The organism is Falsiroseomonas sp. E2-1-a20, from assembly GCF_051433195.1.
Classification (GTDB): domain Bacteria; phylum Pseudomonadota; class Alphaproteobacteria; order Acetobacterales; family Acetobacteraceae; genus Falsiroseomonas.
The window spans coordinates 1-54,283 of sequence record NZ_JBHMFT010000025.1; the positions used below are offsets into that span (position 1 = coordinate 1).

The 54,283-nt window shown below is 70.7% G+C and carries 52 protein-coding genes and 1 tRNA gene; 26 read left to right on the forward strand and 27 right to left on the reverse strand.

Annotated features, from left to right (window positions below; genetic code table 11):
• Positions 1-53: 53 nt before the first annotated feature.
• The 4 genes from ACFHPP_RS23080 to ACFHPP_RS23095 all read right to left on the reverse strand — a co-directional run bounded on the left by ACFHPP_RS23080 (position 54) and on the right by ACFHPP_RS23095 (position 4,617).
• A complete protein-coding gene (locus ACFHPP_RS23080) occupies positions 54-1,394 on the reverse strand; it encodes an ABC transporter substrate-binding protein (protein WP_437165593.1) in 1,341 nt (446 codons plus the stop codon).
• 34 nt (positions 1,395-1,428) lie between these two features.
• Entirely contained in the window at positions 1,429-2,475 is a 1,047-nt protein-coding gene (locus ACFHPP_RS23085) for an ABC transporter ATP-binding protein (protein WP_437165594.1), read from the reverse strand.
• Positions 2,476-2,651: 176 nt separating this feature from the next.
• Positions 2,652-3,626: an alpha-ketoacid dehydrogenase subunit beta gene (locus ACFHPP_RS23090; protein WP_437165595.1), complete on the reverse strand. Its 975-nt coding sequence runs from the start codon at positions 3,624-3,626 to the stop codon at positions 2,652-2,654.
• A 1-nt stretch (position 3,627) separates the two neighbouring features.
• Complete coding sequence (locus ACFHPP_RS23095; protein ID WP_437165596.1) at positions 3,628-4,617, reverse strand: thiamine pyrophosphate-dependent dehydrogenase E1 component subunit alpha; 990 nt, start codon at positions 4,615-4,617, stop codon at positions 3,628-3,630.
• A gap of 92 nt (positions 4,618-4,709) precedes the next feature.
• Between ACFHPP_RS23095 and ACFHPP_RS23100 the strand changes: the two genes are divergently transcribed.
• The 3 genes from ACFHPP_RS23100 to ACFHPP_RS23110 all read left to right on the forward strand — a co-directional run bounded on the left by ACFHPP_RS23100 (position 4,710) and on the right by ACFHPP_RS23110 (position 8,895).
• Positions 4,710-5,519, forward strand: a complete 810-nt coding sequence (locus ACFHPP_RS23100; RefSeq protein WP_437165597.1) for a hypothetical protein — start codon at positions 4,710-4,712, stop codon at positions 5,517-5,519.
• A gap of 2 nt (positions 5,520-5,521) precedes the next feature.
• The gene (locus ACFHPP_RS23105; RefSeq protein ID WP_437165598.1) at positions 5,522-7,252 is read left to right on the forward strand and encodes a thiamine pyrophosphate-binding protein; all 1,731 of its coding nucleotides are present in this window, start codon (positions 5,522-5,524) and stop codon (positions 7,250-7,252) included.
• A 98-nt stretch (positions 7,253-7,350) separates the two neighbouring features.
• Entirely contained in the window at positions 7,351-8,895 is a 1,545-nt protein-coding gene (locus ACFHPP_RS23110) for an acyl-CoA synthetase (protein ID WP_437165599.1), read from the forward strand.
• Positions 8,896-8,951: 56 nt separating this feature from the next.
• Here ACFHPP_RS23110 and ACFHPP_RS23115 read toward each other — a convergent pair whose 3' ends face one another.
• The gene (locus ACFHPP_RS23115; RefSeq protein ID WP_437165600.1) at positions 8,952-9,221 is read right to left on the reverse strand and encodes a cupin domain-containing protein; all 270 of its coding nucleotides are present in this window, start codon (positions 9,219-9,221) and stop codon (positions 8,952-8,954) included.
• 66 nt (positions 9,222-9,287) lie between these two features.
• Between ACFHPP_RS23115 and ACFHPP_RS23120 the strand changes: the two genes are divergently transcribed.
• From ACFHPP_RS23120 to ACFHPP_RS23130, 3 genes are read left to right on the forward strand one after another with little or no spacing between them, the layout of a single operon-like run.
• Positions 9,288-10,517 carry an amidohydrolase family protein gene (locus ACFHPP_RS23120; RefSeq protein WP_437165601.1) on the forward strand — a complete coding sequence of 410 codons (1,230 nt, stop codon included), beginning with the start codon at positions 9,288-9,290 and terminating at the stop codon, positions 10,515-10,517.
• The gene (locus ACFHPP_RS23125) at positions 10,514-11,473 is read left to right on the forward strand and encodes a polysaccharide deacetylase family protein (RefSeq protein ID WP_437165602.1); all 960 of its coding nucleotides are present in this window, start codon (positions 10,514-10,516) and stop codon (positions 11,471-11,473) included. The genes ACFHPP_RS23120 and ACFHPP_RS23125 overlap by 4 nt, the downstream gene beginning before the upstream one ends.
• Entirely contained in the window at positions 11,470-12,354 is an 885-nt protein-coding gene (locus ACFHPP_RS23130; RefSeq protein ID WP_437165603.1) for a polysaccharide deacetylase family protein, read from the forward strand. The genes ACFHPP_RS23125 and ACFHPP_RS23130 overlap by 4 nt, the downstream gene beginning before the upstream one ends.
• Here the strand turns inward: ACFHPP_RS23130 and ACFHPP_RS23135 are convergent.
• Positions 12,347-12,631, reverse strand: coding sequence for a hypothetical protein (locus tag ACFHPP_RS23135; protein WP_437165604.1), 285 nt, complete (start codon positions 12,629-12,631; stop codon positions 12,347-12,349). The two genes, ACFHPP_RS23130 and ACFHPP_RS23135, sit on opposite strands and share 8 nt — an antisense overlap.
• Positions 12,632-12,753: 122 nt before the next feature.
• On the opposite strand from ACFHPP_RS23135, the gene ACFHPP_RS23140 reads away from it, so the two are divergent.
• Positions 12,754-13,377 (forward strand): glutathione S-transferase family protein, encoded by a 624-nt coding sequence (locus ACFHPP_RS23140; RefSeq protein WP_437165605.1) that lies wholly within the window; start codon positions 12,754-12,756, stop codon positions 13,375-13,377.
• 53 nt (positions 13,378-13,430) lie between these two features.
• Here ACFHPP_RS23140 and ACFHPP_RS23145 read toward each other — a convergent pair whose 3' ends face one another.
• The gene (locus tag ACFHPP_RS23145) at positions 13,431-15,383 is read right to left on the reverse strand and encodes an alpha/beta hydrolase domain-containing protein (protein WP_437165606.1); all 1,953 of its coding nucleotides are present in this window, start codon (positions 15,381-15,383) and stop codon (positions 13,431-13,433) included.
• A gap of 162 nt (positions 15,384-15,545) precedes the next feature.
• On the opposite strand from ACFHPP_RS23145, the gene ACFHPP_RS23150 reads away from it, so the two are divergent.
• Both ACFHPP_RS23150 and katG read left to right on the forward strand, forming a co-directional pair.
• Positions 15,546-15,637, forward strand: a tRNA-Ser gene (locus ACFHPP_RS23150).
• A gap of 237 nt (positions 15,638-15,874) precedes the next feature.
• The gene (gene katG / locus ACFHPP_RS23155) at positions 15,875-18,085 is read left to right on the forward strand and encodes a catalase/peroxidase HPI (RefSeq protein WP_437165607.1); all 2,211 of its coding nucleotides are present in this window, start codon (positions 15,875-15,877) and stop codon (positions 18,083-18,085) included.
• Positions 18,086-18,263: 178 nt separating this feature from the next.
• Here the strand turns inward: katG and abc-f are convergent, their stop codons facing one another.
• Entirely contained in the window at positions 18,264-19,886 is a 1,623-nt protein-coding gene (gene abc-f, locus ACFHPP_RS23160; RefSeq protein WP_437165608.1) for a ribosomal protection-like ABC-F family protein, read from the reverse strand.
• 129 nt (positions 19,887-20,015) lie between these two features.
• Here abc-f and ACFHPP_RS23165 point away from each other — a divergent pair, with 129 nt between their 5' ends.
• Positions 20,016-20,189: a hypothetical protein gene (locus ACFHPP_RS23165; protein ID WP_437165609.1), complete on the forward strand. Its 174-nt coding sequence runs from the start codon at positions 20,016-20,018 to the stop codon at positions 20,187-20,189.
• A 324-nt stretch (positions 20,190-20,513) separates the two neighbouring features.
• Here the strand turns inward: ACFHPP_RS23165 and ACFHPP_RS23170 are convergent, their stop codons facing one another.
• Together ACFHPP_RS23170 and ACFHPP_RS23175 are read right to left on the reverse strand one after the other, a co-directional pair.
• Positions 20,514-20,852, reverse strand: a complete 339-nt coding sequence (locus ACFHPP_RS23170) for a hypothetical protein (RefSeq protein ID WP_437165610.1) — start codon at positions 20,850-20,852, stop codon at positions 20,514-20,516.
• Positions 20,853-20,921: 69 nt separating this feature from the next.
• Entirely contained in the window at positions 20,922-21,656 is a 735-nt protein-coding gene (locus ACFHPP_RS23175; protein WP_437165611.1) for an SH3 domain-containing protein, read from the reverse strand.
• 194 nt (positions 21,657-21,850) lie between these two features.
• Between ACFHPP_RS23175 and ACFHPP_RS23180 the strand changes: the two genes are divergently transcribed.
• Positions 21,851-22,612 (forward strand): SDR family NAD(P)-dependent oxidoreductase, encoded by a 762-nt coding sequence (locus tag ACFHPP_RS23180; protein ID WP_437165612.1) that lies wholly within the window; start codon positions 21,851-21,853, stop codon positions 22,610-22,612.
• Here the strand turns inward: ACFHPP_RS23180 and ACFHPP_RS23185 are convergent.
• Positions 22,595-25,060 (reverse strand): PAS domain-containing protein, encoded by a 2,466-nt coding sequence (locus ACFHPP_RS23185; RefSeq protein WP_437165613.1) that lies wholly within the window; start codon positions 25,058-25,060, stop codon positions 22,595-22,597. The genes ACFHPP_RS23180 and ACFHPP_RS23185 overlap by 18 nt on opposite strands.
• A gap of 120 nt (positions 25,061-25,180) precedes the next feature.
• Between ACFHPP_RS23185 and ACFHPP_RS23190 the strand changes: the two genes are divergently transcribed.
• From ACFHPP_RS23190 to ACFHPP_RS23205, 4 genes are all read left to right on the forward strand, one after another.
• Positions 25,181-25,552 carry an arsenate reductase gene (locus ACFHPP_RS23190; protein WP_437165614.1) on the forward strand — a complete coding sequence of 124 codons (372 nt, stop codon included), beginning with the start codon at positions 25,181-25,183 and terminating at the stop codon, positions 25,550-25,552.
• Between the two features lie 67 nt (positions 25,553-25,619).
• Complete coding sequence (locus ACFHPP_RS23195) at positions 25,620-26,912, forward strand: ArgE/DapE family deacylase (RefSeq protein WP_437165615.1); 1,293 nt, start codon at positions 25,620-25,622, stop codon at positions 26,910-26,912.
• A 20-nt stretch (positions 26,913-26,932) separates the two neighbouring features.
• Positions 26,933-27,820, forward strand: a complete 888-nt coding sequence (locus ACFHPP_RS23200; RefSeq protein WP_437165616.1) for a universal stress protein — start codon at positions 26,933-26,935, stop codon at positions 27,818-27,820.
• A gap of 30 nt (positions 27,821-27,850) precedes the next feature.
• Positions 27,851-29,530 carry a cation:proton antiporter gene (locus tag ACFHPP_RS23205; protein WP_437165617.1) on the forward strand — a complete coding sequence of 560 codons (1,680 nt, stop codon included), beginning with the start codon at positions 27,851-27,853 and terminating at the stop codon, positions 29,528-29,530.
• 12 nt (positions 29,531-29,542) lie between these two features.
• Here the strand turns inward: ACFHPP_RS23205 and ACFHPP_RS23210 are convergent, their stop codons facing one another.
• The 3 genes from ACFHPP_RS23210 to ACFHPP_RS23220 all read right to left on the reverse strand — a co-directional run bounded on the left by ACFHPP_RS23210 (position 29,543) and on the right by ACFHPP_RS23220 (position 31,521).
• Positions 29,543-30,040, reverse strand: coding sequence for a cupin domain-containing protein (locus tag ACFHPP_RS23210; RefSeq protein WP_437165618.1), 498 nt, complete (start codon positions 30,038-30,040; stop codon positions 29,543-29,545).
• A 15-nt stretch (positions 30,041-30,055) separates the two neighbouring features.
• Positions 30,056-31,048, reverse strand: coding sequence for a Bug family tripartite tricarboxylate transporter substrate binding protein (locus ACFHPP_RS23215; RefSeq protein ID WP_437165619.1), 993 nt, complete (start codon positions 31,046-31,048; stop codon positions 30,056-30,058).
• 74 nt (positions 31,049-31,122) lie between these two features.
• On the reverse strand, positions 31,123-31,521 hold the full coding sequence (locus tag ACFHPP_RS23220; RefSeq protein WP_437165620.1) for a hypothetical protein: 399 nt from the start codon (positions 31,519-31,521) through the stop codon (positions 31,123-31,125).
• A 378-nt stretch (positions 31,522-31,899) separates the two neighbouring features.
• Between ACFHPP_RS23220 and ACFHPP_RS23225 the strand changes: the two genes are divergently transcribed.
• Genes ACFHPP_RS23225 through ACFHPP_RS23235 form a run of 3 tightly spaced genes read left to right on the forward strand, consistent with a single transcriptional unit; the run spans position 31,900 to position 34,983 of the window.
• Positions 31,900-33,759 (forward strand): ribonucleoside-diphosphate reductase subunit alpha, encoded by a 1,860-nt coding sequence (locus tag ACFHPP_RS23225; protein ID WP_430667843.1) that lies wholly within the window; start codon positions 31,900-31,902, stop codon positions 33,757-33,759.
• A complete protein-coding gene (locus ACFHPP_RS23230; protein ID WP_437165621.1) occupies positions 33,750-33,929 on the forward strand; it encodes a hypothetical protein in 180 nt (59 codons plus the stop codon). Before ACFHPP_RS23225 ends, ACFHPP_RS23230 begins: the two co-directional genes overlap by 10 nt.
• Positions 33,919-34,983 carry a ribonucleotide-diphosphate reductase subunit beta gene (locus tag ACFHPP_RS23235; RefSeq protein ID WP_437165622.1) on the forward strand — a complete coding sequence of 355 codons (1,065 nt, stop codon included), beginning with the start codon at positions 33,919-33,921 and terminating at the stop codon, positions 34,981-34,983. Before ACFHPP_RS23230 ends, ACFHPP_RS23235 begins: the two co-directional genes overlap by 11 nt.
• A gap of 69 nt (positions 34,984-35,052) precedes the next feature.
• Here ACFHPP_RS23235 and ACFHPP_RS23240 read toward each other — a convergent pair whose 3' ends face one another.
• Complete coding sequence (locus tag ACFHPP_RS23240; protein WP_437165623.1) at positions 35,053-35,778, reverse strand: DUF2270 domain-containing protein; 726 nt, start codon at positions 35,776-35,778, stop codon at positions 35,053-35,055.
• A gap of 115 nt (positions 35,779-35,893) precedes the next feature.
• On the opposite strand from ACFHPP_RS23240, the gene ACFHPP_RS23245 reads away from it, so the two are divergent.
• Together ACFHPP_RS23245 and ACFHPP_RS23250 are read left to right on the forward strand one after the other, a co-directional pair.
• The gene (locus ACFHPP_RS23245; RefSeq protein WP_437165624.1) at positions 35,894-36,568 is read left to right on the forward strand and encodes an SCO family protein; all 675 of its coding nucleotides are present in this window, start codon (positions 35,894-35,896) and stop codon (positions 36,566-36,568) included.
• 135 nt (positions 36,569-36,703) lie between these two features.
• Positions 36,704-36,988, forward strand: a complete 285-nt coding sequence (locus ACFHPP_RS23250) for a hypothetical protein (RefSeq protein WP_430667838.1) — start codon at positions 36,704-36,706, stop codon at positions 36,986-36,988.
• Positions 36,989-37,036: 48 nt separating this feature from the next.
• Here the strand turns inward: ACFHPP_RS23250 and ACFHPP_RS23255 are convergent, their stop codons facing one another.
• Together ACFHPP_RS23255 and ACFHPP_RS23260 are read right to left on the reverse strand one after the other, a co-directional pair.
• Entirely contained in the window at positions 37,037-37,765 is a 729-nt protein-coding gene (locus ACFHPP_RS23255; protein WP_437165625.1) for a tRNA1(Val) (adenine(37)-N6)-methyltransferase, read from the reverse strand.
• Positions 37,752-37,970: a putative signal transducing protein gene (locus tag ACFHPP_RS23260; protein WP_437165626.1), complete on the reverse strand. Its 219-nt coding sequence runs from the start codon at positions 37,968-37,970 to the stop codon at positions 37,752-37,754. The genes ACFHPP_RS23255 and ACFHPP_RS23260 overlap by 14 nt, the downstream gene beginning before the upstream one ends.
• 183 nt (positions 37,971-38,153) lie before the next feature.
• On the opposite strand from ACFHPP_RS23260, the gene ACFHPP_RS23265 reads away from it, so the two are divergent.
• A complete protein-coding gene (locus ACFHPP_RS23265) occupies positions 38,154-39,113 on the forward strand; it encodes a polyprenyl synthetase family protein (protein ID WP_437165654.1) in 960 nt (319 codons plus the stop codon).
• A gap of 71 nt (positions 39,114-39,184) precedes the next feature.
• Here ACFHPP_RS23265 and ACFHPP_RS23270 read toward each other — a convergent pair whose 3' ends face one another.
• Complete coding sequence (locus ACFHPP_RS23270) at positions 39,185-40,582, reverse strand: aspartate aminotransferase family protein (protein ID WP_437165627.1); 1,398 nt, start codon at positions 40,580-40,582, stop codon at positions 39,185-39,187.
• A 110-nt stretch (positions 40,583-40,692) separates the two neighbouring features.
• Between ACFHPP_RS23270 and ACFHPP_RS23275 the strand changes: the two genes are divergently transcribed.
• On the forward strand, positions 40,693-43,002 hold the full coding sequence (locus ACFHPP_RS23275; RefSeq protein ID WP_437165628.1) for a molybdopterin-dependent oxidoreductase: 2,310 nt from the start codon (positions 40,693-40,695) through the stop codon (positions 43,000-43,002).
• Positions 43,003-43,026: 24 nt separating this feature from the next.
• Here the strand turns inward: ACFHPP_RS23275 and ACFHPP_RS23280 are convergent, their stop codons facing one another.
• From ACFHPP_RS23280 to ACFHPP_RS23315, 8 genes are all read right to left on the reverse strand, one after another.
• Positions 43,027-45,081: a PhoX family protein gene (locus ACFHPP_RS23280; protein ID WP_437165629.1), complete on the reverse strand. Its 2,055-nt coding sequence runs from the start codon at positions 45,079-45,081 to the stop codon at positions 43,027-43,029.
• A 95-nt stretch (positions 45,082-45,176) separates the two neighbouring features.
• Entirely contained in the window at positions 45,177-45,980 is an 804-nt protein-coding gene (locus ACFHPP_RS23285) for an ABC transporter permease (protein WP_437165630.1), read from the reverse strand.
• A 67-nt stretch (positions 45,981-46,047) separates the two neighbouring features.
• A complete protein-coding gene (locus tag ACFHPP_RS23290) occupies positions 46,048-46,980 on the reverse strand; it encodes an ABC transporter permease (RefSeq protein WP_437165631.1) in 933 nt (310 codons plus the stop codon).
• Complete coding sequence (locus tag ACFHPP_RS23295) at positions 46,977-47,369, reverse strand: VOC family protein (protein WP_437165632.1); 393 nt, start codon at positions 47,367-47,369, stop codon at positions 46,977-46,979. The genes ACFHPP_RS23290 and ACFHPP_RS23295 overlap by 4 nt, the downstream gene beginning before the upstream one ends.
• Positions 47,351-49,009: a peptide ABC transporter substrate-binding protein gene (locus ACFHPP_RS23300; RefSeq protein WP_437165633.1), complete on the reverse strand. Its 1,659-nt coding sequence runs from the start codon at positions 49,007-49,009 to the stop codon at positions 47,351-47,353. Before ACFHPP_RS23300 ends, ACFHPP_RS23295 begins: the two co-directional genes overlap by 19 nt.
• Positions 48,991-49,275, reverse strand: coding sequence for a type II toxin-antitoxin system RelE/ParE family toxin (locus ACFHPP_RS23305; RefSeq protein ID WP_437165634.1), 285 nt, complete (start codon positions 49,273-49,275; stop codon positions 48,991-48,993). The genes ACFHPP_RS23300 and ACFHPP_RS23305 overlap by 19 nt, the downstream gene beginning before the upstream one ends.
• Complete coding sequence (locus tag ACFHPP_RS23310; RefSeq protein ID WP_437165635.1) at positions 49,272-49,520, reverse strand: hypothetical protein; 249 nt, start codon at positions 49,518-49,520, stop codon at positions 49,272-49,274. The genes ACFHPP_RS23305 and ACFHPP_RS23310 overlap by 4 nt, the downstream gene beginning before the upstream one ends.
• A gap of 11 nt (positions 49,521-49,531) precedes the next feature.
• Positions 49,532-50,254 carry an orotate phosphoribosyltransferase gene (locus ACFHPP_RS23315; protein ID WP_430667826.1) on the reverse strand — a complete coding sequence of 241 codons (723 nt, stop codon included), beginning with the start codon at positions 50,252-50,254 and terminating at the stop codon, positions 49,532-49,534.
• A gap of 61 nt (positions 50,255-50,315) precedes the next feature.
• Here ACFHPP_RS23315 and ACFHPP_RS23320 point away from each other — a divergent pair, with 61 nt between their 5' ends.
• Genes ACFHPP_RS23320 through ACFHPP_RS23330 form a run of 3 tightly spaced genes read left to right on the forward strand, consistent with a single transcriptional unit; the run spans position 50,316 to position 53,241 of the window.
• Positions 50,316-51,236 (forward strand): mitochondrial fission ELM1 family protein, encoded by a 921-nt coding sequence (locus tag ACFHPP_RS23320; protein ID WP_437165636.1) that lies wholly within the window; start codon positions 50,316-50,318, stop codon positions 51,234-51,236.
• Entirely contained in the window at positions 51,233-52,135 is a 903-nt protein-coding gene (locus ACFHPP_RS23325) for a sulfite oxidase heme-binding subunit YedZ (RefSeq protein ID WP_437165637.1), read from the forward strand. The genes ACFHPP_RS23320 and ACFHPP_RS23325 overlap by 4 nt, the downstream gene beginning before the upstream one ends.
• 32 nt (positions 52,136-52,167) lie before the next feature.
• Positions 52,168-53,241: a tartrate dehydrogenase gene (locus tag ACFHPP_RS23330; RefSeq protein ID WP_437165638.1), complete on the forward strand. Its 1,074-nt coding sequence runs from the start codon at positions 52,168-52,170 to the stop codon at positions 53,239-53,241.
• Between the two features lie 13 nt (positions 53,242-53,254).
• Here the strand turns inward: ACFHPP_RS23330 and ACFHPP_RS23335 are convergent, their stop codons facing one another.
• Positions 53,255-53,827: a transposase gene (locus ACFHPP_RS23335; RefSeq protein ID WP_437165639.1), complete on the reverse strand. Its 573-nt coding sequence runs from the start codon at positions 53,825-53,827 to the stop codon at positions 53,255-53,257.
• A 208-nt stretch (positions 53,828-54,035) separates the two neighbouring features.
• On the opposite strand from ACFHPP_RS23335, the gene ACFHPP_RS23340 reads away from it, so the two are divergent.
• Positions 54,036-54,275, forward strand: coding sequence for a hypothetical protein (locus tag ACFHPP_RS23340; RefSeq protein WP_437165640.1), 240 nt, complete (start codon positions 54,036-54,038; stop codon positions 54,273-54,275).
• Positions 54,276-54,283: the final 8 nt, after the last annotated feature.

A 54,283-nucleotide genomic window follows, 5' to 3' on the forward strand; every position in this document is an offset into this window, starting at 1 on the left:
CCCCTCCCCCCCCCCCCCCCCCCCCCCCCCCCCCCCCCCCCCCAACCAGGTTGCTAACGGCGCGAGCGGAAGAAGCGGCGCGCCTGGCGCTCCGCCTCGGACGCCGCCTGCTGCGGCGTGGCCTGGCCGGAGGCGACGGAGGCGCACATCTGCACCATGACGTAGTTGGCATTTGCCGCCGCCGAGGCCTCGCTGATTGGCCCCTTGTAGCCGGCGTAGAACGACGTATCCATGACGCCCTTGAACACCGAGATCTTCGGGTCGCCGCTCGACCACGTCGCGCTCTCGTTGTAGGCGTTCAGCGGCTGCGACCAGTAGCCAAGGTTCGCCTGCAGCCATGGGTCGTACTGCTCCGCCTCCAGCATGAACTGCAGGAAGGCCTTGGAGGCGTTCGGGAAGCGGCTGTGCTTGAACACCATGGCGTTCAGCGTCAGCCCCGCCATCGGCGAGGTCTGCTGCGTCCCCTTAGGCAGCAGTGACATGTAGGTGTCGTCGGCGATCGCCGCCATGGCCGGATCGTTTTTCAGCGAGAAGTACAGCGACACCCCGTTCGCCGTCATGTGGCATTCGCCGGCGGAATAGGCCCGGTTGTTGCTGATGTCGCCCCAGGCGATCGTGCCGGGGATGAAGGTCGGGTACAATTCCTTCAGATATTCCAGCGCGCGGATCGTCTCCGGCCGGTTGATGGCGACGTTGTTCTCCTCGTCCACCAGGTAGCCGCCGAAGGACCAGACCAGCCACTGCGCGAAGCCGTTGCCGTCGCCCACGGCATTGCCGAGCGCGAAGCCGGATGGCTTGCCCGCCCGCTTCAACTCCTGCGACAGCTTCAGGTAGCGGTCATGGTCATCCGGGGGCGCGTCGAAGCCGACTGAGTTCAGCGTGGACTTGCGCCACACCAGCGGGCCGCCGGAGGCCCCGAAAGGCAGGCCGACCCACATGTCGCTGTTGGCGCGCTTGCCGTAGCGCTGCGCCATGGTCTTCCAGCCACCGTATTTCTGGCCGATGTAGGTGGCGACATCCGCCAAGTCGTGCAGCTTGTCGGCGTAGATGTGCGGCGCCTCGTTGAAGCCGATGATCAGGTCCGGCCCGGCGCCCGTATTCGCGGTGACGGCGGTCTGCTGGGTGATGTCCTCCCAGCCCACGAAGTCGACGCGGACCTCGACGCCGGTTCGCTGCGTGAAGCGCGCGGCATTGGCGCGGAACACCTCCTCATCCGGCTGGACGAAGCGCACGGGGCGCAGCATGCGCAGCGTCGCGCCCTGCTCGATCGGCAGGCTGGGCGCCGTCGCGGATTGGGTCGGGATCGCGTTGCCGCTCTGCGCTGCGGCCTGGCCAAGCGCGAGCGCCGATCCGGTCAGGGCGAGTGCGGCGCGTCGGGTAATCAGATGTGCCATTTTCTTGCTTCCTCCTGTTTGCGTTTCTTGGTTGTCAGTTCGCCAGGCGCGCTCCATCCGGTCCGAACAGATGCACCATGCCGAGGTCGGGCAGGACCCGCAGCTTGTCGCCGGGTCGTCCCTGCACGCGCTCGCGGAAGGCGCCGGTTAGTACCGTCTCGCCCACCCGCAGCGTCACCTGTGTCTCGGACCCCGTCGGCTCCACCAGCACGATGGTGCCCTCCACCCCGTTCTCCGCCAGGCTCATATGCTCCGGCCGGATGCCGTAGGTGGCGACGTTGGTGTGCGCGTGCGGCGGCAGCGGCAGCAGCGCGCCGCCGGTGGTCCGGAAGCCGCCATCCGCCACCGATCCTGGCAGCAGGTTCATCGCCGGGCTGCCAATGAACCCCGCTACGAACAGGTTCGCCGGCCTGTCGTACAGCGCCAGCGGCGCACCCGCCTGCTCGATCCGGCCGGCATTCATCACCACGATCTGGTCGGCCATGGTCATGGCCTCGATCTGGTCATGCGTCACATAGATGGTGGTGGTCGCCAGCCGCTGCTGCAACTCGCGGATCTCGGAACGCATCTGCACGCGCAGCTTGGCATCCAGGTTGGACAGCGGCTCGTCGAACAGGAAGACCTGCGGATGCCGCACGATGGCGCGACCCATGGCAACGCGCTGCCGCTGCCCTCCAGAAAGCTGCCGCGGATAGCGGTCCAGCAGCACGTCCAGGCCCAGGATCTTGGCGGCGCGCTGCACCTCCTCCTCCATGATCGCGGCCGGCGCCTTCGCCAGCTTCATGGAGAACGCCATGTTCTGCCGCACCGTCATGTGCGGGTACAGCGCGTAGTTCTGGAACACCATCGCGATGTCCCGGTCCTTCGGCGGCACGTTGTTCACGACGCGGCCATCGATGGCGATCTCGCCGCCACTGATGTTCTCCAGCCCCGCGATCATCCGCAGCAGCGTGGATTTGCCGCAACCCGAGGGGCCGACGAGGACGACGAATTCGCCATCCGCGATCTCCACGTCGACGCCGTGCAGGATGCGCGTGGTGCCGAAGGATTTGAGCGCCTGACGCACCGAAACCGTTGCCATACCGTCTCCTGGCTCCCCCTGGCGCGCCACCTTGCCGGGGCTGCGCAGTCGAAAGCTACACACGCCTCTGCGAAGCGCGCAACCTCGCCCGCGCCCGGTCGAGGTTGGCTTTGCCGGGCTAAGGCCGCGCGAGCGTCACGTGCCGCACCGATGCTGCATGGCAGCAAGCGCCCGCCTCAGGCGCGCATCAGCGCCTCGGCCGCCGCCACGATCTTCGCCGTATCCACCTTCAGCGCATCCTCCAGCGGTGGCGAGAAGGGCACCGGCACCCGCGCCTGCCCGAGCCGCGCCACAGCCTTCACGCCCTGCGTGCCGAGCCGCTCCACGACACGGGCCACCACCTCCCCGCCGAAGCCGCCGGTGGTCACCGCCTCATGCACCACCAGCAGCCGCCCGGTGCGCCGCACGGACTCGACCACGGCGTCCTCATCCCACGGCCACAGCGTCCGCAGATCCAGCACATCCGCCGCGATGCCCCGCGCCGCCAGCATCTCCGCCGCCTCCTCCACCTGCGGCACGATGGCGGACCACGTCACCAGCGTCAGGTCGCCACCGGCCCGCGCGTGCCGCGCCTGGCCGAACGGAATCGGCTCGATCACCTCCGCCACCTCGCCCACCAGCGGAAACAGGTTCTTCGGGTCGAAGAACAGCACCGGGTCGTCGCTGCGGATCGCCGAGACCAGCAGGCCCGCCACATCCGCGGGCGTCGACGGCACCGCCACCACCAGACCCGGAATATGCGTGAACCAGCTCTCCAGCGTCTGCGAATGCTGCGCCGCGGAATTGCGCCAGATGCCGTGCGGCATGCGGATCACCACCGCCGGCCGCGCCTGGCCGCCGAACATGTAGCGCACCTTGGCGACCTGGTTCACCAGCTCGTCCATCGCGCACATGACGAAGTCGAAGATCCGCATCTCGATGATCGGCCGCGTGCCGACCAGCGCCGCACCAAGCCCGGCGCCCATGATGACGCTTTCGCTGATCGGGGTGGAGACGATGCGGGCCTCGCCGAACTCCTCCAGGAAGCCGCGATACTGCCCGAACAGCCCGCCGCGCGCGACATCCTCGCCCAGCACCCAGATGCTGGGATCGCGCCGCATCTCCTGCTGCGCGGCCAGCCGGGCGGCTTCCACCAACGTGATCATGGCCATCTCAGGCGGCTCCCCGCTGGCTAGCTGGGCCCTGCACGTCTTCCCAGGCCACGGCCGGGTCCGGCCAGGGCGCCGTCAGCGCCGCCGCCCGCGCGGCCGACATTTCCCCGAACGCCTCGCCGCGCACCGCCTCCAGCGTCGCCTCCGCCACGCCCTCCGCCGCCAGCCGCGCGGCCAGCCGCCCGATCGGCTCCGCCGCCCGCGCCGCCGCCACATCCTCCGCGCGCCGCCAGGCCGCCGGGTCGCTGCTGGTATGCCCGGTGATGCGATAGGTCGTGGCGTGCAGCAATTGCGGCCCCGATCCGCCGCGAATCTCCGCCACCAGGCGCGACGCCGCCGCATCCACCGCCGCCGCGTCGTTGCCGTCGACGCTCAGCGCCGGCACGCCCAGCGCCTCGGACCGTGCCGCGACGCCCGGCCCCGCCGTCACGCTCGCGGTCGCGGTGAAGGCCGCCACGCCATTGTCCTCGCAGACAAACAGCACCGGCAGCCGGTACAGCGCCGCCCAGTTCAGCCCCTCCAGGAACGGACCGCGGTTGATCGCGCCGTCGCCGAAGAAGCAGGCGACGATCGAATCCCGCCCGAGCAGCTTCAGCCCCTGCGCCGCCCCCACCGCGATCGGGATGCCCCCTGCCACCACGCCATTGGCGCCCAGCATGCCGACGCTGAAATCCGCGATGTGCATGGACCCGCCCTTGCCGCGGCAATGCCCGCCGGCGCGGCCGAACAGCTCCTCCATCATGCCGGACACGCCCGCGCCCTTGGCCAGCGCATGCCCGTGCCCGCGATGGTTGGAGGTGATGCGGTCATCCCGCCGCAGGTTCAGGCAGACCCCCGCCGCCACCGCCTCCTGCCCGACCGAGACATGCAGCGGCCCGGGAATCTCCCCCGCCTTGTGCGCCGCCTGGGCGGTCTCCTCGAAAGCGCGGATGCGGCACATCATCGTATAGAGCGCCAGCAATCGCGCGCGGTTGTCGCCCGTCCCGGTCATTCGGCCACCCCGTTTCCCCGCCCCCGCGTGATGGGGGGCTTGCGGAGCATGCGTCAGCGCGCGAAGGAATCAAGCCGGGGGAGGTACAAAGCATGTCGGATGCCGCGCCGCTGGTGCTGGACAGCGTGACGCAACTGGACGCCAGTTCGCGCGGCCTGGTCGCCTGCTGCGCCAGCCATGGCGGCGTCTATGCCGCCTGGTACGCCGCCCGCCTCGGCGTCGCCGGGCTGATCCTGCACGATGCCGGCATCGGCCGCGAAAGGGCAGGGGTCGGCGGGCTGGACTGGCTGGAGGGTCGCTTCGTCCCCGCTGCCGCCGTATCCCACCACTCCGCCCGGATCGGCGATGGCGCGGACATGCTGGCGCGTGGCGTGCTGTCCCTCGTCAACGGCCCGGCCACGGCGCTCGGCCTGGTGCCCGGCATGTCGGTGCGCGCCGCCATGGCCCGCCTGATCGCCGCCCGCCTGCCGGCTGCCGAGGCGCCCGGCGCCAAGGACGAGGCGCGGCGCGAAATCACCACGGATGGCCCCCTCCGCATCATCGCGCTCGATTCCAACGGCCTGGTGACGCAGGAGGATGCCGGCCACATCGTCGTCACCGGCTCGCATGGCGGCCTGCTCGGCGGCAAGCCGGCCAGCGCGGTGAAGGCCGATGTCTTCGCCGCCATCTACAACGACGCCGGCATCGGCATCGATGGCGCCGGCACCTCCCGCCTCCCGGCGCTCGCCGCCCGCGGCATCGCCGGCGCCACCGTCTCCTGCTTCTCCGCCCGCATCGGCGATGGCATGAGCAGCTGGGAAGACGGCTACGTCTCCGCCCTGAACGAGGTCGCCATCCGTCGTGGCGGCCGCATCGGCCATTCCACCCGCGACCTCGTCGCCTGCCTGCTGGAGAGCCTGTGACCATGTCCGCGAACGCCACCCGCCGCATGACCGGCGGCGCCGCCCTGGCCGAGATGCTGAAGCTGCACGAATCCGGCCCGATGTTCGGCATGGGCGGGTTTCAGCTACTGCCGTTCTACGAAGCCTGCCGGGTCCTCGGCGTACAGCACCACCTCATCAACGACGAGCGCTGCGGCGCCTTCGCGGCGGATGCCTATGCCCGCGTCACCAACCGCCCCGGCCTGGTGGACGGCACCCTCGGCCCGGGTGCGACGAACCTGGCGACCGGCCTGGCCGAGGCCTTCAACGCCGGCATGCCGATGGTCGCCATCATCGGCGACGCCAACCGCCAGCACGCCTGGAAGAACATGACGCAGGAGGCACGGCAATTCGACGTGCTGCGCCCGCTGGTCAAGGAAGCGATCCGCGTCGAGGTCATCTCCCGCATCCCCGAGCACATCCGCCGCGCCTTCGCCGTCGCCACCTCCGGCCGCCCCGGCCCGGTGCTGCTCGCGGTGCCGGAGGATGTGGCGCATGGCGAACATGATTTCGACGCCGGCGACTTCTGGTTCGACCCGGGCACGCTGCGCGCCCAGTCCCGCCGATCCCGCCCGGCGCAGGACGATCTGTCCCGCGCCGCAGCGCTGCTGGCCAAGGCCCAGCGCCCCTTGATCCTGGCAGGCGGCGGCATCCATATCAGCGAGGCGCACGAGGCCCTGCTGGCCCTGGCCGAATCGCAGGGCATTCCCGTCGCCCACACCATGTCCGGCAAGGGCGCCATCGGCTGCAACCACGCGCTGTCCGCCGGCGTCTTCGGCCGCTACTCCCGCATCGCCAACGACCTGATCGGGATGAGCGACTGCCTGCTGGTCGTCGGCTGCAAGCTCGGCGAGATCGCCACCAAGCGCTTCACCCTCATCCCGCCCGGCGTGCCGCTGATCCACGCCGACATCGTCGCCGAGGAAATCGGCCGCACCACCCGCCAGGACGTGGCCCTCGTCGGCGACGCCCGCTGCACGCTGGAGGATCTGCACGCCGCCCTCGGCCGCCACACCGACCGCCGCGCCGAATGGTGCGCGGAGGTGCCGCGGCGCATGGCCGCCTGGCTCGAATCCGCGAAGGACCGGCTGGAATCCGTCGAGACGCCGATCAATGTCGGCCGCCTGATGGGCGAGTTGAACCGCATCCTGCCGGAAGACGCCGTGCTGGTCGCCGATGGCGGCTTCGCCGGCCATTGGGGCGGCCTGCTGTTCGACACCAAGCGCGCCGGCCGCGGCTTCGTCGCCGATCGCGGCTTCGCCTCCATCGGCTACGGCGTGCCCGGCGGCATCGGCGCACAGATCGGCGTCGGCCCGAAGCGCCGCGTGGTCGCGCTGACCGGCGATGGCGGCTTCAACATGTCGATGGGCGACCTGGAGACCGCGCGCCGCGTCGGCGCCCCCATCGTCGCCTGCATCTTCAACAACGCCGCCTCCGGCTACGTGAAGGCCCTGCAGCACGCCGTCTTCGGCCCCGGCAGCTACCAGTCCAGCGACCTGGTCGAGATGAATTATTCCGACATTGCCAACACCATGGGCTGCAAGGGCATCCGCGTCGAGGACCCCGAGAAGCTGGCCGGCGCGCTGCGCACCGGCCTCGAGAACACGGACACGCCGACGATCCTCGATATCGTCGTGACGCGCGACCCGGCGAAGATGCTGCCCGCCGCCGACAACCGCACCCTGAAGGTCGAAAAAGGCGACAGGCCCGTCTGATGCCCCCCGCCACCGCCGATAGCCCTCTCCCCCCACTTCCGGGGGGAGGAGCGCCGTCGCAGTGCGACGTCGGGGTGAGGGGGCCTCGCGCCACCGCCATGAATCTCGGCCGCCTCCTCACCCAGACCGCCCGCCGCCTCCCCGACCACCCCGCCCTGGTCTGGCGCGACCGCACATGGACCTTCGCGGACCTCGACGCCCGCGTGGACCGCCTGGCCCAGGCGCTCCGCGCCCTCGGCGTCGCCAAGGGCGACCGTGTGCTGGTGCACTCCCGCAACACCAACGCGATGTTCGAATCGACCTTCGCCTGCTTCAAGATCGGCGCCGTCTGGGTCCCCACCAACTACCGCCTGACCCCCGCCGAGGTGTCCTACCTGGGCGCCTCCTCCCGCGCCGTCGTCCTGCTGCGCGACGGTGGCTTCACCGCGCATGCCGAGGCGGTGCGCGACGCCAACCCGCATCTGCGCCACGTCATCGCCGTGGGCGATGCCGGGGCAGGGGAGCACGACTACGAAACCCTGCTCGCCGCCGCCACGCCGCCGCCGCCGGACCACGAGGCCGATGTCGAACACGCCGACCCCTGCTGGTTCTTCTACACCTCCGGCACCACCGGCCGCCCCAAGGCGGCAGTTCTGACGCACGGCCAGATGGCCTTCGTGGTAACCAACCACCTGGCCGACCTGATGCCCGGCACCACCGAACGCGACGCCTCCCTCGTCGTCGCGCCGCTGTCGCACGGCGCCGGCATCCACCAGCTGGCCCAGGTCGCGCGCGGCGCCGCCACCATCCTGCTGCCCGGCGAGAAGCTGGACCCCGAGGACGCCTTCACGCTCATCGCCCGCCACCGCGCCAGCAACATGTTCACCGTGCCGACGATCCTGACGGCCCTGGTCCGCCACCCGGCCGCCGACCGCCACGACCATTCCAGCCTGCGCCACGTCATCTACGCCGGCGCGCCCATGTATGCCGCCGACCAGCAGGAAGCGCTGGCGAAGCTCGGCCCCTGCCTGGTGCAGTATTTCGGCCTCGGCGAAGTCACCGGCAACATCACCGTCCTGCGCCCCGACCAGCACGGGCCGGAGAACGCCGGAAGCTGCGGCACCGCCCGCACGGGCATGGACATTTCCATCCAGTCCGAGGACGGCGCGCGCCTGCCGCCCGGCGAGATCGGCGAGATCTGCGTCCGCGGCCCCGCCGTCTTCGCCGGCTACTTCGAGAACGACGAGGCGAACGCGAAGGCCTTCGCCGGCGGCTGGTTCCACACCGGCGACCTCGGCCGCCTCGATGCCCGCGGCTTCCTGTTCATCACCGGCCGCGGCTCGGACATGTACATCTCCGGCGGCTCCAACGTGTATCCGCGCGAGGCCGAGGAGGCGATCCTGACGCATGCCGCCGTGGCCGAGGTCGCGGTCGTCGGCCTGCCGCACCCGAAATGGGGCGAGGCCGGCGTCGCCTGCCTCGTCTGCCGCGAGGGCTTGTCGGTGACCGAGGCCGAGATCCTCGCCCACCTCGCCCCCCGCCTCGCCCGCTACAAGCAGCCGCTGCGCGTCGTGGTCTGGGACGCCCTGCCCAAATCCGGCTACGGCAAGGTCCCGAAATCCCTCATCCGCGCCCGCCTCGCCGAGGACGACATCAGCTTCTGATCCCTCTCCCGCTTGCGGGAGAGGGTGGCCGCGCAGCGGCCGGGTGAGGGCCTGCGCTACCTCCGCCGCCCCGCCACATACCGCGCCCCCTCCGCCCCCGCGACCTCCGCATGCCGCGCATCCCGCGCCACCTCGAACACCGCCCCCGCCGGATAGGCCCGCCGCGCTCCGCCCTGTTCCAGCACCAGCTCCCCCGCCAGGATCAGCAACCTGGCATCGAACGGATGCGCATGCTCCGGCGTCGCCTCCCCCGCCGCCAGGCTGCGCTCCACCGTCTCGCCGAAGCCATCCCGCGCCAGCCCCGCCTCGAACGCCGCCCGCTCCATCGCCGCCTCCCTTGCCCCGCCGCCAAACCGGTCTAGCCTGGGCTCAACTATCGCCCGGAGCCGCCGATGACCGCCACCCTCTTCGCCAACGCCCGCCTGCTCGACGGCACCACCGATGCCGAGGGCCATGTGCTGGTCGAGGACGGCCGGATCCGGGAGGTCTCCGACAAGCCGCTGAACTTGGCTGCCGCCCGCACCGTCGACCTGCGCGGCCGCACCCTGATGCCCGGCCTGATCGACGCGCATGTCCACGTCATCGCCTCCGAGGTGAACCTCGCCCGCCACGCCCTGCTGCCGGATGCCCTGGTCGCCTTCCGCGCGGCCAGGATCATGCACGGCATGCTGATGCGCGGCTTCACCACGCTGCGCGACCTCGGCGGCGCCACCAACGGCCTGCGCCTCGCCCGCGACGAGGGCCATTTCGACGCGCCCCGCATGATCATCTGCGGCAAGGCGATCTCCGCCACCGGCGGCCACAGCGACGGCCGCGGCCGGCACGACAGCCGCGACATGGCCTATCTGGAGGCCCGACTCGGCTGCCTCGGCCGCCTCGCCGATGGCGTCGATGCCGTGCGCCGCGCCTGCCGGGAGGAGATCAAGGCCGGCGCGGACTACATAAAGATCATGGCCAACGGCGGCGTCGCCTCCCCCACCGATCCCATCGCCTTCCTCGGCTACTCCAAGGACGAGATGCGCGCCGCGGTCGAGGAAGCCGCCATGGCGCAGACCTATGTCGCCGCCCACCTCTACACGGACGAGGCGATCGCCCGCGCCGTGGAATGCGGCGTGCACAGCCTGGAGCACTGCAACCTGATCACGGAGGCCACCGCCCGCACCGCCGCCAAGGCCGGCGCCATCGCCTGCCCGACACTCGTGACCTACGAGGCGCTGAAGTCGGAGGGCGCCTCGCTCGGCCTCGATGCCGTCAGCGTCGGCAAGATCGACACGGTGCGGCTGGCCGGCCTCGAAAGCCTTGAGAGGATGCACCGCGCCGGCCTGACCATGGCCTTCGGCACCGATCTGCTCGGCGAGATGCACCGCCACCAGTCGGACGAGTTCACCATCCGTGGCCGCGTCCTGCCCGCCATCGAGGTGATCCGCAGCACCACGATCCACGCCGCGAAGCTGCTGCGCATGGAGGGCCAAATCGGCACCCTCGCCACCGGCGCCTTCGCCGATTTGATCGTGGTCGATGGCGACCCGCTGAAGGATCTTTCCCTCCTGACCGGCCAGGGGCGTCACATGCCCGCCATCATGCTCGACGGCCGCTTCGTGAAGGACCAGCTTGCCGCATGATCGCGCCGGAGGACCGCATCCCGCACGCCCCGCTGCCGTTCCGCCCCAGGCTCACCTGGCCGAACGACGCGCGGCTGGCGGTCTGGGTCTGTCCGAACATCGAGCATTACGAGTTCCTGCCCGCCCAGCAGGGCAGCCCGCGCGACCCCTGGCCCCGCACGCCGCATCCGGACGTGCTGTCCTATTCCCTGAAGGACTACGGCAACCGCGCCGGTGTCTGGCGGATGATGCAGGTGCTGGACCTGCACGGCATCCGCGGCAGCGTCTCCTTCAGCATGGCGGTCGGGGAGATGTTCCCCGAGATCCTCGACGCCATGCTGACCCGCGACTGGGACGTGTTCAGCCACGGGCTGTTCAACACCCGCTACCACTGGAACCTGCCCGAGGACGCCGAGCGCGCCGAGATCGAGGCCAGCGTCGAAGCCTGGCGCCGCATGACGGGGAAGCAGTTGCGCGGCTGGTTCTCCCCCGCCGCCTCCAACACCCTGCTGACGCCCGACCTCGTCGTGGAAGCCGGCATCTCCTACCTCTGCGACTTCTATCACGACGACCAGCCGACCCCGATCCGCACCCGCACCGGCCGCCTGATCTCGCTGCCCTACACCATGGATCTGAACGACGCGGTGATGATCGGCGCCGGCGCCGCGGAGGGCGAGGATTTCCTGCGCGCCGGACTCGACATGTTCGAGACGCTCTACGCCGAAGGTGCGACGCAGCCGCGCGTCATGTGCATCGCCCTGCACCCCTACATCATGGGCCGCCCCCACCGCATCCGCTTCCTCGACCAGCTCCTGGCCCACATCCGCCGCCACGACGGCATCTGGTTCGCCACCGGCGCCGAAATGGCCGACTGGTATTTCGCGCATCACTACGAAAAAGCCCTCTCCCCCCGCTCGGGGGGAGAGGGTTGGGTGAGGGGGGCTGCGGGGCTCGAACAGGGCTCATCTCCCCGATGACCCACCCCGGCCCCGACCACGCCCTGCACCCCTTCAGCTCGCAGCCATCCCGCCCCGATTTCCGCTGGCCCGGTGGCACAAAGCTCGCCGTCTACCTGCTGCTGCATCTCGAGCACACCGAGATCACGCCCCCCGCCGACAGCCACCGCGACCCCCGCTTCCGCGGCGCCTTCTTCAGCGGCTCCCCGGACTGGACCGGATACACCCAGCGCGACTACGGCAACCGCATCGGCGCCTGGCGCATCCTGAACCTGCTCGATGCCCTGCACCTGCCGGCCTCCGTCGCCGTCAACCTGATGGCCGCGGAACGCCACCCCGAACTCATCGCCGCCTGCCGCGAGCGCGGCTACGAACCCGTCGCGCACGGCATATCTGCCAGCCGCATGACCACCTCCCGCCTCACCGAGACCGAGGAAGCCGCCGGCATCGCCTCGGTGCGGGACGCGCTCGCGAAAATCTGGCCCGGCGCCACTGGTTGGCTCGGCCAGGACCACGGCGCCACCGCCGCCACCACGCGCCTGCTGGCCGAGGCCGGCTTCACCTACGGCCTGGACTGGGCGAATGACGACGAGCCCTACCTGCACGCCTCCGGCCTGCTCGCCCTGCCGCCGCCCGCCGAATGGGACGATGTCCAGACCCTGCACCTGCGGCGCGTCCCGGTGACGCGCTGGCCGGCCCTGGTGGCGGAGGCGCTGGACCGCCTGCTGGCCGAACCCCGCGGCGGCCGCGTGCTCGGGCTTGGCATCCACCCCTGGCTGTTCGGCGCCCCCCACCGCATCCGCTACCTGGCCGAGTCGCTCTCCGACCTCGCGCGCCGGACGGACCTGCACCTCGCGACGGCGGGACAACTGGCGGCAGAGGCCCGCGCCGCCCTCAGATGAACTGCCCGCGCAGGAATCCCAGCGCGGGCAGGGGGCTCCAGCCCTTCGGCAGATCGGCGCGGCGGACCGGCGCCACGCTGTAATGCGGCACCGGCTGCTTCGACCGCCGCAGGAAATCCTCATAGGCCGAGACCTGCTGCGCCCGCCACGCCCGGTCCTCCAGCGCCGCCATCCGGCTGCGGTAGACATTGGCGACGCGCGACTTCCGCCCGGCGGTGGCGATCACCGCCCAGAGCGTGTCCTCCTCTCGGGCGCCGGGGCTCACGGCGCCGATCATGGCGGCTGGGTTCACCGCCTCAGGCTCGCAAACCCGCCGGCCCCCGGTCAAGCACCACGCTTGTCTCTTTCCCGGGCCGTCGCGCCATGGGATCAAACCGCAAGCCAAGGAGACGCGCGCGCATGATCGACCTCTACACCTGGAACACGCCGAACGGCCGCAAGATCTCGGTCGCCCTGGAGGAAATGGGGCTGCCCTACGCCGTCCACACGGTGAACATCTCCAAGAACGAGCAGTTCGAGCCCGCGTTCCTGAAAATCTCCCCGAACAACCGCATCCCCGCGATCATCGACCCGGACGGCCCCGGCGGCACCCCGATCAGCGTCTTCGAATCCGGCGCGATCCTGCTGTACCTCGCCGAGAAAACCGGGAAATTCATGCCGAAGGACCCGCGCGGCAAGGTCGAGGTCACCGAATGGCTGATGTGGCAGATGGGCGGCTTCGGCCCGATGCCCGGCCAGGTCCACCACTTCCTGATGCAGCCCGAGGGCCCGGCCCGCGACTACGGCTTCAACCGCTACCACACGGAGACCAAGCGCCTGTACGGCGTGCTGGACCGCCGCCTCGCCGGCCGCGATTTCGTGGCGGGCGAACTCAGCATCGCGGACTTCGCCATCCTCGGCTGGGCCTGGCGGCATGAGCGCCACATGGTCCCCTTCGACGACCTGCCCAACGTCGCCGCCTGGTACGACCGCCTGATGTCCCGCCCCGCCACCCAGCGCGGCTTCGAAATCCCCTTGTCGTAACAAAAGCCCTCTCCCCCCGCTTGGGGGGAGAGGGTTGGGTGAGGGGGGCCTCCCTACCGTCGCAACCTTGCCAGGCTGTCGCCGGAAGCCGCCGCCGCAATCCCCTCCAAATCCGCCGGCAGCAGCAGCCTCTCCGCCGCCAGCCGCTCCGCCGCCGCCTTCACCGCCGCCACATAGGCCTCCGGCGTCGCATACCGCTCGGCCAGCGATGGCCGCGGGTCCCCCGCCGCCTCCCGCTCCGCCCGCGTCGCCGCGAACGGCACCACCGCGCCCGTGTTGTAGCACAGCGCCCCCTCCGCAAACCCCGCCGAGCGCGGGTTCCACCCGGTGTAGGTCGCCCTCGGCACGTCGATCACCGGCGTCCGCAGCCCGCCCACCGCATTGCCATCCGCATCCACCCGCGGCACCAGCACCACGTATTCCCCGCGCACCACCGGCGGGATCACCTCATTGTCCACCAGTTGCGCCGGCCCCACCGTGCCGCGGTAGCCCAGCGCCGGGATTGCGGGATAGGCGCCCTCCACCGGCACCAGCGTGCCATGCGCCCGCATCGGGAAGCGGCTGGCCGGCGGCTCCACCCCCTCCCGCACCCAGGCTTCCATCGCCACCAGCAGCGCCCGCATCGGGGCGCCGGCCTGCAGCGGGTTCACCGGCAGGGCACAGCGGTTGATCCGGTTGGCCACCGCCGTCACCGGCGCGAAATGCGGATGCCCGGTCAGCGCATAGGCCCGCACCTCCGGCGGCAGGTCCAGGTGGTTGCCCTGCGTATCCGTCACCAGCAGCGAGGCGCGCGCGCCCCAGAACTCATACTCGCTGTCGGTCTGCATGATGCGCGGGCAGGTGGCGCTGACGCGGCAGCGCAGCAGCAGCCCGTCGCGCCGCCCGGTCAGGTGGTCCTCCGTCACCGCATAGGTGAAGGGGAACTGGTCGGCCGGGTAATGCCGGTCCGCATGCGGCGTCGGGTTGCGGCCAGGCTGGGCGAAGCGCGCATTGGTGTAGCTGCGCCGCGTGCCCGGGATATGCGGCAGCATCGCCTCATACACCTGGCGGCCGCGCTCATCCTCGTTGAACCCGAGATACAGGTAGTCCCGCACCATCCGCCCGGATTGCGAGATGCCGTGCAGCACCGCCCGGTCCACCACGACCCGCCCGCCCACCGCCAGCGGGTTCGCCGCGCCCCGCTCCCGCCGCAGGAAGGTCGCCACGTCCCGCACCGCCGCGAAGGCGATGCCCTGCACGGTGGGGTCCTTCGCCGTGTAGATGAATTCATACAGCGCCCCGGCATCAAGCCCCGGCGGCCGCGTGATCTCGATCCGCTGCGGGTCCAGGAAGCGGAAGGACAGCCCGGCCGGCGTCTCCCGCGCATCCCCGGCCTGGACCCGCGCGGTGATCGTCGCGCCCGCCTCGCTGGCTGCCGGATAGGTCAGCCGCACGGTCACCGGGCTGGTGGTGTTGTCGAACAGGAACTCCTCGCGCGACCGCGCCGTGACGCCCGGCACCACCGGCGCCTCCAGCCGCAGCCCGGCGCCGCGGCCCTCGCCCGGCGGGATGTCGGCCTGCCAGCCGACCCAGACCATGGTGTAGCCCTGGCGCATCAGGAAGCCGTTGCCCGGCTCCCGGTTCAGCAGCAGCGCGTTGACGGCGCCATCATTGTACAGCGCCCCCATCAGCTCCCGCCCGCGATTCGGCACCTCCACGATCATCGTGCCGTTGCCGCGCAGCGGCTCCGCCGGCCGCAGGATCACCACCTCCGTCACCGCCTCGACGCGCCCCTGCGCGTTGCGCGGCGCGCGGTCCAGGTCGACGATCACAGCGTTGCGCGGGTCCGCCGGGTCCAGCGACAGGGTCGCCCGCGCCGCGATCCGCTCGTACCGCCCGGCTTCGCCGAAGGACTGCCCGTTGAAGGCCGGCTCCGCCGCGCCGGTGATCTCGAAGCGCGAGACCTCGGCGGCCGCAGGGGCCACCCAGCCGAAAACGCCCGCCAGGGCCAAGGCGCCGATCCGCATCTGTCGTTCCCCCCGCAGCCCTTGCCGGGCCGATCATTGTCCTGCCGTGAAGCTTGTTCCCGCCACCAGCGCCACGCAAGCATCACGCCGCGCAGCCGCTTGCTCCGCCGCCCCCAGCCCGCTAGAACCCCCCGGCATACGTCGTGCAACTTCACACCCTGAGGAGGGGTGGCCGAGTGGCTGAAGGCGACGGTTTGCTAAACCGTTATAGGGGTAAAACCCTATCGAGGGTTCGAATCCCTTCCCCTCCTCCACGCCTGGTCATCCCGCACTGGTTCAAGCAGCGCCCACGCGCGCCTCGTGGGTTGCGATAGACGCCATCAATCGTCTCGTTCGATTCTTGGTCATTCCCTTTCCTGCGGATTTGGCTACCTAAGGCGTGATGGCTGAGGGATCATGCCCCAGCCGCCCCGGACCCCGGGGTCATGCCACTTCCCAGGCGCCGGCCCGCACCATCGGCCAGCGCCACGACGCCAGGAAAGGTCAACAAAATGGACGGAAACAGCGGCCCGATCGCCGGCAAGTGCCCGGTGATGCATGGCGCCCCCAAGAACGCGACCTTCGCCGGCCGGTCCAACCGCGACTGGTGGCCGAACCAGCTCAACCTCCGCATCCTGCACCAGAATTCCGCCCTGTCGGACCCGATGGGCCCGGCCTTCAACTACGCCGAGAAGTTCAAGACGCTGGACCTGGAGGCGGTGCGCCAGGACCTCTACGCGCTGATGACGGACAGCCAGGAGTGGTGGCCCGCCGACTACGGCCATTACGGCCCGTTCTTCATCCGCATGGCCTGGCACAGCGCCGGCACCTACCGCACCGGCGATGGCCGCGGCGGCGCCTCCTCCGGCACCCTGCGCTTCGCCCCCCTGAACAGCTGGCCGGACAACGGCAACCTGGACAAGGCGCGCCGCCTGCTGTGGCCGATCAAGCAGAAATACGGCGATGCGCTGTCCTGGGCGGACCTCATGGTCCTCACCGGCAACTGCGCGCTCGAATCCATGGGCTTCAAGACCTTCGGCTTCGGCGGCGGCCGCGCCGACATCTGGGAGCCGGAGGAAGACATCTACTGGGGCAACGAGGACACCTGGCTCGGCGACAAGCGCTACACCGGTGACCGCGCGCTGGAAAACCCGCTCGCCGCCGTGCAGATGGGCCTGATCTACGTGAACCCGGAAGGCCCGAACGGCCAGCCGGACCCGATGGCCTCCGCCCGCGACATCCGCGAGACCTTCGCGCGCATGGCGATGAACGACGAGGAAACGGTGGCTCTCGCCGCCGGCGGCCACACCTTCGGCAAGTGCCACGGCGCCGGCGACGCCGCGCTGGTCGGCCGCGAACCCGAGGGTGCGAGCATCGAGGAGATGGGCCTCGGCTGGAAGAACGCCTTCGGCACCGGCAAGGGTGTCCACACCATCACCAGCGGCATCGAGGGCGCCTGGACCAACAACCCGACGCAGTGGGACAACGGCTACTTCGACAACCTGCTGAACTACGAGTGGGAGCTGACGAAGAGCCCCGCCGGCGCCTGGCAGTGGACCCCGGTGAACCCGGAAGCCGCCGGCACCGTGCCGGATGCGCATGACCCGTCGAAGCGCCACGCGCCGATGATGACGACGGCCGACATGGCGCTGAAGACGGACCCGGCCTACCTGGAAATCTCCAAGCGCTTCCACGCGAACCCCGACCAGTTCGCCGATGCCTTCGCCCGCGCCTGGTACAAGCTGACGCATCGCGACATGGGCCCGCCCGCCCGCTACCTCGGCCCGCTCGTGCCGTCCGAGGAGCTGATCTGGCAGGACCCGGTCCCGCCGGTGACGCATCCGCTGGTCGATTCGCAGGACGTGGCTGCGCTGAAGTCGCGCATCCTCGCCTCCGGCCTGTCGATCCCGCAGCTCGTCGCCACCGCCTGGGCCTCCGCCTCCACCTACCGCGCCTCCGACAAGCGCGGCGGCGCCAACGGCGCGCGCCTCCGCCTGGCGCCGCAGAAGGACTGGGAGGTGAACGAACCCGCCCAGCTCGCCACCGTGCTGACGACGCTGGAGGACATCCAGAAATCCTTCAATGCATCCCAGCCCGGCGGCAAGCAGGTCTCGCTCGCCGACCTCATCGTGCTCGCCGGTTGCGCCGCGGTGGAGAAGGCGGCGCACAACGCCGGCCACGACGTGCAGGTGCCCTTCACCCCGGGCCGCACCGATGCGTCGCAGGAGCAGACGGATGTCGACAGCTTCGGCGTGCTGGATCCGACGGCGGATGGCTTCCGCAACTACCTGAAGACCAACTACAGCGTCTCGGCGGAGGAACTGCTGGTCGATCGCGCCCAGCTTCTGACTTTGACGGCGCCGGAGATGACGGTCCTCATCGGCGGCCTGCGTTCGCTGAACGCCAACGTCGCCGGGTCGCGGCACGGCGTCTTCACGCAGCGGATGGATGCGCTGACCAACGACTTCTTCACCAACCTGCTGGACATGGGCACCGCCTGGAGCCCCGCCAGCGACGCGGCGGACGTCTTCGAAGGCCGCGACCGCAAGACCGGCGCGGTGAAGTGGACCGGCACCCGCGTCGACCTGGTCTTCGGCTCCAACTCCCAGCTCCGCGCCCTGGCCGAGGTCTATGCCAGCAACGGCGCGGAGGCGAAGTTCGTGAAGGATTTCGTCGCCGCCTGGACCAAGGTCATGAACCTCGACCGCTTCGACCTGGCCTGACGCCTTCTCCCTCTCCCCCCACGGGGGGAGAGGGTCGGGGTGATGGGGGGGCCTGCCAATCAGGCGGCCGAAGCGGGCAATCCGCGAAGCCTCATCCTGTTCTATCGCACATGGCGCTGGCGTCACGCGCCCCCTCACCCAACCCTCTCCCCCCCGGGGGGAGAGGGCTCCTCGGGCATCAGGCGTGCAGCCCCGGCGCCTCCTGCCCGGTCCGCGCCACATACTCCGTGTACCCGCCATCATACTGGTGCAGCCCCTCCGGCGTCAGCTCCAGCACCCGGTTCGACAGCGCCGCCAGAAAATGCCGGTCGTGCGAGACGAACAGCATCGTCCCCTCGAACTGCGACAACGCCCCGATCAGCATCTCCTTCGTCGCCATGTCCAGGTGATTGGTCGGCTCGTCCAGCACCAGAAAATTCGGCGGGTCGAACAGCATCGTCGCCATCACCAGCCGCGCCTTCTCGCCCCCCGACAGCACCCGGCAGCGCTTCTCCACCTCATCGCCCGAAAATCCGAAGCAGCCGGCCAGCGACCGCAGCGCGCCCTGTCCCGCGCGCGGAAACGCATTTTCGAGCGACTGGAACACGCTCAATTCGCCATCCAGAAGGTCCATCGCGTGCTGCGCAAAGTAACCCAGCTTCACGCTGCCCCCGAGCGTCACGGTCCCCGCATCCGGCTCGGTCGATCCCGTCACCAGCTTCAGCAGCGTGGATTTGCCCGCGCCGTTGATGCCCATGACGCAGCAGCGCTCCCGCCGCCGCACCAGCAGGTCCAGCCCGTCATAGATCACGCGCTGGCCGTAGCGCTTGTGCACGCCCTGCAGCTTCGCCACGTCGTCACCGGACCGCGGCGCCGGCGGCAGGTCGAACATCACCGTCTGGCGCCGCTTCGGCGGCTCCACCCGGTCGATTTTCTCCAGCTTCTTCACCCGGCTCTGCACCTGCGCCGCGTGGCTGGCGCGCGCCTTGAAGCGCTCGATGAAGTTGATCTCCTTCGCCAGCATCGCCTGCTGCCGTTCGAACTGCGCCTGCTGCTGCTTGTCGGCCATCGCGCGCTGCTGTTCGTAGAATTCGTAGCCGCCGGAATAGGCGGTCAGCGTGCCGCCATCGATCTCGATGATCTTGTTGACGATGCGCTTCATGAATTCGCGGTCGTGCGAGGTCATCAGCAGCGCGCCGTCATAGCCGGTCAGGAAGGTCTCCAGCCAGATCAGGCTTTCCAGGTCCAGGTGGTTGCTCGGTTCGTCCAGCAGCATCACGTCCGGCCGCATCAGCAGGATGCGCGCCAGCGCGACCCGCATCTTCCAGCCGCCGGACAGCGCGCCGACATCACCGTCCATCATCTCCTGGCTGAAACTGAGCCCGGCCAGCACTTCCCGCGCCCGCCCGTCCAGCGCGTAGCCGTCGAGTTCCTCGAACCGCGCCTGCACCTCGCCGAAGCGCTCGATGATGCGATCGAGGTCATGCGCCTGGTCCGGGTCCGCCATCGCCGCTTCCAACGCGGACAGCTCCGCCGCCACGGTGCTGACGGCGCCGGCGCCGTCCATCACCTCGGCGACGGCGCTGCGGCCCGACATCTCGCCGACATCCTGGCTGAAGAAGCCGATGCTGACGCCGCGGTCGACCAGCACGATCCCCTCATCCGGCGGCTCCTGCCCCGTGATCATGCGGAACAGCGTCGTCTTGCCCGCCCCGTTCGGCCCCACCAGCCCGATCTTCTCGCCGCGCTGGAGCGCCGCGGAGGCCTCCACGAAGACAAGCTGCTGGCCGTTCTGCTTGCTGATGTTGTCGAGTCTGATCATGAGGAACCCAGGTCTGCATGCGGTTTGGCCGGCTTATGGCATGCGCCGCCGCGCCTGTCCGTGCGCGAACCCGCGGCGCTGCCTTGCGTTGTGATGCTTCCGATTCCGAACGATCGAAAGGACAGCCCGATGTCATCCCCCGCCACCCAGGAACCCGGCCCCCCGAAGCCGGACCGCAAACCGGACCCCGGCCCCGCGCCGGTCGGCCCCGCCGTCCACCCCACGCCGCAGCAGCCCGCCGAGACGCCGAAGGACCCCGGCAAGGCACCCCCCGGCCCGGCGGTCGAGCACGGCAGCCGCTAGAGCATTTTCAAGTCAGGCGGATACGCCTGACGGCTCGGAAAATGCGCCAAATCAACAGCTAGGGCCGTTTCACCTGTGCATGGCGCAGGTGAAACGGCCCTAGCCCGGTCCCCGTCAAACGCCCTTCAGCCTGCCGCCGACCGGCCACGGCGGCGTTCTCGAGCGCGGAACCTTCGGGGGAAGGGGCACGCAGATGCCGGACCCGGGCACGGACGACAGGGGCCCGCGCATCCGCGGCGGCCGCATGGGTGGCCGGCCTGGTGAACCCCGGCTGGTCGAAATCGAGGTCGGCGCCATCCGCGGCCGCTGACCTCCGAAGCCGGATCAGCGCGGCACCAGGCCCGGCGCGCGCCCCGGCGTGCCGGGCGGCGGGATCACCGGCGTGGTGTTCGGCGCCGGGACCGGCACGCTGCCCTGGATGCCCGGGTCGATGCCCATCGGCGGCCGCACCACGCCCCGCGGCACGCCACCGCCCTCGCGCTCCCCCACGATGTCATTGCCCGTCGGCCCACCGCCCGAGCGGTCCGGCCGGCGCTGGTCGTCCTCGGGCCGTGGCCGCTCGGCTTCCGGCGCAGCCTGGCCGCGCGGGTCCGCCGGGACCGCGGTCTGCGCCAGCGCAGGGCCCGCGGCCAGCGCCGAGACCATCAGCAGGGCCGGGATCATCCTCGCATCCGGCATCATCATCGCCTCCTGGCTGTCAGGACTGAACGTCCGCCAGGCAGGCCCGTTGCCTCAGGGCGCCGGGCCCAGCAGGCTGGAATGCGCCCAGCCCAGCGGCGCGCCATCCTCGCCCACCTGCAGCCAGCCACCCGCCGCCTCGGCATGCACCGTCAGCACCTGGCCGCGCTGCGCCGTCATCAGGATCTCGGCGCTGCCGCTCGGCCCGGCCCGCACCCTTACCGGCGAGATCACCGCCACGCGCCCCTGCGCGCCAGGCTCCGCCACCTGCTCCACCACCGGCAGCGCGCTCATCACCTCCGCCGGGACCAACGCCGGTGCCGGCTGGGGCCCGCGGCAGTAGCGATCCCACGGCCCACCCATCGTCGTGAAGCGCGGCAGGCCCGGCCCGGCTTCCAGGATCACCATGGGGGCACGGGCCTGCGGCGGCGCCCGGCCGTCCCGCACCGCCACGGCGATGGCGGCCGCATCGGCCCGGTACAGCAGCACGCGCGCGACAACGGGCTGACCCTCCAGCGTGCCGCACACCGCCACCTCATCCGGCTGCCCCGCCGCATGCAGCACGACGCCCGACAGATCGGCGGAGGCCCGCGCCTCCCGCAGATGCGCGCGCACCGCCGCCACCGCCCGCGCTTCCTCCTCCACCGGATGCCCGCTGGCCCCCATCGGCATGGGCGCGGAGGTCGCCTCCCCACCCGGCGCACCGACGCGCCCGCCACCGAATGCGAGCGCGCCGACCCCGCCGGCAATGACCACCGCCAATACGAAAGCGGCTTTCGGAAACGCCATGGCAGCCCAATTCCCCGTCGCGCAAAGTTTCGTCGCGCATTTGCTGGTCGCGCACCGGATGATGCGCCTGCCTCAACAACGTTCCGCACCGCGGGAAGTTCGCCGACCACGCATCGAATTCCGTACGCCCCTCGGCGCCCGGCGCCGCGCATGCGAGCCTCCCGCCATCGCGCCGCAGCCAGGAGCCAGCCCGAATGCGTTTCCAGGATCGCAAGGTCGTCATCACCGGCGCCGCCGGCGTCTACGGTCGCGAACTCGCCGCCGCCTTCGCCGCCGAGGGCGCCACCCTGTTCCTGACCGACCGCGATCCGGCCGCGCTGCCCGCCCCCGCCGGCCTGCCGCCGCACCGCCTCACCCTGCACGCCGCCGACCTGGCGCAGGATGCCGCCCTCGATGCGCTCACCGCCGCCGCCCTGGCCGGCGGCGCGCCGCACATCCTCATCAACAACGCCGGCATCTACCCCTTCATCCCGCTGATGGAGGTAACGCCCGCCGAATACGACCGCATCCAGTCGATCAACGTCCGCGCGCCCTTCCGCCTGATGCAGGGCATCGGCGCCGCGATGGCGCAGGCGGGGCGCGGCGCCATCGTCAATGTCAGCTCCACCGCGGCCGAGGTCATCCGCGGCAACGGCGTGCCCTACGGCGCCTCCAAATGCAGCCTGGAATACCTCTCCCGCGCCTTCGCCCTCGAACTCGGCTCGTCCGGCGTCCGCGTGAACTGCGCCCGCCCCGGCTTCGCCGAGGGCAGCGCGGAGGTCGCCATGCCGGCAGGCTATGCCGAGGCGATCACCGCCCGCGGCCTGCTGCGCCGCGCCATCCGACCCGGTGAATTCGCCGAGGCGGTCCTGTTCCTGTGTTCCGACGCCGCCGGCTTCATCACCGGCACCGTGCTGGACTCCGCCGGCGGCGGCGCCATCAACCGCCGCGAGGGCGCCTCAACCCGCAGTCGATGAGGCGTCCGGGACCCGCGCCTTCGGCACTGCCTCCGCGGCCAGCACGCGCGCCACCGGCAGCCTGATGTCGAGTCGCAGCCCCTCGGCCAGCCAATGCCAGACGGTGCCGCCGCCGAGTTGCGATCGCACCGTGGTATCCACCACCCGCGAGCCGAAGCCGCGCCGTGCCGGCGGCGCGGCCGGCGGCCCGCCGGTCTCCACCCATTCCAGCAGCAATGCCCCATCCCGCACCCGCCAGGCCACATGCAGCGCCCCGGTCGCGCGCGACAGCGCGCCGTACTTCGTCGCGTTGGTCGCCAGTTCATGCACGGCCATGGCCAGTGGCTGGATCGCAGAGGCCGCCAGGACCATGGCCGGTCCTTCCAGCACCACGCGCGGGCCGCCGGCCCCATCGGCGAAGGGCGCCAGCGCGCCCTCCAGCACCCTGCACAGCTCCGTCCCGGCCCAGCTGGTCTCGGAGAGCAGGTCCTGCGCCCGGGCCAGCGCATCGATGCGGCCCTCGACCGCCGTGGCAAAGGCTTCCGGTTCCTCCCGCGGCGTCAGCCGCAGCGCCGCCTTCACCACCGCCAGCGCATTCTTGGCGCGATGGTCCACCTCCCGCAGCAACAGCACCTGGCGCTCCTCCGCCAGCCGCCGCGCCGTCACGTCCACCGCGCCACCCATCAGGCGCACCAGCCCACCCGCATCGTCGCGCGTCGCGCGCCCCCGGTCCCACAGCCAGGCCCAGCCGCCATCGGCTCGCCGCACCCGGTACTCCAGCGCGAAATCCTCCAGCCCCCGGTCCTGCTCCAGCTGCCGCACCGTGGCCAGCACGCGCGCGATATCCTCGGGGTGGATGCGCGCGTTCCAGGCCTCGATATCCGGCGGCACCGCAACGCCCAGCAGCGCCGCGACGCCGGAGGTCCGGTCCACCCGGCCGGTGGTGAAATCCCACTCATAGACGAAGCCGGACATGGCGGCGGAGGCCACCTCGAAGCGCTCCTCGGCACGGCGCTGCTGCGTGATGTCGATGTCGATGCCGATCAGCGTCGCCGGCTCGCCGCCCTCGGCCGGGTACAGCCGCGCCCGGCACAGCAGCCACACCACCTCCCGCTGGCCACCCGGCATCCGCCGGAACACGCGGAAGGTGAGGGACATGCTGCCCTCGGAAAGCGCCGCCGTGGCCGCCAGGCGCAGCTTCTCCCGGTCCTCCGGGTGCACCTGCGGCAGGAAGGCCTCGAGGTCGCCGATCTCCCCATCCGCGGCCGCGTCCCACCCGAGCAGCCCGTACATCTCCTCCGACCACCGCAGCCGTCCGCTGCCCGGCTCCCAGGACCAGGATGCCGCGCTGGCCGCCTGCTGCGCCATGCGGAGCAGCCTTTCCCGGTCGCGAAGATCCTGCGTCCGCTCCTCCACCCGCCGTTCCAGGGCCGCGTTCGCCGCCACCAGCGCCCGCTGCCGCCGCTGCACCGCCAGGGCCAGAAGCGCCAGCAGCAGGGCGGAGGAACCCGCGAGGGTCGCCTGCGGCAGCACCGCATCCCGCCAGGCCGCCACGATGGTCGCGCGCTGCCGCCCCAAGGCCGCATAGACCGGCCAGTCGCCACCCACCCGCCGCAGCGCCATCAGCCGCTCGGCGCCGTCGAGGCGCGAGGTCGCGCGCAGCACCGCCCGCTCCGCGCCCTCCGCCATCGGGGCGCGCAGCGGGCTGCCGGGGCTCAGCCGCGCACCGTCCGGAGCATCGGGAAAGCCTTCCGACCGGGCCAGCAACGCGCCATCCGCCCGCAGCAGCGTCACCACATCCCCCGGCGCCGCCAGCGCGGCGAGGGAAGGGTTCACCTGTTCAAGATAGACCGAGGCATTGACGATGCCGTCATAGGCTTCCGCCGGCAGCCCGTTGCCGGTCTGGGACCGCCGCGCCGTCACCGCGAAATAGGGTCGCCGCGTCGACTGCCCGGTATAGATCTGGCTGACATGCACCCAGGGCGCATCGGGCCCACGCAGCGCCTGGTTGAAGTCGCGTTGCGCCAGCACCGGGTTGGGCTCCGGCACCGGCAGCAGGTTGCCGGCGACCAGCGGGGCTGCATCGCGGTCAAAGACGAAAAGGTAGAACCCGGCTTCGCTCGCCGGCCCACGCTCCGCCGCCAAGTCATTCAGCGCCGCGCTGAACTCCGCCTCGCGCGCCCGGATCGTGGCGTCGTCCAGGCCGGCCAGCAGGTCGTTCGCGCGGTCCAGCCGCAGCACCTGCGCCTCGAGCAGCCGTCGGGCATATTCCGCCGCCGCATCCGCGGTGCGCGCCACCTCGGCCTCGGCGCCCTGCCACGCGGCCTCCCAGGCCCGCCAGGCGGAGACGCCCAGCACCAGCAGCGGCGCCAGCACCGCCGCTACCAGCCACCAGCGTGCCGGCGCGGCCAGCCTGGCTGCCCTGCCATCCCGTCCTGCCGTGGTCATCGCCCGAGACAGCTGGTCCAAGCCAAGTGCGCCAATCAAGGTTACAAAGTCGTTGGCAGCGCCTCGCCGGACGCCAGCCTCACGGTCAAGTTACATGACCTGACACCCCGCCGCCACCTGTATGAAAAGAAAGCATCATCAATGGATGAGCCTGTGACGCTGCACGGTATCCGCAACTGCGACGCGATGAAGCGCGCGCTCGCCTGGCTTGCCGCGCACGGTATCGCCCACCGCTCCCACGACTACCGCCTGCACGGCGTGCCATCCGCCCTGCTGGAAGGCTGGGTGGACCGGCTCGGCTGGGCCGCGCTGCTGAACCGCGCCGGCACCACCTTCCGCAAGCTGCCCGACGCCGCGCGCCAGGACCTCGACGCCCCGCGCGCCCTCGCCCTGATGCAGGCCCAGCCGGCCATGATCCGCCGCCCGGTGCTGACCCGCGGCGCGCTGCTCCTGGTCGGCTTCACCCCCGCCACCTACGCCGAGGCCTTCGCGCCGCCCGCGCCGCCCGCCTGACGCCCCGACGCTTGACGGCACGCGCCACCCCGCGAACCCTGGCGCCACACATCCTGGTGGACCCCCGATGCCAGACCCCGCGCTGCTCGACCGCCTCCGCACCGCCGTCGATGCCGGCTTCGACCAGCAGACCGCCTTCCTGCAGGACCTGGTCCGCTTCCCGTCGCTGCGCGGGCGGGAGGCGCCGTTGCAGGACTGGATGGCCCGCCAGCTCGCCCGGCGCGACTATGCGGTGGACCGCTTCAGCCTGGCGGACGTGCCCGACCACCCCAAGGCCGCCCCCATGGTCGATGCCGACCCCGCCGCCAGCGTCCAGGTCGTGGCAACCCACCGCGCGACGAATCCCACCGGCCGCAGCCTGATCCTGCAGGGCCACATCGACGTGGTGCCGGAGGGCCCGCACGAGATGTGGACCCATCCGCCCTATGCCGCGACGATCCGCGACGGCTGGCTGTACGGCCGCGGCGCGCACGACATGAAGGCGGGCGTCGCCGCCATGGTCTTCGCCATGGACGCGATCCGCGCCGCCGGGCTGGAACCCGCGGCGGATGTCTACCTGCAGACGGTGACGGAGGAGGAATCGACCGGCAACGGCGCCCTCGCCACGCTGCTTCGCGGCTACCGCGCCGACGCCGCGCTGATCCCGGAGCCCACCGGCCATTCCATCACCCGCGCCCAGACCGGCACCATCTGGTTTCGCCTGAAGGTGCGCGGCGTGCCGGTGCACGTGATGGTCGCGCAGGATGGCAGCAACGCCATCATGTCCGCCTACGCGCTGATCCAGGCGCTGTACGCCCACACCAGGGCGCTGAACGAGGCTGGCCGCGACAACGCCTGGTACGGCGGCCCCTTGTACGGAGGTCCGGTGCAGGACCCCATCAAGTTCAACCCCGGCATCATCCGCGGCGGCGACTGGGCCTCCTCCACCCCCGCCTGGTGCGAGGTCGACTGCCGCATCGGCCTGCTGCCCGGCACCACCCCCGAACAGGCGATGGCGGGCGTGGAGGCCGCGGTGAAGGCGGCGGCCAAGGGCGATGCCTTCCTCGCCAACAACCCGCCCGAGATCACCTTCCACGGCTTCCAGACCGACCCCTACGTGCTGGAACCCGGCTCCGAGGCCGAGGCCGTGCTCGCCGCCGCCCACGCCGCGGTGCATGGCGGGGAGATGCCCGCGCGGCTGTCCACCGCCGTCAACGACACCCGCTACTATGGCCTGTACTTCGCCATCCCCGGCCTGTGCTACGGCCCGAAGGGCGAGATGGCGCATGGCTTCGACGAGCGCACCTCGCTGGCGGATCTCAAGACCTGCACCCTGACCATCGCCGCCTTCATCGCGGACTGGTGCGGCGTGCGCGGCTGACGGAGGATGATGGCGCGCCGATGACAGGCACCGATCTGGCCAAACCCGCCCGCCGCCGGCGCCTGCTGGCGGCGACCGACCTGTCCGCCCGATCCGACCGCGCGCTCGGCCGCGCCGCCCTGCTGGCCCAGGCCAGCGGCGCCGAACTGATCCTGCTGCACGCCGTCAACGACGACCAGCCCCGCAGCCTGATCGCCGCCGAGCGGCGGGAGGCGCTGCCGGTGCTGCAGGCGCAGGCCGCGGCGCTGCCCCCGCTCGCCGCCTGCCGCCCGGTGCTGGAGGATGGCGACCCCTTCGAGGCCATCCTGCGCATTGCCGAGGCCGAAGCGGTGGACCTCCTCATCCTCGGCGCGCCGCGCCGGCGCCTGCTGCGCGACATCTTCATCGGCACCACGATGGAACGCGTGCTGCGCCACGGCCACCGCCCGCTCCTGGTGGTGCGGGCACCACCCGCCGCCCCCTATCGCCACCTGCTGGCGGCGGTGGACCTGTCCGCCCATGCGGCGCGCGCCTTGCGAGCCGCCGTCGACCTCGGCCTGACGGAGGGTGCCGAACTGACCGTGCTGCACGCCTTCGAGACCCCGGGCATGTCGGCCATGGCCATGGCCGATGTGCCCGAGGACGCCGTGGCCGCGCATCGAAGCGCTGCGGCGCGGGAGGCTGCCGCGGCGCTGGAAAGCTTCGTCGACGGCCTCGGCCTGCCGCGCCGGCCGGAAACCTGCGTTGTGGCGGGACGCCCGGCCACCGTCATCAAGGAATGGGCCGACCGCCTGCGGCCGGACCTGCTGGTGCTGGGCACCTCCGGCGCCACCGGACTGCGCCGGGCCGTACTCGGCAGCGTCGCGGCGGAACTGCTGGCGGAGGCGACCTGCGATGCGCTCGTGGTCCCGCCCGAGGCGCCGGCATGACCGGACGAGCGGCATAGGGGGGAGCCAGGCGTGGAAGCCATTCTCGCAACCTCCGTTTTCTACGAAGTCGCCGCGCTCCTGATGCTGGGCGCCGCGGTCGGACTGGTTGCGCTGATGCTGCGCCAGCCGCTGATCGTCGGCCTGCTCGGCGCCGGCATCCTGGCCGGCCCCGCGGCGCTGGGCGTCGCGCGTTCCGACGAGCACATCGCCCTGCTGTCGGAACTCGGCATCGCCGTGCTGTTGTTCCTGGTCGGCCTGAAGCTGGATCTCTCCCTGGTCCGCAGCCTGGGCCGCGTGGCGCTGGCCACCGGCCTCGGCCAGGTCGCCTTCACCGCGTCCATCGGCTACCTGCTCTGCCTGCTGCTGGGCCTCGGGGCGCTGGAGAGCCTGTACGTGGCGGTGGCGCTGACCTTCTCCAGCACCATCATCATCGTGAAGCTGCTGTCCGACAAACGCGAGATCGACAGCCTGCACGGCCGCATCGCGCTCGGCTTCCTGATCGTGCAGGACATCTTCGTGGTGCTGGCCATGGTGGTGGTCTCGGCGCTGGCGGCAGGAACCGGGGAGGCCTCGGCCATGGCCGGGCTGGCCCGTGTCGTCGCCGGCGGCGTCGCGATGCTGCTCGCCGTCGGCCTCATCATCCGCTTCGTCGCCGGGCCGCTGACCGCGCGGCTGGCCCGCGCCCCGGAACTGCTCGCCGGCTTCGCCATCGGCTGGGCGGCGCTGCTGGCCGCGATCGGCGACTACGTCGGCCTCGGCAAGGAACTGGGCGGGCTGCTCGCCGGCGTCTCCCTCGCCTCGACCCCGTACCGGGAGGCGATCGCCGCGCGCCTGTCCAGCCTGCGCGACTTCCTGCTGCTGTTCTTCTTCATCGGCCTCGGCGCGCGGCTCGACCTGGCATCCATGGGCGAACAGGTCGGCGCCGCGCTGGCGCTCTCGGTCTTCGTGCTGGTGGGCAATCCGCTGATCGTCGTGGCGATCATGGGCTACATGGGCTACCGCCGCCGCACCGGGCTGCTGGCCGGGCTGACGGTGGCGCAGATCAGCGAGTTCTCGCTGATCTTCATGGCGATGGGCGTCGCCCTCGGCCATGTGGCGGAACCGGCGCTCGGCCTCGTCACCCTGGTCGGCCTCGTGACCATCGCGCTGTCCACCTACATGATCACCTACTCGCACCGCCTGGCCGCCTGGCTCGACCGCCCGCTGCGGCCCTTCGAGCGTGCCCATCCTTGGCGCGAAGCGCAGGAGGCCGGCGATGCGACGCACATCGAGGGCACCGCGGATGTCGTGCTGTTCGGCCTCGGCCGCTTCGGCGGCGGCATCGCGCGGCACCTGCGCGACCGCGGCCTCACGGTGCTCGGCGTCGATTTCGACCCGGAGGCGGTGCGCCACTGGCAGGCCGAGGGCTTCGAGGCGGTCTATGGCGATGCCTCCGACCCGGAACTCATCGCCTCCCTGCCGCTGTCCACCGCGCGCTGGGCCGTGTCCTCCATTCCTGGCCGGACCGGCGGCGTGACGCATGAGGACCACCGCCTGGCGCTGATCGAGGCCCTGCGGGACCAGCATTTCGCCGGCCGGATCGCCGTCACGGCGAATGCGGAGGCCGAGGCGCAGGGGCTGCGCGGCCGCGGCGCCGACCTGGTCCTGCTGCCCTACCAGGATGCCGCGGACCGGGCGGCGGAGATGCTGGCCACGCCCGCCGCCGGATAGCTCCGCGAGGCCTCAGGGCGCCTTGTGGATCGGATCCACCCACGCCACCGACTCCGGCTTCTCCACCGCTTCGATGTCGAGGTTCACCACCACCGCCTCGTTGTCGCTGCGCACCAGCACGCATTCCAGCGTCTCGTCCGTGCTCGCGTTGATTTCCTGATGCGGCACATAGGGCGGCACGAAGATGAAGTCGCCCGGCCCAGCCTCGGCCACGAATTCCAGTCTCTCCCCCCAGCGCATCCGGGCGCGGCCCTTGATGATGTAGATCACGGACTCCAGCGCGCCGTGGTGGTGCGCGCCGGTCTTCGCATTGGCGTGGATGTGCACCGTCCCCGCCCAGATCTTCTGCGCGCCGACGCGGGCGAAGTTGATCGCCGCGGCGCGGTTCATCCCCGGCGTCTGCGCCGTGTTCACATCCAGGCTGTCGGCCGGGATCACCCGGACGCCGGTGTGCTTCCAGCCATCATCCGGCGGCGTCTCATGGCTGTGGTCATGCCCGTCATGCGGCATCGTCCGTATCCCTCCTCAATCCGCCCGCGCCCCGGAAGCCCGCACCAGCGGCAGCCACAGGTCGATCTCGGCCTTCAGGAAATCCTCGAAGCGCTGCGGCGTCCACCCCCGCATCGCCGGCGTGCCCATCTGGTCGAAGCGCTGCCCGATCGCGGGGTCCGACAATGCCTGCTCGATCGCCTGCGCCATGCGCTCCACGATCGGCCGCGGCGTGCCCGCCGGCGCATAGATGCCGTACCAGGAATACGCCTTGTAGTCGCCGAGCCCGACTTCCCGCGCCGTCGGCACCTCCGGCACCTGCGGGCTGCGCTCCTCGGTCGCGACGAAGATCAGCCGCGCCGTGTCGGCCTGGTGGAACGGCGCGAGGATGGAGGGGATGTCGCTGGTGAAGGCGATCTCGCCCTGTTGCAGGGCCAGGTACGTCTGCCCCGGATTGCGGTAGGGAATATGCTCCGCCGTCGCCCCGATGCGCGACAGGAAGGCCGAGGATGCGATGTGCCCCGAGGTTCCGGCCCCCGCGCTGCCATACGAATACTTGCCCGGATTGGCCCGCAGCAGCGCGATGAACTCCTGCGCCGTGCGCACGCCGAGCTTGGCCGAGATCGCCATGCCGATCGGGATGAACACCGTCGGCGCGATGGAGACGAAATCCTTCAGCGGATCATAGGGCAGGCGGGAATACAGCCCGATCGCCAGCGCCATGTTGGATACCGTCGCCAGCAGGAAGGTCTCGCCATTCGGCGCCGCCTTCGCCACCACATCGGCCCCCAGCGTCCCGCCCGCGCCCGGCCGGTTCTCGATCACCACCGTCTGGCCCAAGATCTCGGACAGCTTCGGCGCCAGCACCCGCGTGGTGATGTCCGTGCCGCCGCCGGTGCCGAACGGCACCACGATGCGGATCGGCCGCGTCGGCCAATTGGCCGGGGCCGCGCTGCCTTGCGCCAGCGCCGGGCCGGCGAGGGCAGCGAGGGGCAACGCCAGGGCGCTGCGGCGACGGATCGAGGTCATGGCGGGGTCTCCTGCGACGAGCCCCGATCAAAGCGCGGCACGCGCCGCCGCGCATCCCCCAATCCGCGAAAAGATCAGCGCGGCGGCGGCAGCACCGGCAGCGCGGCGCGATAGGGCTCCACCGTCAGCGCATCCTGCCGCAGCACCGCCACCCGGTCGCGCGCCGCCAGCCGCGTGCCGCCATCCGGCCCCCGTCCCACCACGTAGCGCCAGCCCGTCAACTGCCCGGCCGCCACGATGTGCCGCGCCAGCACATCGACCTCCGGCCCGCTGCCCAGCGCGGCGAGTTCCGCCGGCATCAGGCCCAGCACCAGATCCTCCCGAATCGTCATGATCCGGAACAGGCGCACCTCCACCGCCGCCTGCGCCAGGGCAGGGCGCAGCGGCGCCGCCGTGATCAGCGGCACGGTCGCCAGCAGGCCGAACGCCACGCGCTGCAGGAAGACCGAGGCGTCGCGGCGGCGGGTCGGCATGGATGATCCTCCGGGTGGAGGGTCAATCTGAGGCCGGACCGTTTCACCTGGGTTTCACCGTTGGTTTCGCCCGTGTCGACCTATCGTCATCGCCGCAGGTGGCGGGCTGTGGATTGCGGGGATGTTGGGGATGACCGTGCTGGACCCCTTAAGAAGACGCGACAGGTGCTTTGATCCTGCGCTACAAAGATGAACGAAAGACGAACATGGCTGGGCTGCCCGAACCGGCTGCCGAAATGCAAGAGCGAACTTGGCCGCGCATTTGGTGTTGGTAGGGGTGTGGCAACACTACATCTTGTTACAGCGCGCCGGCCGGGGCATTCTCCGCGGCCTGGGGGAGTCGCTGCACCGCTTCGCAGCCATTTCGGGGGGTTGGTCGTGTTTGATGCAGTTCAGCTTGAAGGCCATGGCCAGGTCCGAATCGATCGTTCGCGGGACGCCCTGCTGACCGATTTCGGCAAGGCGACCCTCGACGACCGCTACCTGCTGCCCGGCGAATCCTACCAGGACCTGTTCGCCCGCGTCGCCTCCGCCTATGGCGACGACGCCGCCCACGCCCAGCGCATCTACGACTACATCTCCCGCCTCTGGTTCATGCCGGCGACTCCGGTCCTGTCCAACGGCGGCACCACCCGCGGCCTGCCCATTTCCTGCTTCCTGAACGAGGCGTCGGACAGCCTCGACGGCATCGTCGGCCTGTGGAACGAGAATGTCTGGCTCGCCGCCAAGGGCGGCGGCATCGGCTCCTACTGGGGCAACCTGCGCGGCATCGGCGAGAAGGTCGGTCGCAACGGCAAGACCTCCGGCGTCATCCCCTTCATCCGCGTCATGGACAGTCTGACGCTCGCGATCAGCCAGGGCAGCCTGCGCCGCGGCTCGGCGGCCTGCTACCTGCCGGTCAACCACCCGGAGATCGAGGAATTCCTCGAAATGCGCCGCCCGACCGGTGGCGACCCGAATCGCAAGGCGCTGAACCTGCACCACGGCGTGCTGCTGTCGGACGCCTTCATGCGCGCCGTCGAGGCCGATGAGGAATGGGCCCTGGTCTCGCCCAAGGACGGCGCCCTGATGCGCAAGGTCTCCGCGCGCGCCATCTGGATCCGCATCCTGACCGCGCGCATCGAGACCGGCGAGCCCTACATCATCTACTCCGACCACGTGAACCGCGCCCGTCCGGAACACCACAAGCTCTCGGGCCTGGAGGTGAAGACCTCCAACCTCTGTTCCGAAATCACCCTGCCGACCGGCACCGACCAGCACGGCATGGAACGCACCGCCGTCTGCTGCCTGTCCTCATTGAACTGCGAGACCTGGTTCGAGTGGAAGGACCATCCCCGCTTCATCCCCGACGTGATGCGGTTCCTCGACAACGTCCTCCAGTCCTTCATCGACTCGGCACCCGACAGCATGGCGCGCGCCCGCTACAGCGCGATGCGCGAGCGCTCGGTCGGCCTCGGCGTCATGGGTTTCCATTCGTTCCTGCAGGCCCTGAACGTGCCCTTCGAGAGCGCGATCGCAAAAGTCTGGAACAAGCGGATGTTCAAGCACGTCCGCGAACAGGCCGACCTCGCCAGCCGCATCCTGGCCGAGGAACGCGGCGCCTGCCCGGACGCCGCCGAATACGGCTTCATGGAGCGCTTCTCGAACAAGATCGCGATCGCACCCACCGCCAGCATCTCCATCATCTGCGGCGGCGCCTCCCCGGGCATCGAGCCGATCGCGGCCAATGTCTACAACCACAAGACGCTGTCCGGCAGCTACATCGTCCGCAACCCGCATCTGAAGAAGGTGCTGGCGAAGCACGGCCGGGACGACGACGACACCTGGACCAGCATCACCGTCACCAAGGGCAGCGTGCAGCATCTGGACTTCCTGACCGACCAGGAACGCCTGACCTTCAAGACCGCCTTCGAACTCGACCAGCGCTGGGTCATCGAGCACGCGGCGGACCGCACGCCCTTCATCTGCCAATCGCAGTCGGTGAACGTCTTCCTGCCGGCCGATGTCAGCAAGAAGGACCTGCACCAGATCCACTTCACCGCCTGGAAGAAGGGCCTGAAGTCACTTTATTATTGCCGCAGCCTTTCCATCCAGCGGGCCGACACCATCAGCGCCAAGGTGGTCGGCCAGTCCGACGTGATGACGCTGCACAAGGACGAGGTGGCCCGGGTTCTCGTCCGCGCCGCACCGCCCTCCGAGAATGGGAACGACTACGAGGAATGCCTCGCATGCCAATAGCGCCGGACAGCGCCCTGCTGGCCAGGCGGCGCGACCTCGAGCGCGACCTGGACCGGATGCTGGAACTGCGCGGGCCGGTGGACGAAATCCGCCGCCTCGTCGCCGAGATCGACCTGCTGGCCGCCCGCAACACCCCCAGAATGACCGGCGAGAATTCCCATGCCCGATGACAGCTTCCCCCGCGACACACTCCCCCAGGCTCCGGCGCACATCCGCTTCGACCTGCTGACAGCGAACCCGGTCTACAAGCCCTTCCGCTACCCCTGGGCCTATGAGGCCTGGTTGCAGCAGCAGCGCATCCACTGGCTGCCGGAAGAGGTGCCGCTGGCCGACGACGTGAAGGACTGGCAGAAGAACCTCTCGACAGGTGAGAAGAACCTGCTGACGCAGATCTTCCGCTTCTTCACCCAGGCGGATGTCGAGGTGAACAACTGCTACATGAAGCAGTACAGCCAGGTCTTCAAACCGACCGAAGTGCTGATGATGATGTCGGCCTTCTCCAACACGGAGACGATCCACATCGCCGCCTACTCGCACCTGCTCGACACCATCGGCATGCCCGAGATCGAATACACGGCCTTCCTCAAGTACAAGGAGATGAAGGACAAGTACGACTACATGCAGAACTTCTCGGTCGAGAACAAGACCGAGATCGCCAAGACGCTCGCCGCCTTCGGCGCCTTCACCGAAGGCCTGCAGCTCTTTGCCTCCTTCGCCATCCTCATGAATTTCCCGCGCTTCAACAAGATGAAGGGCATGGGCCAGATCGTCTCCTGGTCCGTCCGCGACGAAACCCTGCACTGCCTGTCCGTCATCCGCCTGTTCCGCACCTTCGTGCAGGAAAACCCGGAGATCTGGACCGAGGAACTGAAGCGCGACCTGGCCCAGATCTGCTCGACCATCGTCGAGCACGAGGACGCCTTCATCGACCTGGCCTTCGAACTCGGCGGTGTCGAGGGTCTCGATGCGGCACAGACCAAAACCTACATCCGCTACATTGCCGACCGCCGCCTGCAGCAGCTCGGCCTGGAGCCGCTCTACAATATCGAGCGCAACCCGCTGCCCTGGCTGGATGAAATGCTCAACGCCATCGAGCACACCAACTTCTTCGAGAACCGCGCCACCGAATACTCCAAGGCCAGCACCACCGGCACCTGGGAAGAAGCCTTCGGCGACAGCACCTTCACCACCGCCCAGCCCGAAGGCGAAATCGCCCTCCGCTAACGAAAAGCCCTCTCCCCCCGCTTGGGGGGAGAGGGTTCGGTGAGGGGGGCCGCGTCACCCACCCCCCCCTCACACATGCACATCCCCGTGCGCCAACTCCCCCAGCTTCGCACTCGGCCGGAACGTCGCGTACACCACCCAGCCGTAGAACGTGCCCACCCCCGCCAGCACCAGCCATCCCGGCACCGGTCCCAGCGCCAGGTTCTGCACCAGGTCCGGCACCGGCCGGGCCGGATCCACCAGCACCGAATCCTGCAACAGCCAGGACGACGAGATCTTCAGCACCCACGCCGCCAGCAGCACCAGGAACATCCAGAAATAGTTCCGCCGCAGCCGCCGCGACATCGCCGTGCGCCGCGAGATCAGGAACCGCGGCTCGCGCAGGTCGGCCGCCATGCGCTCCCCCCAATCCGCGTCGACATCCGGCCGCGGCGCGAAGACCTGCGCGTAGTAGTGCCGCTCCAGCCGCCGCACCCGCGTCCGGTAGACGTCGAAGAACCGGTAGCGCCGCGCCTCGATCGACAGCAGCAGCATCACCAGCACCATGGCGAACAGCAGCACGCCGTGATGCGCCGCCGGCGTGGACAGGGACACGGACAGCATGCCCGCCACCACCGTGATCGCCCAGTTGGAGGTCAGGTCGATCCGGTCCCGCCAGCCGGTCATCCGCCCGATCTCCGCCCGGTGGAAATGCACAAGCACCGTGATCGTCTCCCCCGGCGTCACCGGCAGGACAGGGTTCGGCGGAAGCCGCAGGCCGCTTTCCGGCAATTCCTCATCACGCTGCCCGCCCATCCCAACCTCCGTGCCCGCCCGGCTGACCTGAACGTGCTAACGAACCACGCGCCGTGCCGGTTGTGCGACGCCTGTCCCGTGGACGCCGCCGCCCGCCGCGCCTATCTCCCATGCCATGCTCGTCGCGATCCGTGTCCTCGCCCTGATCCTCCTGCTGTTCCTCGGCGGCCTCTGGACCGCCGCCTGGCTCGGCCGCGACCCGGATGAGGGAATCGCGGATGCCTTCCTCCGCCGCATCGGCAGCTTCGTCGGCGCCGACATGCCCGCCCCCTCCGCCGGCGGCGTGCAGCTGCCGCAGGGCCTCGCCCTCGGCGGCCCGTTCAGCCTGGTGGACCAGACCGGCAAGCCGGTGACGGAGGCCGATTTCGCCGGCCGCTTCCTGCTGGTCTATTTCGGCTTCACCTACTGCCCCGATGTCTGCCCCACCGAACTCGGCACCATCGCCAGCGCCATCGATGCGCTGGAGGACCAGGGCGCGCAGGTGACGCCCATGCTCATCACCATCGACCCGGAGCGGGACACGCCGGAGGCGCTGGCCGACTACGTCACCCGCTTCCACCCCCGCATGGTCGGCCTGACCGGCACGCCGGAACAGGTCGCCGCCGCCGCCCGCGCCTACCGCGTCTATTATGCCAAGGCGCAGCGGCCGGAGATGTCGGCCTACCTGATGGACCACTCCTCCTTCATCTACCTGGTCGGCCCGGATGGCCGGGTCCGCACCCTGTTCCGGCCCGAAACCACGCCTGAGGCCATCGCCCAGTCGGTCCGCGCGCATCTTCGCCCGGTCTGATCAAGCCGGCTTGCTCGGCTTTGACCTCTCTGCGACCGGCGTCAGCGTCGCGGAGGGTTCCGGCCGGGCCTAACACTGGCTAATGTCCTGCCACTGCACCGGCCCCCGGTGCCGAACTATGGAGCCGCATTCCGCATGTCCGACGAGGAACGGGAGCCGTCCGGCCGCGATGCCCGAATCGCGTCGTCGAACCCGCCCCGCCACACCAGGCGGCTGTCCGACAAGATCCTGATCGCCTTCCACCACGCCTGCGACCAGGGCGATTTCGAGGTGGCGGAGGAGTTGCTGCGGATCCTGGAGATGATGCTGACGCGTCGCCCGGTGGCGCCCGACGTCAACCGCCGCAAGAACATGGAAAGCCTGGTCGCGGCGCATGAACGCCTGTGGCTGCTGCGCCACCCGGAGGCGAACGAAAGCTGAAGCATTTTCAAGTCAGGCGGATACGCCTGACGACGGGGAAAATGCGCCCTAGATCGGCAGCGCCGCCGCATCCCGCAGCACTGGATCGGCGCCCGCACCCTCGCCGTGTAGCACCAACCCCGGCAGCACCCGCGCCGGGCCACGCCCGCCCCGCCGGCCCGCCAGCAGCACCCGCCGGGCCGCCGCGCCCTGGCGCGGCCATAGCGGCAGCAGCGCCAGACTGCCGCAGCCGGCACCGGCCAAGGCACCCAGCCCATCCGCGAATCGGGCGGCCGGCAGCACCAGCGTCACGCTGCCCTGGTGCGCGAGCCTGGCCGCCAGGAAGCTGGCCCAGGCCACCAGGGGCACGTCATCCGCATGCGTCGCCCCGGCCCGCAGCGCCCCTGGCGGCGGCGTTCCCGCCGGCCAATAGGGCGGGTTGGCAAAGGCATGCGCGACCCGGGGCAGGGCCGTCCGCAACGCCGCGTCGGCCACATCGCCCTCCAGCACCGTCACGACGTCCGCGAAACCGCTGCGCGCCGCATTTTCGCGCGCCAGGGCGGCCAGCCCGGCATCGCGCTCCACCGCCACCACGGAAAGTCCAGGCACCCGGGCCAGCAGGCACAGGAACACCGCGCCGCTGCCGCACCCCGCCTCCAGCACCACATCGCCCGGCCGCGCCGGCACCGCGGCCGCCAGCAGCACCGCGTCATGCCCGGCACGCAGCCCGTCCCGCCGCTGCTGCAGCCGCACCCGGCCGCCGAGCAGCGCATCCTCGGTCAGTTCAGGCGAGTCCATCCGACTCTCCGGCCTCGGCCAGCAATCGCCGCGCCCCCACCGCCTGGTCCTCGGGCACCGCGAGCCGTCGCGGGAAGATGCCGATGCCCCCCTCGATGGCACTCACATGCCCATCGAGCACCACCGGCGCATAGCCCGCGTCGCGCAGCAGGGCCATGAGGAAGGACAGGCGGATCGGGTTCGTCGTCGCCAGCAGCACCCGCATCCTGGCTTTCCCGTCCGCTTGCCTTGCCGCCGCCCGACAGGGCGGTAGCCTTGCCCCTTGGGGGGGGCGTAGCTAAGTTGCCCGGCAACGAACCGAGGTCAATACCGCGTGGATCTGCCTGTCGCGCCCAGCACCGATGATGCACCGGAGGCGATCCGGGGCGAGGATGCCCTCGCCACCCTGATGGCCCTGGTGCAGCGCGACCTCGAATCCTGCAACCGGCTGATCGTCGAGCGCATGCAGAGCCCGGTGGCGCTGATCCCGCAGCTCGCCGCCCACATCGTCGCCGCCGGCGGCAAGCGCCTGCGCCCGCTGCTGACGCTGGCCGCGGCCAAGCTTGCCGGCTACCGCGAGGGCCAGCGCCACGTGGCCCTCGCCGCCTGCGTCGAGTTCATCCACACCGCGACGCTGCTGCATGACGACGTCGTCGACGAAAGCGCGCTGCGGCGCGGCCAGGCCAGCGCCAACGCGCTGTTCGGCAACAAGCCATCGGTCCTGGTCGGCGATTTCCTGTTCGCCCGCGCCTTCCAACTGATGGTCGAGGACGGCTCGCTCGAAGTCCTCGGCATCCTGGCCACCGCGTCGGCCACCATCGCGGAGGGTGAGGTCCTGCAGCTCATCACGCAGAACGACACCGCGACGACGGAAGCGCAGTACCTCGCCGTCATCGAGGGCAAGACCGCCGCCCTGTTCGCCGCCGCGACCGAGGTCGGCGCCATCGTCGCCGATTGCGGCGTGGCGCAGCAGGCCGCGTTGCGGGCCTACGGCCACAACCTCGGCGTCGCCTTCCAGCTCATCGACGATGCGCTCGACTACTCCGCCGAACAGGAAGCCCTCGGCAAGACGGTGGGCGACGATTTCCGCGAGGGCAAGATCACGCTGCCCGTCCTGCTCGCCTTCCAGCGCGGCGACGAGGCCGAACGCGCCTTCTGGCGCCGCACCCTGGAAGACCGCGACCAGACCGACGCCGACCTGCCGCAGGCCATCGCCCTGATGCAGAAGCACCGCGGCTTCGCCGACACGGTCGAACGCGCCCGCCACTACGGCGAGGCCTCGCTCGAAGCCCTGTCCATCTTCCCCGAATGCCGCGAACGCCGCGCGCTGGCCGGCATCGTCGAGTTCTGCATCAGCCGCGCCCGCTAAGCCCTCTCCCCCTATAAGGGGGAGAGCGCCGGCGCAGTGCGCCGTCGGGGTGAGGGGGTCCCCGCCCGCCCTCACACCACCGTCAGGCTCTCCCGCCGCAGCTGCACCGCGACATTGTCCAGCGCCCGCGCCGTCCGCTCCACCATCTGGTCGATCTCGTCGACGTTCATGATCAGCGGCGGCGAGAAGGCGATGGTGTCGTTCGCCAGCCCGCGCAGGATCACGCCCTCCTGCTCGCCGGCCTTGGCCAGGCGCGGCCCGACCTTGGCGGAGGCCTCGAAGTTCTTGTGGTTCGCCTTGTCCGCCACCAGCTCGATCGCCGCGACCATGCCGATCCCGCGCACCTCGCCCACCAGCGGATGCCCCTCGAAGCGCGCGCGCAGCGCCTTCTGCATGTGGTCGCCGGCGCTGCGGACATGGCTCACGATGTCCAGCTCGTCGTAGATCTTCAGCGTCTCCAGCGCGACCGCGGCGGCGACCGGGTGGCCGGAATAGGTGAAGCCATGCCCCCAGGTGCCGATGGTCTGCGATCCATCCGCCAGGCCCTGGAAGATCCGGTCGTTGATGATGATGGCCGAGATCGGCAGGAACGATGCGCTCAGCGCCTTGGCGCAGGTGATGATGTCCGGCGTGATGTCGTAGGTCTGGCAGCCCCAGTAGTTGCCGGTGCGCCCGAAGCCGCAGATCACCTCATCCGCCACGAACAGCACGTCGTGCCGGCGCAGCACCGCCTGGATCTTCTCGAAGTAGGTGGCGGGCGGGACCATCACGCCGCCGGCGCCCATCACCGGCTCGGCGAAGAACGCCGCCACCGTCTCCGGCCCCTCCCGCACGATGGTCTCCTCCAGCTCCGCCGCCAGCCGCGTGGCAAAGTCCTCCTCGGATTCGCCGGGCTTGGCGCCGTGGTAGTGGTGCGGCGTCGAGACATGGATGAAGCGGTCGGAGACCGGCAGGTCGAACATCTTGTGGTTCACCGGCAGCCCGGTCAGCGACCCGGCCGCGATGGTGATGCCGTGATAGGCCTTGAGGCGGGAGATGACCTTCTTCTTCTCCGGCCGCCCGACCGCGTTGTTGTAGTACCACACCATCTTCAGCGCGGTGTCGTTCGCCTCCGACCCGCTGTTCGCATAGAACACCTTGCTCATCGGGCAGGGCGCCCGCTCGATCAGCATCTCGGACAGGTCGATCAGCGGCTCGTGCGACTTCGCCGTGAAGGAATGGTAGAAGGGCAGCTTCTTCATCTGCGTGTAGGCGGCTTCCGCCAGCCGCTTGTTGTCGAAGCCGAGCGAGGCGCACCACAGCCCGGCCACCGCCTCGATGTATTCCTTGCCCTGGTCGTCCCACACCCGCACGCCTTCGCCGCGCGCGATCACCAGCGGGCCGTTCACGGCATGGGCGCGGTGGTCGGTATAGGGGTGCAGCACATTCGCGATATCGCGGGCGGCGTTCGAATTGCGCGGCGGGGTCATGGCGCTTCCTTCGCAGGGACTGGGTCGGCAGAAAGCCTAGACCCTTTCGCGCCGCCTGTAAGCCATCCGATCGAGGTTGCCGCAACGCCCGCCCAGCCGCAGGATACTTCATGACCGTGACGAAACCGCATTCCTCCCATTGGGGCGCCTTCGAGGCGGTGGTCGAGAATGGCCGCCTCACCGAGGCCCGCCCCTTCGCCCGCGACCCGCGCCCCGGCTCCCTGCTGGCCTCGATGCCGGACGCCGTTCACGGTGCCGCGCGCATCGACCGGCCCTATGCCCGCGCCGGCTGGCTGCGTGGCGAACGGCGCGGTTCCGCCCGTGGCGGCGACAGCTTCATCCCGCTGGACTGGGACGAGGCGATCCGCCTGGTCGCCGAGGAAACCGCCCGCATCCGCGCCGAACACGGCGCGCCCTCCATCCTCGGCGGCAGCTATGGCTGGTCCTCCGCCGGCCGCTACCACCACGCCCGCACCCAGCTCCACCGCTTCCTCGGCATGGGCGGCGGCTTCACCAGCCAGGTGACGAACTATTCCTACGGCGCCGGCATGACCCTGATGCCGCACATCCTCGGCACCAACGAGGTCATCCAGGGGCGGGTGACGGACTGGGGCAGCATCGCCCGCAACACCAGGCTGATGCTCTGCTTCGGCGGCCTGCCGCTGAAGAACGGGCTGGTGACCTCGGGCGGCGGCGGCGCGCATGAATACGTGCCGCTGATGCGCCAGGCCGCCGCCGCCGGCGTGCGCTTCGTCAACATCTCCCCCTTCCGCGGCGATTTTCCCGAGTTCCTCGGCGGCGAATGGGTGCCGATCCGGCCGAACACCGACGCGGCGATGATGTTCGCCATGGCCCATGTGCTGATCGAGGCCGGGCGGGAGGATGCCGCCTTCCTGTCCCGCTGCACCGTCGGCTACGAGGCGTTCCGCGACTATGTCCTCGGCAAGCCGGACGGAGTTCCGAAAACCCCCGGCTGGGCCGCCGCGCTGACCGACGTGCCGGCCGAGACCATCCGCCGCCTGGCGCTGGAGGCCGCGGCCGCCCCCACCATGTGCACCGCCACCTGGTCCATCCAGCGCGCCGAACACGGCGAGCAGCCCTGGTGGGCGCTGGTCGCCCTCGCCGCCATGCTGGGCGGTATCGGCAGGCCGGGGCAGGGGATCGCCTTCGGCTATGGCAGCATGAACGGCATGGGCACGCCGCGGCACGAGGTGCCCTCCGTCGCCGGCCCCGCCGTCCGCAACCCCTGCGGCGCCTACATCCCGGTCGCCCGCGTGACGGAGCTGCTGGAGCGTCCCGGCGAGATCCTGCAATACAACGGCCGCGACCTGCTGCTGCCCGACATCCGCATGATCTGGTGGGCCGGCGGCAACCCCTTCCACCACCACCAGGACCTCGGCCGCCTGCTGCGCGGTTGGAACCGGGCGGATACCGTCGTGGTGAACGAGCCCTGGTGGACCGCCGTCGCGCGCCACGCCGACATCGTGCTGCCGGCGACCACCAGCCTGGAGCGCAACGACATCGGCAGCGCGTCCCGCGACCGCTTCGTCCGCGCCATGCACCAGGCCATCGCCCCGGTCGGCCAGGCGCGCAACGACACGGACATCTTCGCCGACCTCGCCGATGCCGCCGGCTTCCGCGCCGGCTTCACCGAACAGCGCGACGAATCCGCCTGGCTGCAGCATTTGTACGGCCGCTGGCGCCAGGCCTGCGCCGCGCAGGATATCCGGGTGCCGGATTTCGAGACGTTCTGGGAAACCGGCTACGTCGAGATCCCGCCGCCCGCCACGGACTACGTCCAGTTCGCCGACTTCGCCGCCGACCCGGCCGCGAACCCGCTGAACACACCTTCCGGGAAAGTGGAAATCTTCTCCGAGACCATCGCCGGCTTCGGCTACGCCGAAACCCCCGGCCACGCCGTCTGGCGCGAGCCGACCGAGTTCCTCGGCAGTGCCCTCGCCCAAAAATACCCGCTGCACATGCTGTCCTTCCAGCCCGCCACGCGCCTGCATGGCCAGCTCGACAGCGGCCGGGTCGCGGCCGCCGACAAGATCCAGGGCCGCGAGAAGCTGCGCATGAACCCTGTGGATGCCGCCGCCCGCAGCCTGGTGGATGGCCAGATGATCCGCGTCTTCAACGACCGCGGCGCCGTCGCCGCCGGACTGCGCGTGACGGAGGAGATCCGCCCCGGCGTCGTCGCCATGGCCACCGGCGCCTGGTGGAACCCCGAACGTCCCGGCGCCACCGACAGCACCTGCCTGCACGGCAACCCCAACGTGCTGACCTCCGATGTCGGCACTTCCCGCCTCGGCCAGGGCAGCGCCGCGCAATCCTGCCTGGTGCAGATCGAGGCCTGGCAGGGCGAGGCGCCGCCCGTCACCGTCCACGCCCCGCCACCGTGCGCCTCCGCCGCCAGCTAGAACCGGGCGGTGCAGGCGCCGGCCTCAGGTCCCGATGATGCCGCCGTCATCCTTGGTGATGACCAGCGTCGCCGACAGCGGCAGGCTGCTGCCCGGCGGGAAGCTACTGTTGGGCCTGCCCGCGGCCCAGTCCTCAGGGCTGGTCGTGGCACCCGGGTGCTGGACGTTCACGAACATCGTCCGCCGGTCCGGCGTGGTGGTCACGCCGGTGATCTCCTGGCCGTTCGGGCCGGTCAGGAAGCGGCGCATCTCGCCGGTGATCGGGTTCGCACACAGCATCGCGTTGTTGCCGAAGGGCGCGAGGTCACCCTGGAGCTGTTGCCTCTCGCCGATGTCGGTCTGGATCCACAGCCGGCCCTCGGCGTCGAACCACAGGCCGTCCGGGCAGGCGAGCATGTTGTCGGCCGTGACGGAGGCGGTGCCGGCGAGGCGGCTGTCGCCCTCCGGCCCGGCGATCAGGAACAGGTCCCAGTCGAACCGGGTCGCGGCGTGGTCGTCATTCGCCTCCCGCCAGCGGATGATGTGGCCGAACTGGTTGCGCGCGCGGGGGTTGGCCGGGTTGACCTGCTCGGCGGTGCGCCGGGTGTTGTTGGTCAGCGTGAAGTAGACGCGGCCGTCGCGCGGGTCGACCGCGCCCCATTCCGGCCGGTCCATCTTCGTCGCACCCAGCGCATCGGCGGCGGCGCGGGTATTGACCAGCACCTCGCCCTGGTCGCGGAAGCCGTTGGCGGCGGTCAGCGGGCCCTGGCCGTGGACCAGCGGCAGCCATTCGCCGCTGCCATCCGCATTGAACCTCGCGACATACAGCGTGCCCTCATCCAGCAGGCTGCCATTCGCCGTGGCGCGGGCGAAGGGCCGGGCGGAGACGAATTTGTAGATGTATTCGTTGACCGAATCGTCGCCGGCATAGGCGACCACAGGCCGGCCTTCCCGCGCCGGCCCGAACACCACGCCCTCATGCGCGAAGCGGCCGAGCGACGTGCGCTTCACCGGCGTGCTGTCCGGGTTCCAGGGATCGATCTCCACCACCCAGCCGAAGGCGTTCGGCTCGTTGCGGTAGTCCTGCGTCGCGTCGGCCCCGGTGGAGGAGGCGTTGAAGCGCACGAAATCGTCGCCGCCGCCGGACACCTGGTCCCAGTTGTAGCGGCCCTGCGCGGTCGGCACGCCATAACGCGCATGCTCGCGCGGCAGGTCGGGCTTCTGGTCCTGCTGGTCCAGGTTGCGGAAGTAGCCGGCCCAGTTCTCCTCCGCGGCGAGGTAGGTGTTCCAGGGCGTCACGCCATGCGCGCAGTTGTTCAGCGTGCCGCGCACCCGCGTGCCGTCAGGGCTGTATCTTGTGCGGACCAGCGCATGGCCGCGCACCGGGCCACCGATCTCCATCGGCGTCGCCCCGGTGACCCGGCGGTTGCGCGGGTCGGCCTTCACCGCCCATCTGCCATCCGGACCGCGGGCGATGCGCACCACGCTCACGCCATGGGCGTTGATTTCCTTCATCGCCTCATCCGCGGCGCGGGCACCATCGACCAGCGGCATGCGGCCGCTGCCGAGGGCCAGGCCGGCAGCGCGCGCATGCATGAAGCGCGGCTCGACATACTCATGGTTCAGCACCAGGAAGCCATCGGTGCTGCTGCCCTGGTCCGGCTCGATCCCCTCGATCGGGAAGAAATGCATCCCGTCATGATGCGCGCCGATGGCGGCACCCTGCTCGGCCGCGGTCATGGCAACCAGGGTCTTGCCGGCCGGCACGCCGCTGAGCGGCGTGCCCTGCGGGATGATCACCTGCACCGAATAGCCTTCCGGCACCACGACGGTGTCGTTCGGGCTGATCGGGACCGGCTTGAAGCCGATCATCGGACTCTGCAGCGTGGCCGCCTCCGCGCGGCCCTGGGCGCCGGCTGGCCGGGTTCCGGCTCCGATGAAGCCGCTGATGGCGGCGCCGAGGCCGCCAACCAACAGGCCGCGACGGCCGAGGCGAGCCTGCGCGACGTCGTTGAAATGCGTGTTGGCGGAGGCGTTGGAAGGCACCTCGTCGCCCGCATCGATGTCGTGGGGCAGGTGGCGAAGGTCGTGCGGCATCATGGCGCGTCCTGGCGGTTGCTGGGAGGCGCCTTCCTAGCCAGACTGGGCAACATCCATCTGTCGTTCGGATGAAACATCGATGAAGTCGGCGCGCATCAGCGCCGCAATCCATCCGCCACCAAGGTGCAGCCGGCGACCGCCACCAATATGGCCAGTCCCGGCCACACCGCGACCCAGGGCGCGCTGAACACCAGGTCCTGCGCATTGGCGAGCATGTTCCCCCAGCTCGCCGCCGGCGGCGCGATGCCAAGCCCGAGGAAGCTCAGCGTGCTCTCCGCCAGGATCGCCCCCGCCACGGTCAGCGCCGCCGCGACCGCCACTGGCCCGGCGATGTTCGGCGCCACATGCCACCACAGCACCCGCGCCTCGGAGGCGCCGAGCGCCCGCGCCGCCCGCACATAGTCGCGCGCCAGCACCGAAAGCGCCGCCGCCCGCACCAGCCGCGCCACGCCGACCCAGCCGAACACGGACAGGATGGCGACGATCCGGACGATGTCGGAGGCCGCCTCGCCGCGCGGCAGCCCGATCCGCCCGGTATCGGCGGCGGCCAGCACCACCAGCACCGGCAGGGCCGGCAGCGCCAGCATGCCATCCGCCAGCCGCATCAGCACCGCATCCACCACCCCGCCACGCCAGGCCGCCAGCAGCCCGATGCCGGTGCCGATCACGGTTGCCGCCACGGCCGTTGCGACGCCGACCGCCAGCGACACCCGCGCCCCCTCCAGCAGCCGCACCAGCACATCGCGCCCCAGGTCATCCGTGCCCAGGGGATGCGCCGCCGAGGCTTCGGCAAACCGGTTGAACAGATCCGTCCCCGCCGCCTCCACCCCAAGCCACCCCGCCACCAGCGGCGCCGCCGCCGCCCCGAGCCCCAGCATCCCCAGGAGCAGCACTCCCACCGCCAACCTCAAAGCCCTCTCCCCCCTCGGGGGGGAGAGGGTTGGGTGAGGGGGGCCAGCCCCACCCTCACGCCAGCCTCGGATCAAGCGCCCGCTGCCCAATATCCGCCGCCAGCGTCGCCAGCATCGTCACCAGCGCCACCAGCAGCAGCGCCACCAGCGCCAGGTTGGTGTCGTTGCCCATCACCGCGTCATAGATCAGCTTGCCCATCCCGGGCCGCGCGAACAGCGTCTCCGTGATCAGCGCGCCACCGACCAGGCTGCCCGCATCCAGCGCCGCCACCTGCAGGATCGGCACCGCCGCATTGGGCGCCGCATGCCGCAGCAGCAGCCGCATTTCTCCCACGCCCCGCGCCCGCGCCGCGGTGATCCAGGGCGATTGCAGAACCTGCGTCAGTTCCGCCGCGCTGTGCCGCGCATAGGCCGCGAGGTTCGCCACCGCCAGCGTCGCCACCGGCAGCACCAGGAAGCGCAGCGCCTCCACCGCGCCGCCCTCCGGCGTCCCGCCCGCCGGCAGCCAGCCGAGCGTCACCGCGAAGACGATGATCAGCAGGATGCCGAGCCAGAAGCTCGGTGCCGACTGCCCGAGTATGGCAACCGCATCCGCGAAGGGCGCGAAGCGTGGCCGCATCGCCGCCAGCGCCCCGAGCCCGAGCCCCACCACCGCCGAGACCGCCACCGCCGCCCCCAGCAGCACCAGCGTGGAGCCCAGCGCCGGCCCGATGATCTGCGCCACCGGCTGCGCGAACAGCCGCGAATAGCCGAACTCGCCGCCAAGCAGTGCGCCGGCCCAGGCGAGGTAGCGGGTGAGCAGCGGCTGGTCCAACCCGTGCAGCGCCCGCAGCCGCGCCGCATCCTCCGCCGTCAGCCGCGGGTCGCCGGCGATGGCGAGGTCGATCGGGTCGCCCGGCATCAACCCGATCAACAGGAACATGGCGAAGGACAGGACCGCCAGCGTCACCGCGATCTGCACAAGCCGCCCGGCCAGCAGACGGATCACGCCTCCGGCCCGTGGAACACCGCCTCGATGCGGTTGCCGTCCGGGTCGCGCAGGAAGGCCGCGTAGTAGTGCGGGTGGTAGATCGGGCGCAGCCCCGGCGCGCCGTCATCCGTGCCACCCGCCGCCAGCCCCGCCGCATGGAAGTCCCGCACTGCGGCGCGCCCCTTGGCCCGGAACGCCCAGTGGCAGGCCGCATCCGCCGCCGTGGCGCCGGCGCGGATGGTCAGGTAGCTGCCGGCATCGCGCAGCCCGTAGCCGATGGCGCGCTCCTCCCGCCACACGCAGGGCTGGCCGAGCGCCGCCATCACCGCATCGTAGAACCGCGCCGCCCGCGCCAGGTCCACCACGGCGATGGAGACATGGTCCAGCATCAGCGCGCGACCCGCCACTGCTCGACCCAGTTGGAGGACGCATTCAGGTGCCCGGTCGGCCGCACCCCCTCCAGCCAGGTCGGCCAGACATGCGCGTCGGATCGGAACCATAGCGGGATCGCCGGCAACTCCTCGGCATAGATCGCCTGCAGGCGGTGCCACAGCACGCGGCGGCGCTCGCGATCTAGTTCGATCGGCAACGCCTCCAGCAGCGCGTCCATCTCCGCGTTGCGGAAACCCGTGTAGTTCTGGCCAGAGAAGTTGCGCGCGGCGGTCGGGATCTCGTCGGAGTGCAGCGTGCTGCGCGGCACGTTCTCCGGGCTGCTGATCCAGGCGAACAGCGCGGCGCCGGTGAAGCGGCGGCGGGAGACGGTCTCGCCGAAGAAGACCCGCGGCGGCTCGTTGCGGATGCGCGTCTCGATGCCGAGCGTCCGCCACATGCCCTGCAACACCTGCTGCACCTGCTCGCGGGACCGGTTGCCGGCGGTGGTCATCAGCTCGATGGTCAGGCGCTCCCCGGCCGCGTTGCGGCGGATGCCGTCCGGGCCGGGCGTCCATCCGGCCTCGGCGAGCAGCGCGGCGGCCCGCGCCGCATCGAAGGGCCATCGGCGCACGGCGTCGTCATGCATGCCGTCCAGCGGGTTGACCGTGGTATGCGCCACCGTCTGCCGCCCCTCGAACAGCCGCGCCACGATCTGCGCGCGGTCCGTGCCCAGCACCAGCGCCTGGCGCACGCGGCGGTCGGCGAGGATCGGATTGTCCAGCATCAGGTCGAGATGCTCGTAGATCAGGCCCGGCTTGTATTCGAAGCGGAAGCGGGTGCGGGCGCGGCGTTCCAGCGCCGTCACCTGTTCCAGCGGCAGGCCGAGCTCGCCCGCCACCATGTCGATCTGCCCGGCCAGAAGCTGCGCCTCCAGCGCCGCGGTGTTCTCCACCGTGCGGATGTTGATCCGGCGGAACGCGGGGGCGGCGCCGGCCCAATGCGCATTGCGCTCCAGCGTCACGCCGGACCCGGGCGAGGTGGCGGAAACCCGGTAGGGGCCGTTCCACAGGCCGGGGTTGGTGGTCTCGGTCTCGTAGGCGCTGCGGGTGCGGTAGCTGCGCGGCTCCGCTTCCCAGCGCGCGCGCTCGATATGCGCGGGCAGCGGCACCCAGTCCCCGCTGCTGCCGTATTCGAAGGTCACCTGGTCGAAGCGCAGCGTGATGCGGCGCGGGCCCTCGACGATCGCCTCATAGGCGCGGCGGTAGAATTCGCTGCCGCTGAAGCCGGTGGAGAAGTCGCGCCCGGCCTGCCAGGCGAACAGCAGGTCCTCCGCCGTCACCGGCGTGCCGTCGCCCCAGGCCCAGCCCTCCCGCAATTCCCAGGTGACGCGGATGCCGGCCTTGCCATCCGGCGTCTGTTCCCGCGTGGCGAGGCCGTTCTCCAGGCTCGGCACGGTGACGCAGCCGAGGCAGGTCAGGTTCCAGTCGGCATCCCGCGCCGTCAGCGGCCGGCGGGTGAAGCCGCCGACATAGGACTTCGCCGCCATGCTCTCGATGTTGGGGTGGAAGGTCGCCGGGTACTGCGTGATGCCGATGGTCAGCGTATCCCGCGCCGGCTGGGCCTGCGCCGGGACGGCGAGGGCGAGAAGGGCGAGGGTCAGCCAGCGGGCGGCCATTGGCGGGCTCCATGCCAGACGCGCAGGATCAGGACGTGGTCCGCCTCCTCGCGGTAGATCAACAGGAACGGCGTGCCCGGGACCGCGAACAGCCGCCGGCCCATTTCATCGCTGCGGCCCATCGCGGGGAAGGTGCCGAGCCTGCCAGCGGCCTCGATGAGCCGAGCGCGGAGCCGTTCGGCTGCGCCGCGATTCTCGCGCGCAGTATAGTCCACGGCATCGATCAGGTCGCGCCGCGCCACGAGCGTGACGCGGAGACGCTTCAAGAAGCCCTCGGCGCCCGCGCGATGATGTCGTCGAGATCGGCCATCACCTCCTCGAAGGCGACAGTCCGGCCCGCAGCGGCCTCCGCCTCTCCCTGACCGATCCAGGCTTCAAGGGCGGCAGCATCGGCCACCAGACCCTGCGCGACCTCGGTCAGCAGCGCCTCGGTCGTCGTCGCACGGAACGCGGCGAGGCGTTGCAGCCGTGCGGCCTGTTCCTCGGGCAATTCCAGGCTGATGCGCACCATCCTCGCCTCCCCTACTCGCTGCCGTCCTTCGGCTTCGCCTCCGCGAGCGACCCGATGCCGCCATGCGCGCCGGACCAGCCGACCGGGTCCTCCAGGAACTTGCGCACTTCCTTCAGCGCGGCTTCCGAGAAATATGGGCGTTCGCGGCAGACTTCCAGCACGTCCCACCAGGTGGCCAGGTGGTGCAGGTTGAGGCCCATGGCCTTCATCTGCTCGAAGCTGCCGGGGAAGACGCCGTAGTAGAACACCACGAAGGTATGGTCGCAGATCGTGCCGGCTTCCCGCAGCGCGTTGGCGAAGCGGATCTTGCTGGCGCCGTCGGTGGTCAGGTCCTCGACCAGCAGGGTGCGCTGGCCGACGGGGACCTCGCCCTCGATCTGGGCGTTGCGGCCGAAGCCCTTGGGCTTCTTCCGCACATAGGCCATCGGCGCCATCATGCGGTCGGCGATCCAGGCGCCGAAGGGGATGCCGGCGGTTTCGCCGCCCACCACCACGTCGATCGATTCGTAGCCGATGTGCCGGCCGATCTTCTGCACCGCCAGCTCGCAGATCTGGTTGCGGGCGCGGGGGAAGGAGATGATCTTGCGGCAATCGATGTAGACCGGGCTCTTCCAGCCGCTGGTGAAGGTGTAGGGCTCCTCCGGTCGGAAGTTCACCGCCTTGATCTCGAGCAGGATGCGCGCGGTCGTCAGCGCGGCGTCGCGGTCCCAGTCGGAGGCGTGCGGGATGGCCATCTTTGCGAATTCCTGAACTCGGCGTGTCGTCCGTTCGTAACCATGTCCCGCGGGTTCGTCCATGACGGAGCCCGTCTGGGTGCTGGTGGACCCGCGCGCCGGGACGGCGGCGCAGGCGCTCGGCATCGCGGAGCGCCTGCCGGTGGCGCATCGCATCGTGGCGCTGGAGTGGGGGGCGCTGGCGCGGCTGCCGTTGCCGTTCCCGACGCTCGCCGGGCTGACGCCGCAGGCCCGCGCGGCCTTCGTGCCGCCCTGGCCGCGCCTGGTGATCTCCGCCGGGCGGCGGGCGGGGCCGGTGGTGCGGTGGCTCGGCGCGCGCGGGGTGCGGACGGTGCAGTGCATGCGGGCCGCGGGGCGGTTCGACCTGTCGGTCCTCGGGCGGCATGACGCGCCGGCCCGGGTGCCGGAGGTGCTGGCGATCCTGGGCGCCACGCATCGGGTCACGCCCGGAAAGCTGGCGGCGGCGCGGGATGTCTACGCCGGGTTTGCCGAGTTGCCCTCGCCGCGGGTGGGTCTGCTGCTGGGTGGGCCGGTGCGGGGGGAGGGGCTGGCGCCGGACCTCGCGGCGACGCTCGGCGCGCGGGTGGCGGGCTTCGCCGGCAGCGTGCTGGCGACGACCAGCCGCAGGACCGGTGCCGCGGCTGCGGCGGCGCTCGGCGCGGCGCTGGCGGGCGTGCCGCACCGGCTGCATCGCTGGGGGGATGCCGGTGCCAACCCGTATCTCGGTGTGCTGGCCTGGGCGGATGTGCTGGTGGTGAGCGGGGACAGCGTCTCCATGCTGTCGGAGGCGCTGGTGACGGCGGCGCCGGTGTTCGTCGCGCCGATGGGGGATGAGGGGCGGCGGCACCTCGCGCTGCATGAAAGCCTGTACGCGGCAGGCCAGGCGCGGCCGCTGGAGCGTGCGCCGGAGCCCTTCGCGCGGGCGCCGCTGGATGAGGTGGGGCGCGTGGCGGGCGAGATCCTGCGGCGGGGGTGGCTGTGAGCCGGCGGAACCTGCCGGCCGGGGCCAGCGAAGCGGTGGGGGCGCCCGGCGCCGCGATTCCCTGGCCGTGGCTGGATCGCGCGCGGCGGTTTTCCTGGCTGCGCGCCTGCGTGCTGGCGGCGGCGCTGGCGCCGGGGCTGGTGCTGCTGGCGCTGCTGGGCGCCGGCGAGATGGGGGCGGAGCCGTGGAAGGCGGCGACGCGGGAGGCGGGGACGCATGCGCTGCGGCTGCTGCTGGTGAGCCTGGCGGTGACGCCGCTGCGGTTCGTCGCGGCCTGGCCCCAGGTGGTGACGCTGCGGCGGATGCTGGGGCTGGTGGCGCTGGGGTACGCCCTGCTGCACCTGGTGCTGTATGCCGGGCATCTCGGCTGGAACCTGGTCGAGGTCGGGTCCGAGATCGTGCTGCGGTTCTACCTGACCTTGGGGTTCGCGGTGCTGCTGGGGCTGGGGGTGCTGGGCTGGACCTCCTCGGATGGGTGGCAGCGGCGGCTCGGGCGACGGTGGAAGCGGCTGCACCGTGGGGTGTACCTGCTGGCGGGGCTCGGGGTGTTTCATGCGTTTCTGCAGGCCAAGGCGCGGGCGGATTCGGTGGTGGTGCTGGCGGGCGTCTTCGTCTTGCTGATGGTCTGGCGGCTGCTGCCGGGGCGGTGGCGGGCGGACCCCTGGGCGCTGGCCGGGCTGGCGCTGGTGGCGGGGCTGGGTGCCGCGGCGATCGAGTGGGGGTGGTATGCCGCCTCCACCAACCTGCCGGCCGGGCGGATCCTCGCCGCGAATCTGGGGCTGGAGGCGGGGCTGCGGCCGGCGCAGGGGGTGGCGCTGGCGGGGTTCGCGGTGGCGGTGCTGGCGGCGGTGCGCGCGCGTGGGGTTGCCCGTGGGCTTGCCGGCGCCGCGTCGCGGTAGCAGGGTCCGCCGGAACGCCGGAGGACGCATCCATGACCCGCAAGACCCACCGAATCGCCGTGATTCCCGGTGATGGCATCGGCAAGGAGACGGTGCCGGAGGGGCTGCGCGTGCTGGATGCGGCGGCGCGGCGCTTCGGCTTCGACCTGGAGCTGACGCACTACGACTGGTCCTGCGAGACCTACCAGCAGACCGGCAAGATGATGCCGGATGACGGGCTGGACCAGCTTCGGAAATCGGACAGCGTGTTCCTGGGCGCGGTGGGCTGGCCGGGGGTGCCGGACCATGTCTCGCTGTGGGGTCTGCTGATCCCGATCCGGCGCGGGTTCGACCAGTATATCAGCCTGCGGCCCTGCAAGCTGATGCCGGGCGGGCGGACGCCGCTGGCCGATAGGGGGCCGAAGGACATCGATTTCTACGTGGTGCGGGAGAATACCGAGGGCGAATATTCCTCGACCGGTGGGCGGATGTTCCCAGGCACCGACCGGGAATTCGTGACGCAGGACAGCGTCTTCACCCGCGTCGGCGTGGACCGGGTGCTGAAGTATGCGTTCGAGCTGGCGCAGACTCGGCCGCGGCGGAAGCTGACGAGTGCGACGAAGTCCAACGGCATCACCTTCACCATGCCGTACTGGGACGAGCGCTTCGCCGAGATGGCGAAGAAGTATCCGGGCGTGACCACGGACCAGTTCCACATCGACATCCTGTGCGCGCATTTCGTGCAGCATCCGGACTGGTTCGACGTGGTGGTGGGCTCCAACCTGTTCGGCGACATCCTGTCCGATCTCGGCCCGGCGGTTGCGGGTTCGATCGGCATCGCGCCGTCCGCCAACATCAACCCGGAGAAGCTGCATCCGAGCATGTTCGAGCCGGTGCATGGCAGCGCGCCGGACATCGCCGGCCAATGGATCTGCAACCCGATCGGGCAGGTGTGGTCGGGCGCGATGATGCTGGAGCATCTGGGGGAGAAGGCGGCGGCGGATGCGATCGTTGGCGCCATCGAGACGCTGCTGGCGGAAGGCGGGCCGCGGACGCGCGACATGGGTGGCAATGCCGGGACCGAGGATGTGGGCCGCGCGCTGGCGGAGGCGGTTTCGCGGGGCTGACATTGCTTTACGATCAGGCGGTTGTGCGGAAGGCTTGAGGCCGGCCGCCAACCATCCGGTGCAGCAGCATCAGCCATTTCAGGCCGGAGCGCAGGATTGGCAGGCCGGATTCGAGCACGGATTCACGCGCGCGGTGCAGGGTTTCGGACAAATCCGGGTTGGGCAGGTCGGCCTCCGAACAGGGCAGGGCGGCGGTAAGGCCGAGGTTGCGGGCGAGCAGCAGGCTCGCCATCGACATGAGGCGGCAGGCGCGGCGCCAGGCGCGGGCGATGCGCCATTCGAGCGAGGCGAGGCGGGGGGCCGCGGCCAGCAGGCGGTCGAGCAGGCCGGATCGGGCAAAGCGGCGCAGGGTGCGGTGGGCGGTATCGGCGCGGCCGAGTTCGGGCGGCAGGTCGCGCCAGGGGCCGCGCGAGCAGGCGACCCAGAAGATGGCGTCGAGGGTGCGGCGGCGGTCGGCGGGCGGGCGGCCGCGGGGGGTGGCCCGAGGAGGAGCCAGGAGTGGGGCGAGGGCGGCCCATTCGGCGTCGGTCATCGGGGACCAGGGGTGGGGGCGGGTGGTGCGGCGGGGCTGGCGGTGTGGGGGCATCGGAGATCCTTGGGCCGCCGGTCAGGATGACAGGGTCCTGCGACAAGCACAAGAAAATATACCTATACGATCGGTCAGTCGGGTTGGGTCGAATGATGCATCGCATCACTTGAACCGATAGGCGGCGGCGTCGTATAAACGGGTCAGGTGTTGAGAACCATTCTCAATCGCCTTGCATCCCGCGCCGCCGGGGAAGACGGGAGTGTCCATGGGCCGCGAATTCAGCCACATCGCCCGACGCTGCGAACGTGCGGTGGTGACCGCCTATCGGGAGCTGCGCGACGGGGGGAATGCCGACCTGGCGGCCTTCACCGCCTGCACCACGCTGTACCGCATCCACCACCCGGAATCCTCGGTGACCGAGGCGCGGCGGCTGGTGGCGGAGTGGATCGACCATCACGTGGTGCAGGGGATGCAGACCGAGGCGCCGGGGTGCGACTGCGATTGATCGCGATT

What these genes read in the sequence shown, in the direction of transcription:
- ACFHPP_RS23215 (WP_437165619.1), bottom strand. Translation starts at nt 31,048, where the DNA reads ATGACCTCGATCCGTCGCCGCAGCGCCCTGGCGTTGCCCCTCGCTGCC.
- ACFHPP_RS23125 (WP_437165602.1), top strand. Translation starts at nt 10,514, where the DNA reads ATGATCGCGCCGGAGGACCGCATCCCGCACGCCCCGCTGCCGTTCCGC.
- ACFHPP_RS23260 (WP_437165626.1), bottom strand. Translation starts at nt 37,970, where the DNA reads ATGCGGGTGCTGCTGGCGACGACGAACCCGATCCGCCTGTCCTTCCTC.
- ACFHPP_RS23100 (WP_437165597.1), top strand. Translation starts at nt 4,710, where the DNA reads ATGTCGGATGCCGCGCCGCTGGTGCTGGACAGCGTGACGCAACTGGAC.
- ACFHPP_RS23140 (WP_437165605.1), top strand. Translation starts at nt 12,754, where the DNA reads ATGATCGACCTCTACACCTGGAACACGCCGAACGGCCGCAAGATCTCG.
- ACFHPP_RS23250 (WP_430667838.1), top strand. Translation starts at nt 36,704, where the DNA reads ATGTCCGACGAGGAACGGGAGCCGTCCGGCCGCGATGCCCGAATCGCG.
- ACFHPP_RS23340 (WP_437165640.1), top strand. Translation starts at nt 54,036, where the DNA reads ATGGGCCGCGAATTCAGCCACATCGCCCGACGCTGCGAACGTGCGGTG.
- ACFHPP_RS23335 (WP_437165639.1), bottom strand. Translation starts at nt 53,827, where the DNA reads ATGCCCCCACACCGCCAGCCCCGCCGCACCACCCGCCCCCACCCCTGG.
- ACFHPP_RS23255 (WP_437165625.1), bottom strand. Translation starts at nt 37,765, where the DNA reads ATGGACTCGCCTGAACTGACCGAGGATGCGCTGCTCGGCGGCCGGGTG.
- ACFHPP_RS23235 (WP_437165622.1), top strand. Translation starts at nt 33,919, where the DNA reads ATGCCCGATGACAGCTTCCCCCGCGACACACTCCCCCAGGCTCCGGCG.
- ACFHPP_RS23300 (WP_437165633.1), bottom strand. Translation starts at nt 49,009, where the DNA reads ATGGCCGCCCGCTGGCTGACCCTCGCCCTTCTCGCCCTCGCCGTCCCG.
- ACFHPP_RS23120 (WP_437165601.1), top strand. Translation starts at nt 9,288, where the DNA reads ATGACCGCCACCCTCTTCGCCAACGCCCGCCTGCTCGACGGCACCACC.
- ACFHPP_RS23175 (WP_437165611.1), bottom strand. Translation starts at nt 21,656, where the DNA reads ATGGCGTTTCCGAAAGCCGCTTTCGTATTGGCGGTGGTCATTGCCGGC.
- ACFHPP_RS23320 (WP_437165636.1), top strand. Translation starts at nt 50,316, where the DNA reads ATGACGGAGCCCGTCTGGGTGCTGGTGGACCCGCGCGCCGGGACGGCG.
- ACFHPP_RS23095 (WP_437165596.1), bottom strand. Translation starts at nt 4,617, where the DNA reads ATGACCGGGACGGGCGACAACCGCGCGCGATTGCTGGCGCTCTATACG.
- ACFHPP_RS23180 (WP_437165612.1), top strand. Translation starts at nt 21,851, where the DNA reads ATGCGTTTCCAGGATCGCAAGGTCGTCATCACCGGCGCCGCCGGCGTC.
- katG (WP_437165607.1), top strand. Translation starts at nt 15,875, where the DNA reads ATGGACGGAAACAGCGGCCCGATCGCCGGCAAGTGCCCGGTGATGCAT.
- ACFHPP_RS23275 (WP_437165628.1), top strand. Translation starts at nt 40,693, where the DNA reads ATGACCGTGACGAAACCGCATTCCTCCCATTGGGGCGCCTTCGAGGCG.
- ACFHPP_RS23135 (WP_437165604.1), bottom strand. Translation starts at nt 12,631, where the DNA reads ATGATCGGCGCCGTGAGCCCCGGCGCCCGAGAGGAGGACACGCTCTGG.
- ACFHPP_RS23245 (WP_437165624.1), top strand. Translation starts at nt 35,894, where the DNA reads ATGCTCGTCGCGATCCGTGTCCTCGCCCTGATCCTCCTGCTGTTCCTC.
- ACFHPP_RS23310 (WP_437165635.1), bottom strand. Translation starts at nt 49,520, where the DNA reads ATGGTGCGCATCAGCCTGGAATTGCCCGAGGAACAGGCCGCACGGCTG.
- ACFHPP_RS23240 (WP_437165623.1), bottom strand. Translation starts at nt 35,778, where the DNA reads ATGGGCGGGCAGCGTGATGAGGAATTGCCGGAAAGCGGCCTGCGGCTT.
- ACFHPP_RS23280 (WP_437165629.1), bottom strand. Translation starts at nt 45,081, where the DNA reads ATGATGCCGCACGACCTTCGCCACCTGCCCCACGACATCGATGCGGGC.
- ACFHPP_RS23270 (WP_437165627.1), bottom strand. Translation starts at nt 40,582, where the DNA reads ATGACCCCGCCGCGCAATTCGAACGCCGCCCGCGATATCGCGAATGTG.
- ACFHPP_RS23145 (WP_437165606.1), bottom strand. Translation starts at nt 15,383, where the DNA reads ATGCGGATCGGCGCCTTGGCCCTGGCGGGCGTTTTCGGCTGGGTGGCC.
- ACFHPP_RS23085 (WP_437165594.1), bottom strand. Translation starts at nt 2,475, where the DNA reads ATGGCAACGGTTTCGGTGCGTCAGGCGCTCAAATCCTTCGGCACCACG.
- ACFHPP_RS23105 (WP_437165598.1), top strand. Translation starts at nt 5,522, where the DNA reads ATGTCCGCGAACGCCACCCGCCGCATGACCGGCGGCGCCGCCCTGGCC.
- abc-f (WP_437165608.1), bottom strand. Translation starts at nt 19,886, where the DNA reads ATGATCAGACTCGACAACATCAGCAAGCAGAACGGCCAGCAGCTTGTC.
- ACFHPP_RS23190 (WP_437165614.1), top strand. Translation starts at nt 25,181, where the DNA reads ATGGATGAGCCTGTGACGCTGCACGGTATCCGCAACTGCGACGCGATG.
- ACFHPP_RS23165 (WP_437165609.1), top strand. Translation starts at nt 20,016, where the DNA reads ATGTCATCCCCCGCCACCCAGGAACCCGGCCCCCCGAAGCCGGACCGC.
- ACFHPP_RS23200 (WP_437165616.1), top strand. Translation starts at nt 26,933, where the DNA reads ATGACAGGCACCGATCTGGCCAAACCCGCCCGCCGCCGGCGCCTGCTG.
- ACFHPP_RS23170 (WP_437165610.1), bottom strand. Translation starts at nt 20,852, where the DNA reads ATGATCCCGGCCCTGCTGATGGTCTCGGCGCTGGCCGCGGGCCCTGCG.
- ACFHPP_RS23220 (WP_437165620.1), bottom strand. Translation starts at nt 31,521, where the DNA reads ATGCCGACCCGCCGCCGCGACGCCTCGGTCTTCCTGCAGCGCGTGGCG.
- ACFHPP_RS23110 (WP_437165599.1), top strand. Translation starts at nt 7,351, where the DNA reads ATGAATCTCGGCCGCCTCCTCACCCAGACCGCCCGCCGCCTCCCCGAC.
- ACFHPP_RS23315 (WP_430667826.1), bottom strand. Translation starts at nt 50,254, where the DNA reads ATGGCCATCCCGCACGCCTCCGACTGGGACCGCGACGCCGCGCTGACG.
- ACFHPP_RS23090 (WP_437165595.1), bottom strand. Translation starts at nt 3,626, where the DNA reads ATGGCCATGATCACGTTGGTGGAAGCCGCCCGGCTGGCCGCGCAGCAG.
- ACFHPP_RS23080 (WP_437165593.1), bottom strand. Translation starts at nt 1,394, where the DNA reads ATGGCACATCTGATTACCCGACGCGCCGCACTCGCCCTGACCGGATCG.
- ACFHPP_RS23130 (WP_437165603.1), top strand. Translation starts at nt 11,470, where the DNA reads ATGACCCACCCCGGCCCCGACCACGCCCTGCACCCCTTCAGCTCGCAG.
- ACFHPP_RS23230 (WP_437165621.1), top strand. Translation starts at nt 33,750, where the DNA reads ATGCCAATAGCGCCGGACAGCGCCCTGCTGGCCAGGCGGCGCGACCTC.
- ACFHPP_RS23330 (WP_437165638.1), top strand. Translation starts at nt 52,168, where the DNA reads ATGACCCGCAAGACCCACCGAATCGCCGTGATTCCCGGTGATGGCATC.
- ACFHPP_RS23115 (WP_437165600.1), bottom strand. Translation starts at nt 9,221, where the DNA reads ATGGAGCGGGCGGCGTTCGAGGCGGGGCTGGCGCGGGATGGCTTCGGC.
- ACFHPP_RS23210 (WP_437165618.1), bottom strand. Translation starts at nt 30,040, where the DNA reads ATGCCGCATGACGGGCATGACCACAGCCATGAGACGCCGCCGGATGAT.
- ACFHPP_RS23265 (WP_437165654.1), top strand. Translation starts at nt 38,154, where the DNA reads ATGGCCCTGGTGCAGCGCGACCTCGAATCCTGCAACCGGCTGATCGTC.
- ACFHPP_RS23195 (WP_437165615.1), top strand. Translation starts at nt 25,620, where the DNA reads ATGCCAGACCCCGCGCTGCTCGACCGCCTCCGCACCGCCGTCGATGCC.